This window comes from Roseiconus lacunae (assembly GCF_008312935.1).
GTDB lineage: Bacteria > Planctomycetota > Planctomycetia > Pirellulales > Pirellulaceae > Stieleria > Stieleria lacunae.
On record NZ_VSZO01000079.1, the window covers coordinates 288,358 to 346,028 of the forward strand.

43 protein-coding genes and 1 pseudogene (1 of these 44 running past the window's edge) are annotated in these 57,671 nt (G+C 55.7%); 22 read left to right on the plus strand and 22 right to left on the minus strand.

Translation table 11 applies throughout. From position 1 onward, the window contains the following. A protein-coding gene (gene ychF / locus FYC48_RS26700; protein ID WP_149499846.1) for a redox-regulated ATPase YchF crosses the window boundary here: on the minus strand, window positions 1-197 show its 5' end (the start). 895 nt of this gene lie to the left of the window's left edge; 197 of the gene's 1,092 nt are visible here — the first part of the coding sequence; its start codon is at window positions 195-197; its stop codon lies beyond the left edge, outside the window. A 351-nt stretch (window positions 198-548) separates the two neighbouring features. Here ychF and FYC48_RS26705 point away from each other — a divergent pair, with 351 nt between their 5' ends. The 3 genes from FYC48_RS26705 (at window position 549) to FYC48_RS26715 (ending at window position 2,915) form a co-directional block, all read left to right on the plus strand. Next, window positions 549-1,370, plus strand: a complete 822-nt coding sequence (locus FYC48_RS26705; protein ID WP_149499847.1) for a hypothetical protein — start codon at window positions 549-551, stop codon at window positions 1,368-1,370. A 129-nt stretch (window positions 1,371-1,499) separates the two neighbouring features. Then, complete coding sequence (gene lpxK / locus FYC48_RS26710) at window positions 1,500-2,546, plus strand: tetraacyldisaccharide 4'-kinase (protein ID WP_149499848.1); 1,047 nt, start codon at window positions 1,500-1,502, stop codon at window positions 2,544-2,546. Window positions 2,547-2,630: 84 nt separating this feature from the next. Beyond that, a complete protein-coding gene (locus FYC48_RS26715; RefSeq protein WP_149499849.1) occupies window positions 2,631-2,915 on the plus strand; it encodes a membrane or secreted protein in 285 nt (94 codons plus the stop codon). 121 nt (window positions 2,916-3,036) lie between these two features. Here the strand turns inward: FYC48_RS26715 and FYC48_RS26720 are convergent, their stop codons facing one another. Continuing rightward, window positions 3,037-4,368, minus strand: a complete 1,332-nt coding sequence (locus FYC48_RS26720) for a nucleotide sugar dehydrogenase (RefSeq protein WP_149499850.1) — start codon at window positions 4,366-4,368, stop codon at window positions 3,037-3,039. 255 nt (window positions 4,369-4,623) lie between these two features. After that, on the minus strand, window positions 4,624-5,811 hold the full coding sequence (locus FYC48_RS26725) for an LptF/LptG family permease (RefSeq protein ID WP_149499851.1): 1,188 nt from the start codon (window positions 5,809-5,811) through the stop codon (window positions 4,624-4,626). Window positions 5,812-6,188: 377 nt separating this feature from the next. Here FYC48_RS26725 and FYC48_RS26730 point away from each other — a divergent pair, with 377 nt between their 5' ends. Then, window positions 6,189-9,266 (plus strand): secretin N-terminal domain-containing protein, encoded by a 3,078-nt coding sequence (locus FYC48_RS26730; protein WP_235034454.1) that lies wholly within the window; start codon window positions 6,189-6,191, stop codon window positions 9,264-9,266. 137 nt (window positions 9,267-9,403) lie between these two features. On the opposite strand, the gene FYC48_RS26735 is transcribed toward FYC48_RS26730, so the two are convergent. Then, entirely contained in the window at window positions 9,404-10,399 is a 996-nt protein-coding gene (locus FYC48_RS26735; protein ID WP_149499852.1) for a DegT/DnrJ/EryC1/StrS family aminotransferase, read from the minus strand. A gap of 452 nt (window positions 10,400-10,851) precedes the next feature. Here FYC48_RS26735 and FYC48_RS26745 point away from each other — a divergent pair, with 452 nt between their 5' ends. From FYC48_RS26745 to FYC48_RS26775, 7 genes are all read left to right on the plus strand, one after another. After that, window positions 10,852-11,313: a preprotein translocase subunit YajC gene (locus FYC48_RS26745; RefSeq protein ID WP_149499854.1), complete on the plus strand. Its 462-nt coding sequence runs from the start codon at window positions 10,852-10,854 to the stop codon at window positions 11,311-11,313. 208 nt (window positions 11,314-11,521) lie between these two features. Then, entirely contained in the window at window positions 11,522-14,650 is a 3,129-nt protein-coding gene (secD, locus tag FYC48_RS26750; RefSeq protein ID WP_149499970.1) for a protein translocase subunit SecD, read from the plus strand. Window positions 14,651-14,830: 180 nt separating this feature from the next. Further along, window positions 14,831-16,864 carry a M28 family peptidase gene (locus FYC48_RS26755; protein ID WP_160149787.1) on the plus strand — a complete coding sequence of 678 codons (2,034 nt, stop codon included), beginning with the start codon at window positions 14,831-14,833 and terminating at the stop codon, window positions 16,862-16,864. 180 nt (window positions 16,865-17,044) lie between these two features. Then, window positions 17,045-17,674 (plus strand): OmpH family outer membrane protein, encoded by a 630-nt coding sequence (locus FYC48_RS26760; RefSeq protein WP_230776678.1) that lies wholly within the window; start codon window positions 17,045-17,047, stop codon window positions 17,672-17,674. A gap of 240 nt (window positions 17,675-17,914) precedes the next feature. Further along, window positions 17,915-18,805 (plus strand): UDP-3-O-acyl-N-acetylglucosamine deacetylase, encoded by an 891-nt coding sequence (locus tag FYC48_RS26765; RefSeq protein WP_235034455.1) that lies wholly within the window; start codon window positions 17,915-17,917, stop codon window positions 18,803-18,805. Window positions 18,806-18,932: 127 nt separating this feature from the next. After that, window positions 18,933-19,748, plus strand: coding sequence for an acyl-ACP--UDP-N-acetylglucosamine O-acyltransferase (gene lpxA, locus FYC48_RS26770; protein WP_149499856.1), 816 nt, complete (start codon window positions 18,933-18,935; stop codon window positions 19,746-19,748). Next, window positions 19,745-20,830, plus strand: a complete 1,086-nt coding sequence (locus FYC48_RS26775) for a Gfo/Idh/MocA family oxidoreductase (protein WP_149499857.1) — start codon at window positions 19,745-19,747, stop codon at window positions 20,828-20,830. The genes lpxA and FYC48_RS26775 overlap by 4 nt, the downstream gene beginning before the upstream one ends. A gap of 109 nt (window positions 20,831-20,939) precedes the next feature. On the opposite strand, the gene FYC48_RS26780 is transcribed toward FYC48_RS26775, so the two are convergent. After that, on the minus strand, window positions 20,940-21,629 hold the full coding sequence (locus FYC48_RS26780; RefSeq protein WP_149499858.1) for a hypothetical protein: 690 nt from the start codon (window positions 21,627-21,629) through the stop codon (window positions 20,940-20,942). A 775-nt stretch (window positions 21,630-22,404) separates the two neighbouring features. On the opposite strand from FYC48_RS26780, the gene FYC48_RS26785 reads away from it, so the two are divergent. Both FYC48_RS26785 and FYC48_RS26790 read left to right on the plus strand, forming a co-directional pair. Further along, the gene (locus FYC48_RS26785) at window positions 22,405-22,638 is read left to right on the plus strand and encodes a hypothetical protein (RefSeq protein WP_149499859.1); all 234 of its coding nucleotides are present in this window, start codon (window positions 22,405-22,407) and stop codon (window positions 22,636-22,638) included. A gap of 570 nt (window positions 22,639-23,208) precedes the next feature. Next, window positions 23,209-24,549 (plus strand): methyl-accepting chemotaxis protein, encoded by a 1,341-nt coding sequence (locus FYC48_RS26790; RefSeq protein ID WP_235034456.1) that lies wholly within the window; start codon window positions 23,209-23,211, stop codon window positions 24,547-24,549. 225 nt (window positions 24,550-24,774) lie between these two features. Here FYC48_RS26790 and FYC48_RS26795 read toward each other — a convergent pair whose 3' ends face one another. From FYC48_RS26795 to FYC48_RS26840, 10 genes are all read right to left on the minus strand, one after another. Further along, a complete protein-coding gene (locus tag FYC48_RS26795) occupies window positions 24,775-25,161 on the minus strand; it encodes a F0F1 ATP synthase subunit epsilon (RefSeq protein ID WP_149499860.1) in 387 nt (128 codons plus the stop codon). Window positions 25,162-25,164: 3 nt separating this feature from the next. Continuing rightward, complete coding sequence (atpD, locus tag FYC48_RS26800; protein WP_149499861.1) at window positions 25,165-26,613, minus strand: F0F1 ATP synthase subunit beta; 1,449 nt, start codon at window positions 26,611-26,613, stop codon at window positions 25,165-25,167. Window positions 26,614-26,686: 73 nt separating this feature from the next. Continuing rightward, a complete protein-coding gene (atpG, locus tag FYC48_RS26805; RefSeq protein ID WP_149499862.1) occupies window positions 26,687-27,574 on the minus strand; it encodes an ATP synthase F1 subunit gamma in 888 nt (295 codons plus the stop codon). 98 nt (window positions 27,575-27,672) lie between these two features. Further along, the gene (gene atpA, locus FYC48_RS26810) at window positions 27,673-29,187 is read right to left on the minus strand and encodes a F0F1 ATP synthase subunit alpha (RefSeq protein ID WP_149499863.1); all 1,515 of its coding nucleotides are present in this window, start codon (window positions 29,185-29,187) and stop codon (window positions 27,673-27,675) included. An 84-nt stretch (window positions 29,188-29,271) separates the two neighbouring features. Beyond that, a complete protein-coding gene (atpH, locus tag FYC48_RS26815; RefSeq protein ID WP_149499864.1) occupies window positions 29,272-29,898 on the minus strand; it encodes an ATP synthase F1 subunit delta in 627 nt (208 codons plus the stop codon). Window positions 29,899-29,959: 61 nt separating this feature from the next. Then, window positions 29,960-30,640 (minus strand): F0F1 ATP synthase subunit B, encoded by a 681-nt coding sequence (gene atpF / locus FYC48_RS26820; RefSeq protein ID WP_149499865.1) that lies wholly within the window; start codon window positions 30,638-30,640, stop codon window positions 29,960-29,962. 171 nt (window positions 30,641-30,811) lie between these two features. Further along, window positions 30,812-31,054 (minus strand): ATP synthase F0 subunit C, encoded by a 243-nt coding sequence (gene atpE, locus FYC48_RS26825; protein ID WP_094415456.1) that lies wholly within the window; start codon window positions 31,052-31,054, stop codon window positions 30,812-30,814. A gap of 89 nt (window positions 31,055-31,143) precedes the next feature. Then, window positions 31,144-32,181 carry a F0F1 ATP synthase subunit A gene (atpB, locus tag FYC48_RS26830; RefSeq protein ID WP_149499866.1) on the minus strand — a complete coding sequence of 346 codons (1,038 nt, stop codon included), beginning with the start codon at window positions 32,179-32,181 and terminating at the stop codon, window positions 31,144-31,146. Further along, window positions 32,178-32,696, minus strand: coding sequence for a hypothetical protein (locus FYC48_RS26835; RefSeq protein ID WP_149499867.1), 519 nt, complete (start codon window positions 32,694-32,696; stop codon window positions 32,178-32,180). Before FYC48_RS26835 ends, atpB begins: the two co-directional genes overlap by 4 nt. A 179-nt stretch (window positions 32,697-32,875) precedes the next feature. Beyond that, complete coding sequence (locus FYC48_RS26840) at window positions 32,876-33,313, minus strand: hypothetical protein (RefSeq protein ID WP_160149788.1); 438 nt, start codon at window positions 33,311-33,313, stop codon at window positions 32,876-32,878. 659 nt (window positions 33,314-33,972) lie between these two features. On the opposite strand from FYC48_RS26840, the pseudogene FYC48_RS28740 reads away from it, so the two are divergent. Then, window positions 33,973-34,158 (plus strand): annotated as a pseudogene (locus FYC48_RS28740) (Rho termination factor N-terminal domain-containing protein); the annotation flags it as partial. Between the two features lie 92 nt (window positions 34,159-34,250). On the opposite strand, the gene FYC48_RS28745 reads toward FYC48_RS28740, so the two are convergent. Then, entirely contained in the window at window positions 34,251-34,442 is a 192-nt protein-coding gene (locus FYC48_RS28745) for a hypothetical protein (RefSeq protein ID WP_315853792.1), read from the minus strand. Here FYC48_RS28745 and FYC48_RS26845 point away from each other — a divergent pair. The 5 genes from FYC48_RS26845 (at window position 34,417) to FYC48_RS26865 (ending at window position 42,530) form a co-directional block, all read left to right on the plus strand. After that, window positions 34,417-35,355: a DUF4912 domain-containing protein gene (locus FYC48_RS26845; RefSeq protein ID WP_315853791.1), complete on the plus strand. Its 939-nt coding sequence runs from the start codon at window positions 34,417-34,419 to the stop codon at window positions 35,353-35,355. The two genes, FYC48_RS28745 and FYC48_RS26845, sit on opposite strands and share 26 nt — an antisense overlap. 471 nt (window positions 35,356-35,826) lie before the next feature. Then, the gene (locus tag FYC48_RS26850; RefSeq protein ID WP_160149789.1) at window positions 35,827-36,561 is read left to right on the plus strand and encodes a PDZ domain-containing protein; all 735 of its coding nucleotides are present in this window, start codon (window positions 35,827-35,829) and stop codon (window positions 36,559-36,561) included. Between the two features lie 169 nt (window positions 36,562-36,730). Beyond that, entirely contained in the window at window positions 36,731-39,037 is a 2,307-nt protein-coding gene (locus FYC48_RS26855) for a bifunctional SulP family inorganic anion transporter/carbonic anhydrase (RefSeq protein ID WP_230776689.1), read from the plus strand. 214 nt (window positions 39,038-39,251) lie between these two features. Beyond that, window positions 39,252-39,458: a hypothetical protein gene (locus tag FYC48_RS26860; RefSeq protein ID WP_149499871.1), complete on the plus strand. Its 207-nt coding sequence runs from the start codon at window positions 39,252-39,254 to the stop codon at window positions 39,456-39,458. A gap of 48 nt (window positions 39,459-39,506) precedes the next feature. Further along, the gene (locus tag FYC48_RS26865) at window positions 39,507-42,530 is read left to right on the plus strand and encodes a CHAT domain-containing protein (RefSeq protein ID WP_149499872.1); all 3,024 of its coding nucleotides are present in this window, start codon (window positions 39,507-39,509) and stop codon (window positions 42,528-42,530) included. Between the two features lie 263 nt (window positions 42,531-42,793). On the opposite strand, the gene FYC48_RS26870 is transcribed toward FYC48_RS26865, so the two are convergent. Continuing rightward, window positions 42,794-44,266, minus strand: coding sequence for a DUF1501 domain-containing protein (locus FYC48_RS26870; RefSeq protein WP_149499873.1), 1,473 nt, complete (start codon window positions 44,264-44,266; stop codon window positions 42,794-42,796). A gap of 77 nt (window positions 44,267-44,343) precedes the next feature. Continuing rightward, window positions 44,344-47,595 (minus strand): DUF1553 domain-containing protein, encoded by a 3,252-nt coding sequence (locus FYC48_RS26875; protein WP_160149790.1) that lies wholly within the window; start codon window positions 47,593-47,595, stop codon window positions 44,344-44,346. Between the two features lie 352 nt (window positions 47,596-47,947). On the opposite strand from FYC48_RS26875, the gene FYC48_RS26880 reads away from it, so the two are divergent. From FYC48_RS26880 to FYC48_RS26890, 3 genes are all read left to right on the plus strand, one after another. Beyond that, window positions 47,948-49,009, plus strand: coding sequence for an NHL repeat-containing protein (locus FYC48_RS26880; protein ID WP_160149791.1), 1,062 nt, complete (start codon window positions 47,948-47,950; stop codon window positions 49,007-49,009). Between the two features lie 316 nt (window positions 49,010-49,325). After that, on the plus strand, window positions 49,326-49,940 hold the full coding sequence (locus FYC48_RS26885; protein ID WP_200836713.1) for an RNA polymerase sigma factor: 615 nt from the start codon (window positions 49,326-49,328) through the stop codon (window positions 49,938-49,940). Next, window positions 49,937-52,321 (plus strand): WD40 repeat domain-containing serine/threonine protein kinase, encoded by a 2,385-nt coding sequence (locus FYC48_RS26890; RefSeq protein WP_149499876.1) that lies wholly within the window; start codon window positions 49,937-49,939, stop codon window positions 52,319-52,321. The genes FYC48_RS26885 and FYC48_RS26890 overlap by 4 nt, the downstream gene beginning before the upstream one ends. 148 nt (window positions 52,322-52,469) lie before the next feature. Here FYC48_RS26890 and rsgA read toward each other — a convergent pair whose 3' ends face one another. The 4 genes from rsgA to FYC48_RS26910 form a co-directional block, all read right to left on the minus strand. After that, a complete protein-coding gene (rsgA, locus tag FYC48_RS26895; protein ID WP_149499877.1) occupies window positions 52,470-53,618 on the minus strand; it encodes a ribosome small subunit-dependent GTPase A in 1,149 nt (382 codons plus the stop codon). Between the two features lie 317 nt (window positions 53,619-53,935). Further along, window positions 53,936-55,354, minus strand: coding sequence for a phytoene desaturase family protein (locus FYC48_RS26900; RefSeq protein WP_230776696.1), 1,419 nt, complete (start codon window positions 55,352-55,354; stop codon window positions 53,936-53,938). A gap of 35 nt (window positions 55,355-55,389) precedes the next feature. After that, window positions 55,390-55,650 carry an acyl carrier protein gene (locus FYC48_RS26905; RefSeq protein ID WP_094417503.1) on the minus strand — a complete coding sequence of 87 codons (261 nt, stop codon included), beginning with the start codon at window positions 55,648-55,650 and terminating at the stop codon, window positions 55,390-55,392. Window positions 55,651-56,090: 440 nt separating this feature from the next. Further along, complete coding sequence (locus tag FYC48_RS26910; RefSeq protein WP_149499878.1) at window positions 56,091-57,350, minus strand: beta-ketoacyl-[acyl-carrier-protein] synthase family protein; 1,260 nt, start codon at window positions 57,348-57,350, stop codon at window positions 56,091-56,093. Between the last annotated feature and the right edge of the window lie 321 nt (window positions 57,351-57,671).

Here is a 57,671-nt window from a genome sequence, read left to right on the forward strand (position 1 = left end):
GCCGCGGGAATCACTTTTTGCGGCGCAATGTATTTCGTGATCCGCTCTAGCCGCTCGTCCGGTACGTTGACGATCCCCTCGTTGGGCTCGATCGTACAGAAGGGGTAGTTTTCGCTTTGGGCGGATTGCGAACTTGTCAACGCGTTGAATAGCGTGCTTTTGCCGACGTTTGGCAGACCGACGATCCCGGCTTCCATCGATAGTATCTTCAGCAGTTTCTGTGGCTGGAATAAAAGGCAAAGCCTATCATCGTCGGCCCGGTTTTCGAAGGGTACAAGTCCCCGAAGGCGCCGGATCATGCTATCGCGTCGGGGCCCACGATGTCGACGTTGTTCGGCAAGCCAACACTTTTGGACGAGGGGGCGCACGGGCGACGCCGGAAAGTTTCGCTGGTCGTTACAAGCGGCCGGATTTTCGCCCGCGTGCGGCGCCGGACAGGGGTTTCTTGCAGAATTTCGCTCATCTGAGCCGACTAATTTTCAATCGCACGAAGCGGAATTCTGCAGTCAGGGAGGGCTATCGAGACTCGCAACCGAAAGGTCCCACCTGTGCGACGCTTTACACTCGGTGCCATCATCCTTCTCGCTGGTGGCCTGATGGCATTGCCATTTCGCCGTTCTGGCACTCCCGATCCTAGTCCCACGCCGCCGCCTCGTTACGGCGCTCCTGCCGAAGCTCTCGACGATCGCCAGATTGAAATGCTGGTTCGTGAAGTCACCGCGGACGTCGACGTCCCGACCCTCTACGAGCCTCAGCGTGAGATGGTCCGTCGTGATCCCGCCGTGACCGCCAACACGTTGCCGCTGACGTACGCTGACACGGCGATTCCGTTGGACCCGGATCCTGTTTATCAACAGCGATTTAGCGCTGTCGCCTCGTCGACGGTTTCCCCGTCGATGTCTACTTTCGCGCAAGCGTCGTCACCGCAGGTGACTACCGGGGACGATGCCAAGGCGACCAAAATTGCTGACTTTGAACGACGATTCGCGGGCAAGGCGTTCGTCGACGATTCCGTCGCTGAACTGATGATCAACCCGCAACCCGCTCAGGCGATTCCGCCAAGTCAACGCCGACCGTCAAGTGCGGCTCCGCTTGTCGCCGACCAGCAGCCGGTGCCGTCAGCGGCCGCCCCGCTGGTTGTCTCGCCTCGTTCACTCGAGATGACTCCTTCAGCCCCGGATCAGCCAGGCTCTCGGCCACAACCGTATGCGACATTGCCCGCGTCAGCCGCTCGCTTAACCGATACGGTTCGATCAGGCAGTACGGTGCGTCCCAGTGATCAGTCGATCTTGCAATCATTGCCTGCGGGAGACTCGTCGATCGATCCCAACGCAAATCGGCCAAGGCATTGGATTGAGCAACCAGAGTGATATGATGACTCGCATCGGTCGTTCCTGTTCGACCGATCAATCGAGATCGAGTTTGTTTCGCCGTGAGAACCGGTGAAGCGATCGAGTCATCCTGGGAATCGGATCAAAAGCTTGGACTATCGAGCAATCATGAGTGGTCGGCGTCGTGGCGTTTTTGCCGCGTTGATCCGCGCCGGCCTTCGCTTCGCTGAAATCCCCTACGCGATCGCGGTCGCAATTCGAAATCGAAATTTCGATCGTCAACCCGATCGAATTCACCGGGTGGATGTCCCCGTGATCAGCGTCGGAAATTTAACGACCGGGGGAACAGGCAAGACACCGGTCGTCGCATTCCTGGCCCAATGGTTTCGCGACCGAGGCATTCGGGTGGCCATCGTCAGCCGTGGTTATGGCCGAGGCGAAGATGGTGAAAATGATGAAGCAAAAGAGCTTCATCAACGGTTGCCCGACGTACCTCATGTCCAAGATGCCGATCGGGTCGAAGCGGCGCGGATCACCATCGAAGAGCTCGAAACTCAATTGATTGTGATGGACGATGGTTTCCAGCATCGGCGACTAGCTCGTGATCTGGATATCGTGTTGATCGATCTTACTTGCCCCTTCGGTTACGGGCATTTGCTCCCGCGGGGCCTGTTGCGAGAACCGTTGCGTTCACTCAAACGAGCGGACGCGGTGATTCTGACCCGCTGTGATTTAGCTTCCCAGGCAGAGACCGATGCGGCTATTAAGACGCTTCGATCTCACGTGCCGTCACTTCCTATCATTCGCTGTACCCATCGCCCCAGCGGTTTGCTGACTTATCCCAACGCGGTTGCTCCCACCGAAAGTCTGCGTGGGCAACGCGTGGCGATTGTTTGTGGGATCGGCAACCCAGATGCTTTTCGGCGTACGCTTGAAGCGCTGGGTGCGGTGGTGGTCGACCAACTTTACTTCCCTGATCACATCGCCTACGACCGCCAAGAGGTAGAGCAGATTGATCGTTGGGCCCGCGGCCTAAACGACGTCACTCGATTGATGTGTACACAAAAGGATTGGGTCAAGCTACGCTGCGATCGCCTTGGCGGCTTGCCGCTTGCCGCGATGACAATTGATGCGGAAATCGAATCGTCTCCAGAATTTGACTCGCTACTGAGTAGCCTCGCAGAACGAGCGGAAGACGCAGACGCATTTGGGTGACTGCAAACCGATCTATCGATGCAACGGTTCGATCGAGTAGCCTTGTCGTCGGTGTTGAACTCCGAACGCTTCGGGACGTCCGTTATGAACAGACCCATCGATCACATTCGATCCCTCGTGCTGCTATCTGCTACCGCCGGGGTGCTTGGCATTTGCTCGGGATGCCAGACGATGGTTGAACGCGGCTGGATCGCACCGCCAGGGCCGATGAATTATCAGCAAGCTAACGCGGTGATTCACGATCCGTTTCCGCTGCCGGACATTGGCCCGGACGACAATTCGATGCGGCCACCGGATTATCAAAACCCCGTTCCGTTACCGGTCAGAAACCAGATGAAGAACGAAGTTTCGCCTTGGTTGATGCCTTGACGCCTCGCGTCGAACGGTAAGTTCGGGAGGCATCACTTGGCAGGCGGCCACGGTTGCTAGGCTAAGCCGCAACCGCGGTCAGCGTATTGCGGCTGGTGCTTGGGGACGAAGCAACACGGCGTTAGCACTTACGGATCTTTTCCCGACCTTCGTTGACGGCATGCGTCGCGTTTCGTGTATCAATCACCAGCGCGCTGTGTTTGACGATGTGGTCGTAGTCAAATGCGGTGTGGTCGGTGGCGATCAAAACCGCATCTTGTGACGCCAAAAACTCCGCGCTCAGCTCTTGGCTTTCCATCGAAGGAAGGTCGTAGTTTCGGACCGAGGGCAACGACGAAACATGTGGGTCACTGAAAGTCAGTTCGGCGCCTTGTTCGAGTAGCAACTCCAATAATTCGAACGAAGGGCTTTCGCGAGCGTCGTCGACGTCCTTTTTATAGGCAACGCCCAGCATGCAAATCTTACTGCCATTGATCGGCTTGCGAAACTCGTTCAAGAATTCAGCGGTACGCGAAACAACGTAGCTTGGCATCGCACGGTTGACTTCTCCGGCAAGCTCGATGAATCGTGCCGTGCTGCCCTGCTTGCGAGCCAACCAGGAAAGATAAAAGGGATCGATCGGGATACAGTGACCGCCAAGCCCTGGGCCGGGGTAAAACGCCTGGAAACCAAACGGCTTTGTTTTGGCCGCGTTGATCACGTCCCAAACGTCGATGTCCATCTTGTCGAACAGCGTTTTGAGTTCGTTGACCAATGCAATGTTCACGGCGCGATAAATATTCTCAAGCACCTTTGCCGCTTCGGCGACTTCACAATTGCCGACCGGAACGACGCCGGCAACCGCGGCACCATAGAGCGCCGAAGCGCACGCCAAGCTGTCGTCATTGATCGCACCGACGACTTTGGGGATCCCGGCGGCAGAGAAATCAGGATTGCCGGGGTCTTCGCGTTCGGGACTATACGCGACAAAGAAATCTTTCCCGGCGACCAAGCCACCTGACTCGAGGATCGGCACCATCACATCACGCGTGGTGGTAGGGTAGGTGGTGCTTTCCAGGACAACTAGTTGCCCTTTTCGCAACGACTTTGCGATCGATTGACAGGTTCCAACAACGTAAGACAGGTCGGGGTCGCGTGCCGAATCGAGAGGTGTCGGGACACAGATTAACAGCACATCCGGTTCGGATAAGCGGGTCATGTCGGCGCTGGCGTCGAACTTTTCCTTTGTCAACCACGCCTGGATTTTGTCGTTCCCGATGTGCTTGATATAGCTCTTTCCCGCTAGCAACGACTCGACTTTGGAGGCATCGACATCAAAACCAACGCAGCCAAATCCGGCATTAATAAACGCATCAATCAACGGCAAACCGACGTACCCGAGGCCGATGATCCCGACCGAGCAAGAGCGATCCTCGATGGACTGGACAAATGTCTGACTGGTGACACTGGACATGGCTATATCTAATTGAGCACGAAGTGGTTGGGGAAAGACACGGTGAGTGCGTTCGTTCAACCTCGTTTTGGGTTGCCGTGCGTTGGCCTCCGGGCGGCGACAAGCACGGAGCAAATGCCGTCGGCGGAGAGATCACGGCCCAAATTTATAGTTGCAACGAAGCACGAGTGGCGTGAGATGGCTGCGAAGCCGCTGCCGAGGCGCAAGTTTAACTGCGGTCCAACCGGTGGCTACCGGTGGTTGAGTGGCGTTTCTTTAGTAGCGCCGGACTCGATTCACCAAGATCAACCCGATCGCGCCAAGTGCTACATTCCCTAGCCAAACACCATAGGGGGGGATTGCCCCGTCCTTGGCCTGGTTGAGTCCCAAGATAAAAAGTGGGTAGTACATCAAAAGCGTTGGCAAAAAGCAGCGTCCAAAAGTCGTCCAGTAGTCGCTGGTTCTGGAAATCATCGCCAGCGGCGCGCCGATCAGGACAAAGAAAAAACAGCTAAATCCTTCGGCCAATCGCCGCCAAGGAGCGATCTTCAAACGCATCAACCGGCGTCGGCTGCCGTCCAATTTGGCTCGCATTTCGCTGCCTTTCGCTCCGGCAATTTCGTCATAACGACTCGTCAGGATCGAAAAACTGGTCTGGGCGGCTAACTCTCCGGTCGCGGCGTGGGTGCGGGTGTCTTGATTCAATCGTTCTTCACTGATTGCCCAAAGCGGTAGGTCGCCGGGGCGAGTCGTGCTCTGGTCTTGATCGCGAGGCGAATCGGAAAGTGGGATCGGAATCCGCGTCGGGCCCGGGGCGAGCACCTGAAACGAATCCCCCCGAACACATCGGCCGTCGACCAGTATCAAAATCAGTTGCTCGCCGTCTGCGTCGAGAGACAATTGCCCTTCGCGAGCCTCAAATTTCATCGTCTCTTCGGCACCGTGCATCGTCACCGTGGGATACTCAAGCCGCTTTCCATCGACGTTGCGAACGTGGATCGAGAAACGCTCGTCCGTGTACGAGTGTTGGCTTCGCATTTTGCGGTAAACAATGTCTTCGATGGAAAGCATCACAACTCGGTTCATTCCCGGGCGTCCCCAGGAAACCGCCAAATCACTGATGTACACCGCAAAGGGACTAAGCAAAAACGCGAAGACGATCGCGGGCTGAAGGATTCGCAGCGGTGAGATTCCCGACGCCTTAACCGTCGAGACCTCTCCGTCGCCCGCCATCCGCCCATAGACGCAGGAAACGGCAAATAAGGCGGTTGCCGGAAACGCGAATTGCAGCGAAACAGGCAGCAGAAACGGCAGCAACTGAACGATCGCCAGCGGTCCCAATCCCTCGCGCAGCAACGTCCGTCCGACGCCAATCAGTAGGATTAACATCGTCAAAGCGATCAAAGCGACGACGAAAATCTTCATGATTTCCGCCAGGATGTAGCGTGTCAGCCGCGTGGGCATCCCAAATTCTTAGTTTGACCTGGTACCAAAGGGGCCGACCGATCGAAAAACAGGCGACGACGCGCCGGCCGCGGCGAATCCCGCACATTTTTCGTGACATCGTATTGCGAGCGTCACTTTCGCACTTCGATCGGTGCACAGATTTCGACGCCGAAAACTAGCAAGACAACCAACGATGCGGATAGATGGATTTTTCGGTGAAAATTAGCGTCCGGGGCACCTAAAAGAGACATAATGTCTATCCTGGTCGCTCATTGTCTTATGAAAGGTTGCTGATCCCTCTGGAATGATTGGACTGGCGCCCCCAAACCAGCCATACTGGCGATGGTCCGTCCCGTGTTTTCTCTCGTTGAATCCTGAACTCCTCCAAGTTTCGCATGCGAATCCCTGCTTTTCTTGTCGCAGTCATGCTGTTCGGCGCTCCCCTGTCGCAAGCTCAGACGGCCACGATCGTCGGGCCAGACGGAAAACCGAGACAGATCGCAGTTCCGCAAGGCATGCCGCCGGGAGCTAAACCGCCGGGGCAGCCGCCAAAACCAGGCGAAAAGCCTGACGAAAAGGACGCGGGGAAAAATGGTGGTGCCGACAAAAAGGGGGAGCCACCGGAACCGAAAATTATCCGTCGAGGCGACCAGAAACCTGGTGACGCCAACCCTGAGGAACTAAAAGCCACTGTTGGCGAAGATGGCCGAGTCGCGTTTCAGTTTCGCAATCAACCTTGGGTCGACCTCGTTCAGTGGTTGGCTCAGATTGCCGACCAGCCGCTGGATTGGCAAGAATTGCCAGCCGATCGCGTTAACTTGCGATCCCCCGGACGCTACACGGTCGAGCAAACAAAGGATTTGTTCAACCGGCACTTGCTGGCCCGCGGATACACGTTGCTGGACATGCCTGGTGGGATCACGGTGGCGAAAACACAAGGGATCAACCCCGCGATGGTCCCACGCGTCACCGAATCGCAATTGGAAGGATTGTCGCCGCACACATTTGTTCGTATCTCCTTGGAAACCGGCTGGCTATCAAGTGAAAAAATGGCTGCCGAGTTAAAGCCGATGGTCAGTAGTAACGGTCAGTTGACTGCGTTATCGACCACCAACCGGCTCGAAGCGATGGACGCAGCGATCAATCTTCAACAGATCGCTAAGTTGCTCTCACAAGAACGTAACGATTCCAGCCGCGAAGCGTTGGCGCCAGAATTCAAGCTGCGTCATATCCCCGCCGAATCGGCGAAGAAAATGCTGGAAGAGTTTTTAGGCGTTCAGAAGAAGCAGGCTGCGCCAATGTCGCCGCAGCAAATGCAGATGATGCAGCAGATGGCTCGGCAAAACGGTGGTCGTCCTCCGACAGCTCAAAAAGAACCTGACATCTCGATCGTCGCCAACACTCGCCAGAATTCTGTCTTCATCCGAGCTCCCATTGATCGGATCGCGGTGGCAACAGAGTTCTTGACTCGAATCGACGTTCCCGGCAAGAGCATCACTTCTTTGTCCGACGTGGAATCACGCGTCGAAGTCTTTCATCTTTATACGATCAATCCGGAAAAGTTGATCGAAATCATTGCCGAAATGAATGTGCTTGAACCGGGCACGCGAATCCGATCGGACGAAACGAACCGCGCGATCATTGTGTCTGGTTCGGCAGCCGATCGGTACATTATCGAGCGGTTGATCCAGCGGCTCGACGGAAGTGGTCGAACGTTCGAGGTTCTTCAACTCCGTCGTTTGGAAGCGACCGAAGTTGCCGAGTCGATTTCGTTTTTGATGGGCAAGGACAAAGACGATGACGACAACAACAACTCGCGGCGATACTTCTATTACGGCTTCGGTGGCAACGACGATAAAGACAAAAACAAAGACGAATTCCGGGTCGCCGCTAATGCTCGCTACCGACAAGTCTTGCTGTGGGCGAACGAGTCTGAGATGGAGCAGGTGCGAAACCTGTTGATCAAACTCGGTGAACTGCCTCCGCCCGGCGGGAGTCGTAGCATGGTGCGACGAATCGATGCGTCGTCGGCGCCGGAAACGTATGAGTACTTGCTTCGCTTGCAGCAACAGTGGTCGCAGATTTCCAACACGCCGCTTTCCTTGCCCAACTCCGATCAATTCGTCGATCCGATACTCGGCACCGAGAACACCGAGGAAGAAAAGGAAACAGAATCACCTGAGGATGGTGATCCATCTGCGCCGACAAGCTCCGATGACCTCGAAGCGCGACGTCGGCGATTCGAACGACAAACGGTTTCGCGAGTGTTCGTTACGACGGAGGAAGCCAGCGAGGCCGGCAGTGAAGTTGAAAAAGGCCAACAGGACGAAGCGCCCGCCGGTGCGACCGAAGGCGTTGATCCACAGTCGCCGGACATTCGATCGCAGATTCAATCTTCTAAAGACTTTGATCGATTGTTTCGCAAAACGATACCGCAGCCAACGGAACCATCCGCAGCGTCCGATGCCGCTGCTGACCCATCGATTCGAATTGAATTGGACGAAGACGGAAACTTGGTGATCGTCGGCTCGGACCCCAAGGCCCTTGATCAGCTTGAAAACTTGATGCTGCAATTCGCCCCGCCCAAGCGACCGTACCACGTCTTCAAGATCAAGCATCAATCCGCCGGATATGTTCAGCTGAACCTCGAAGAGTACTTTGAAAAGGAAGATGAAGAAGAAGATTCCGGGTCGAGCTTCTTTCGGTACATTTATGGCATCGGTAACGACGACGACAAAGGCCCGGCAGGTTTGGGCAAAGAAAACAAGCTTCGCTTTGTTTATGACCCCGACACGAACACAATCGTCGTCAGCGGAGCCACTTCGTCACAACTGAAAACAATTAGTGAGTTAATCAAGCTTTGGGACGTCGCCGAACCGGTCAATAAGCGACGGATGCGCTACACAAAGCTTGTGAAGGTTGAGTACGGTAGCGCGGCGAGCATCGCCGAAACGGTCAAAGAAGCCTATCGAGACTTGCTTAGCAGTAACGACAAGACGTTCAATAAAGGAGGCAACGCAGGGGGCGGAAATCAGCCCGGAGCCGCCGGGCCGTCGAAATCTTCCGGACGCGATCGCCAATCCGGTAGTGGCTTGATCGATAGTGAGAATGGTCGCGACGGTGGCGACGTCGACTTTTCTTTTAAGGGAAAGCTGTCGATGGGAGTCGATGAGGTCGGTAACACGCTGCTGGTGAGCGCCGAAGGTGAGCCGTTGCTTGAATTGGTCATTCAAATGATCAATCAGTTGGATATGGCTGCCAAGCCTGCTGGCGATATGCAGATCATTTCGGTCTCTGGTAAAACCAGTAATGACGCGATTGAGAAAGTTTTGGAAGCGTTCAGTGGGCGTGCACGACAAGGGGCCCAAGCAAACGCACCGAATCAACCATCGCCACCGAATCCGAATCCTCAGTTCAACCCCGGACAACCGGCATTCAATCCGAACTTCAACCGCCGCCGCGGGCCACGCTAGCATCACGTACTTCAGCCCGCCGTGACCAGCGGTTTTTCGCTGGCACAAGAGCTTTGCAGTTCGGCTTACGTGTAAAGCAGTTTGTCTGTGGGCGGAGGGCTGGCGTTTTAATAGCAAAGTGCCGTGTTTGCTCTCGCTTATGTCAATCGGATTCTCTGCAGGCATTGGACCAGTTGGTCCTGTGCTGCGTTGTTCGCCAGCAACGCTCGATGATCGATCAGGCAAACTTGTTCTCCAAGTTGCTCGCAGCGCCGGAGCTCACCGATTCGATCACATCGACGACGACTGCTGCGGTGCATCGAACGGAAACCGTCGCCAGCCGGGATACCCGCCTCGTGTAGCTCTGCTAGCAAGCTATCGCGACAATGGGACAGGAAAGCAAGCTTGTAGCACGTCGCATCAGGTGGGGGACAGACCCCAAGCATCGAATCGCTTAGCCAGCTGACCTCATCGGCCAACCGAGCAATCGTCTGAGCGCGTTGTAGGTTACATAGATGCAGGCGACAGAGTTGAGGAAGCAATGCAGCCGCTTGTAGTGGGCTGACGGGGGCCGCATCACTGGGGCGATCGAGCAAGGCGTTTAACTTGCTGGCAATCCTGACGTCGGACGTCACGATTGCCCCTCCATTTCCCGCGGTCAGCGGTTTGCTGCCACCGAAAGAGAGGACTCCTAGGCTTCCGTGACTACCCGCGAATCGACCGGAGATTGGCATCAGCGGAGTTTGGCAGGCATCCTCGATCCATTGCCAATTATTTTGCTTGCAGATCCGACCGATGGCCTCGACGTCCGCAGGGATGCCATACAGGTGGGAAACCACGACCGCTTTGATATCGGCTGGATTGAGTTTGTTGAGTTGATCGGGGTCGAGTGAATAGCCGGTTGGATCGGCGTCGATTAGCAGCGGTCGAGCACCGATGGATTCGATCGCTCGCAAATTTCCAGGGTAATCGTATCCGCACACGGCGACTCGATCTCCGGAGCCGACGTTAAGTGCTCGCAGTCCAAGCTCAACGCCAAGCGATCCGCTACTGACCAGTCTGCAATGCGACGCCGGCTCCGCCGCAACCTCTTCGTTCATTGCCATCAAAACGACTTCACGGAGCACGTCCGGGGACACAGCAGGGCAGAGCATTTCCGGGGACACAGCAGACCTTGGGCCATGAGGAGAGAACCCGGGGGACACAGCATCCGGCTCGACATCTCCCGCCGCTCCGTCCCCCCATTTGCCATCAATCGGTGCTCTGTCCCCGGTGGGTGCTCTGTCCCCGGTGGGTGCTCTGTCCCCGGTGGGTGCTCTGTCCCCGGTGGGTGCTCTGTCCCCGGTGGGTGCTCTGTCCCCGGTGGGTACTCTGTCCCCGGTGGGTAAATTGCTTGCAACGGCGGGGGGGGGGGTGAGGTCGGCGGAGCTTAGATTTGCTAGTATCCGGCGAAGGGTGTCGACTTGGGGGCTCTGATAGCTACCCCACCAGCCCTGGAGAATGCATTGCTCAACCGATGCCCGAATCTCGGGCCAATCGGGCGGCCAAGCCGGCAAAACGGCCCCCAAACCGGAAAAGCCGTCAAACTTAGTTGTAGGCTGGGCTTGTGACCGATTTTGCCCTTCCATATCATGCCGCACTTGTATTTTGCCCGCAAAGCTACCGAATTGTCCCCCCTCCGGTCCGGATAGTGATCCAAACCGCCTTCGAACTCGCCCCAACACTTCTGCTCTTCGCCGAAGAGGCTGTTGCGCCTGAGGATAAATCCCTGCTGGTGCACATGCTCGAAGGTCCGTGGATTCTAATCATCGGATTCGTTGCGATTTTCTACGTCACTTACGTTATTCCCGAAAGGCGACGTAAAGCGGACGAAGTCAAACGCCTAGCGGCGATCACCAAAGGCAGTCGTGTCGTTACCGTTGGCGGCCTGCACGGAACGGTGGTCAACGCCAGCGCCGACGGCGACGTGATGACGCTAAAACTGGATGAAAGCGGCAACGTGCGGGTCAAGGTGAGTCGTTGGGCACTGACGGCTGTCGACGAGAAAAAAGAAAAGGACAGCGAGTAGCCCAAAGAATTTGAGCGTAATTCCGAATGGTTGCCGGTGGCCATCTCGGCAAGCAAAATCAATGCCCGGCGGGTTGAAATAAATCAATTGGGCGACTCGCCCTTCAATTACACATCTTTTTAGAACGCCTACTATGGAATCGTTAACTCTCGCCCAATCGCTGATCGGATCGACGATCACCGCGGCTGACCAACTTGGTTCAATCGCGATGTTGATTGCTCAGGCCGAACAGGAAAAAGGCGTTTCATGGGAGCAACTCGCTTGGCTCGCTGGTGCCTTTGCAGTCATCATCTTGCCTTTCGTGGTCGGTGGCTTCCTCGCCAAGCAACTAAAGCTGCCGACCCATTCGGTCCGCATCGGCTTGGTTCTGCTCGCGATCACCGCCAGCACGGTCGTGCTGCTCAATCGACTGCCCGGCCTAGGCGTCGATCTTCGTGGGGGGACGATTCTGGTCTATGAAATTGATCCTAGCAAAACGACACCGGATGCCGACGAAGGCGGCAGCAAAGTGAAGAGCCAGGATTTGATTGGTCCGCTTACCAAACGGATCAATCCCAGTGGTACTCGCGAGATTGTCATTCGGCCTTACGGTGACAGCCAAATTGAAATCATTATTCCCGAGGTCGATCAACGCGAAGTTGCGATCATCGAGGAGACCCTACAGCAGGCCGGCATTTTGCGGTTTGCAATCGTCGCCAATCGAATCGACCACCAGCGATTGATCGACATGGCGTCCGATCAGGCCGGTTCACAGGATCGCGCCGTGCGGATGAGCGAACGAATCACCGATGCAAATAATCGCGTGATCGGATTGTGGGCCGAAGTTGATCGAGAAAACAACGCGAAATCAGAAGTCAAGCCGTTCCGCGTTGACGTCGGAAACGCAATTGTTCGAAATCCCGAAACGGGTGCCTTGGTCGACTTACCGATGGACGTTCGCGGCCTTGACGGCGAATACAAGCAGGCACGCTGGGTCGACCAAAACGGGCTTCGTGGTTTGGAAGTCTTGATGGTGATTGATCCCGATGTCGACGTCAAAGGGGAAGACCTAGCCTTCGCGTCGACGACATTCGACGAGAAAGGTGCTCCCGCAGTTGCGTTTAACTTGACCGAATCCGGCAGTCGAAAGTTCCGCTGGTTGACGACTGAAAACTCGCCTCAAGGAACGCGGCAGCGGCAGCTCGGCATCGTGATGGACGATCGTCTACTGTCGGCTCCGAACATTCTTCAACCGATCAGCAAGCAAGGTCGAATCACGGGTAACTTCACGACCGAAGAAGTCCGCTCGCTTGTCGACGTCCTCAAAGCCGGCCAACTTCCCGCCGCGCTGACCAAACAACCGATTGCGAAGAATCAAATCGACGCAACCCTCGGTGCCGACACGATTCGCAAGGGTGTTTACGCGATCGGCGTCTCGCTGCTGTTGGTTTTGGTTTTCATCCTTTACTACTACCGGTTCGCCGGCCTGATTGCTTGCGTGGCGTTGGTTTTGAACCTGGCCATGATCTTGGCAACGATGGTTCTGATCAACCAACCGCTGACACTCCCCGGCCTCGCCGGCCTCGTCCTGACGGTCGGTATGTCGGTCGACGCGAACGTCTTGATTTTCGAGCGGATTCGCGAAGAGATCAAAAAAGGCGCGAAGAATCGGATGGCGATTCGAAACGGTTACGCCAAAGCGACCGTGACGATCATCGACGCGAACTTGACAACGCTATTCACTGCTATCGTTTTGTACGCGATCGGTACCGACCAGATCCGTGGCTTTGCTGTCACCCTGATCTTGGGCATCCTGTATTCAATGTTCACCGCGATTCACATGTCGCGAACGTTCTTCGATATTGCAGAGCGACATAACAAGTTAACGCTCAGCATGTCTGACGCGGTCAACTCGATTCGTAACGCGATGGCTGGTGGTGGAGCGTTTGACTTCATCGGCAAAGGCAAAATCACGCTGGTTCTTTCGGCCTTCTTGGTCGTCATCGGAATCGCATCACTTGTCGTTCGTGGAAAAGGCATTCTCGACATCGACTTTGCCGGTGGATCGTCGGTCCAATTCCGAGTCGCCGAGACCGCCACGACCGAAGCGGTTCGCGACATCGTCGGCGAAGGTATTGGCGAACAAAATGGCTCTCCGGTCCAATTCACCGTCAATGGCGTGAAAATGGATGGTGCGGAGCCCGGCACGGTCTTCAAAGTCGACTCGTCAATCGAGTCGGTCGATGAATTGCAATCACGAATCGTCGAGTCGTTTGCCAACAATGACAGCATCAACTTGGTGACCTATGACGTCACGATCCTTGATGAGGCGTCTTCGTCATCTGCGATCCTCGATGACTCTAATGGCGTGATGCTAACGGCCGCCCAAGCGGAAACTGAAGACGAGGCCACCGAGGGAACTTCCGAAGCCCCAGCAAGCGACGACGCTGTGAGCGACGAAGCAGGGACATCCGGCCAATCGGCTGTTCGGCGAATCTCACTTGGTGTCGACGGATCTGACGCCGCCGCCGCAATCAGCGGACCTGCCTTGGTTCAACGTCTGAAGCAATCGGCCGACGAACTGAAAATTCCACTGAACGAGCGAGCAATCGACCTTTTGCCCGATGGCGAAGGAGCTGAGGATTGGTCACCCGGATCAAGCGTTCCGTTTTCGAACTGGAAAGTGACTTTGCCGATGGATGACCAGAAGGCCCAGCAAGTGATGGGGGCTGTCGAACAGTCACTCGGCGAAGAACCGGTTTGGGTCAGCAGCAGCAGTGTCGGTGCTCGTGTCGCCGGTCAAATGATCGGACGTGCTTCGGTCGCACTGTTTGCCAGCTTGATGGTGATCATCCTTTACATCTGGTTCCGCTTTCAGCGTGTGATCTATGGCTTTGCGGCGGTCGCGGCGTTGGTCCACGACGTTTTGATCACGCTCGGAGCGATCGCAATCAGTTACTACGTTGCAGATGTCCTCGGATTCCTGCTGATCGATCCGTTCAAGATAAGCCTGACGGTTGTCGCAGCGTTGCTGACGATCATCGGTTATTCGCTCAACGACACGATCGTCGTCTTTGATCGTATCCGTGAAACAAAAGGCAAATCGCCTCGCCTGACCGGCGAGATGATTAACACCAGTATTAACCAAACGCTCAGCCGAACGTTGCTAACGTCGTTGACAACATTGATTGTAGTCGTGCTTTTATACGCCTTTGGCGGTGAAGGCATTCACGCGTTTGCATTCGCGCTCGTGGTCGGGGTTTTGGTTGGAACTTATAGTTCGGTCTTTGTCGCCAGCCCGATCCTACTGTGGTTGGTGCAGCGGGGGGACAAGGCCGAAGTGACGGCGACTCGCTAACGACCGATCGCCGCCTGCGATTGGAATGAGCAAATCGAAACGACGAACAACGCCGCGGATTTCGGCGGCGTTTTTTTGTCAGCGTTCCCGTGGTTGCCACAACTCGCTATATTTCCAGTCTCTCTGCCCGGCGATATAGGAATCTAGTTCGGGCCTCTGGTGATCTACCTTGGTAAGTCGATGATCAACACCGCGGCACGTGCTTGCGTTTTCGTTCTTTCGTTCGTGCTTCCCGGAAGCGCCGCGATTGTGTTGGCTCAGGAAAGTTTGGCTACTCTCGCCGATCGTTCCACCGTCGAACTGATTCGGCAAGACATCGAGTACCTTGCATCGGATGACTTGCGCGGTCGCAGCGTCACCGACGATACAATTGATCTGGCTCGTGATTATATCCACCGGCGGATGGAATCGCTGGGGTTGGACATGAGCCTTGCTCAAGGCGATGGCTTGCAGCCTTTGCAGATCGAAGTCGGCAGCGCCATTAAGACCATCGAGTCAAACTTCATTGAGTTGAAGCTGCCCGGTCAAGCGATCCGAAAAGTCGTCTACGGAGATGGGTTCTCTCCGCTCTCGATCGGACGTGATTCCGCTTCAGCGACAGGACGATTGGTGTTTGCCGGCTATGGGATCACCAGCGAAGAACCTGCCTACGACGATTATGCTGGCATCGATGTTGAAAACGCGATCGTGTTGATCCTTCGAAAAGAGCCGGGGGCAAACGATCCGGAAAGTCCATTTGATGGGCAACGCAACACTCGTAATGCCTACTTCGCGGTGAAGGTGCAAAATGCGATCGAGCATGGTGCCGCTGCGGTCTTAATCGTCAACGATCCAGACAGTGTGCAAGAAGCGGTGAAGGATGAGCAGCGACGAATCGGGCTCGAAGAACAGCGTCTCGCCGAACTCGAAGCCTTGTTAACCAAGTTGCCTGCCGAAGCAAAGCGAAACATAGCGGCGACAAATGAAAGTATTCAACGAACTCGGGATTCGATTGAAGCGATCAGACGCGACGTCGAGAATGCGAAACGCGGTGTACTGGATCTGCCTGACGCCGGGACACAGACCCGGCAATCGGAGGTCATTCCGGTCGGTTCGATCGCGCGTGACTTAGTCGATGAATTGATTCGATCGGCTGGCAAAGATTCGCTCGAAGCGATCGAGTCTAAAATTAATGCGACTTACCAACCCCAGAGTTTCGTCATCAGCAACGATGGCACCACCGTGTCGGTGGACATGAAGCCGGCCAAGGTCAGCAGTGACAACGTGATTGGCCAAATCCGCGGCAAAGGATCGCTGTCCGATCAAACGGTAGTCATCGGAGGCCACTACGACCACGTCGGCATGGGCGGCTTCGGTTCACTCGCCCCGGGGACGATCGCTGTTCACAACGGGGCAGATGACAATGCCAGTGGGACGGCGGCGATGCTCGCTTGTGCGAAACGTCTGGTCGGGAGACTCTCCCGCGTAGACAACCACCGTAATGTCGTCTTCATTGCGTTCACGGGCGAAGAACGCGGCTTGCTTGGAAGTCAGTATTACGTGGAACATCCGGTCTATCCGATCGAGCAGACCGTGGCGATGATCAACTTTGATATGGTCGGACGTATCCGGGACAACGAGCTAACCGTTTATGGGACCGGCTCGGCTAGTGAGCTCGAGGGGCTTGTCGACGAAGCTAATCAGGACTTTAGCTTTGATCTATACAAGGTCGCGAGCGGGTATGGCCCCAGTGACCATCAATCGTTTTACCGGGCTGGCGTACCGGTGCTGTTTTTCTTCACTGGGCTCCACAACGATTATCATCGCCCTTCTGACGATTTCGACAAAATCGATTTCGGTGACCTAGGCCGCATAACCGATATGGTTTCCAACGTGGCTTATCGCTTGGCGGCGATGCCTCGCCGCCCGGTCTACGCAGAAACCGACCCACGCATTCAAATTCGTCGTCAGATGACGGCCTATTTAGGTGTCCGGATTTCGCAGCGATCGGGAAGTGTTGAGATTGTTGAGATAACCTCGGAAGGCCCGGCGGCGAAAGCAGGGCTGCAAGTCGGCGACCAAATCCAGACCGTCGGACGAAGGGAAATCCGAACCACGAGCGACTTGCTCAGTTGGGTACGAAACCATTCTCCGGGCGACGAATTTACGATTCGCTTGGTCCGAGACGGTAACTCAATGACACTCAGCGGAAAGCTTGAAAAACGGTCCGAATAATGGCCTGATTCATCTTTACGCCAATCCGCCGGATTGCCACAATCGAAAGACTGTCACTCAAATCGGCCACCCGGCCGGTGTGTCAGGAACTCACCCGAACTACCGCGGGCAAAGGATGTCCGTGCGGCTGAAGTTCCTGGAACTCAAGGACGCGCGACTCATAACGCAAGGAGAGCGAAAGTGCGAACCGTTCGCCACCAAGTCTATGGAATCGCCATCGGATTGGCTGCCGTGATGGCGCCCGGTCTCATGGCCACTCAAGCACAGGCGCAGAACACGGAACCGCATCGCGTTGCGGTCGTTGATGTCGCCAAGATTTTCAAGACCCACTCTGGGATTCGCGCTCAAGTCGCGAAGATCGAAGCTGACCTCAAAGCCTTCGATACAGAACTGAAACAAAAACGTGAGCAACTTCGCGTTACGGCTACCAAGCTGAAAGACTTGACTCCCGGTAGTCCGGATTACGCTGCTCTGGAAGAGCAGATCACCGATACCGATGCCAAGCTGCGTTTGGAAATGACTCGTAAACGTAAAGAGCTTGCCGACGCGGAAGCGAAGATCTACTTCGACAACTATCAGCACATCGCTGCCGGTGTGAAATTCCTCGCCGGACACTACAAAATCAACTTGGTCTTGCGCTATAACAGCGACCAAATGGAAGAAGGTGTGGGTGAGTCAGTCATTCGTGGCGTCATGAAAAATATCGTCTACCATGACGAGCAATTGGACATGACCCCCGGCGTGATGCAGTACCTCGATCGCGTGATCAAGACCGAAGTCGCCGGCCTTCCACAAGCCGGTAAGAAATAGTCGAAATTTAGTCGGGCCGAATCTAATTCGGTCACGTGGACGTCACCGGCGAGCCTGCCTTGCCACGATCAAAACACCGAAAGGATTCGGTGTGTGACAGCTGCGAACCCATCGGAAGGATCCGGTGGGCGACTTTTTTCGACGAATTGACTTTTCGAAGCGACGTGCCTTGTCCGGCCGTCGCTTTTATTTTTTCTACTTGCGAATCGTTTGCTTCATCGGCAGAAAGGAGTCGGCCTGATGTATTCACGCAACCAACATTCGATCGCTTCGACATGTGTGGTTTCTGGGCGAGGCTATTGGTCGGCCCAAGAAGTCAGCGTGGTCATGCATCCCGCTCCCGTCGGCACCGGGATTCAGCTGGTGCGAACCGATCTTTCCGATCAACCACGATGCGAAGCAACGGTGCTCAACCGTAGCACGGCATCATTGCGAACCAACATCGAATCTGGTCCCGCGAAGTTTCAGATGATTGAGCATCTGATGGCGGCACTTTATGCGCTCGAAATCGATAACTGCATTGTCGAAATCGATGGCGAAGAGCTACCGGGACTCGACGGCAGTAGCAAACCTTATGTCGACGCGTTATCTCACGCGGGGTTGATTGTCCAAGCAGCCGAGCGTCAACGTTTGGTGATCCAGCAAGTGATCACGCTTCGCGAGGGATCATCGTGGATCACCGCGTCTCCCGTCCCAACCGGCATCAGTCACTTTGGGTATCAGCTGTCATTTGACGAAGTCGGCCCGATCGCCGAACAGTCATACGGCTTCACTTGTACCCCGATCAACTTTACACGGGACGTCGCACCCGCCAGAACGTTTGTTACGCTTGATCAGGCCCAGGCCTTGCACGGTCGTGGGGTTGCGCGACACGTTGGCTACAACGAGTTATTGGTTTTCGGCGACGACGGCCCGATAGAAAATGAACTGAAGTATCGCAACGAATGTGCCCGACACAAAGCGTTGGACTTGGTTGGTGATCTTTCGCTAGTCGGGGTCGAGCTGGTCGGCAAGTTCATCTCGCATCGTGGCGGACACAGTTTGAACGGCCGTATGGCGCTGGCCCTACATCAATTGATGATCGAACAGCAACGGCATGACTCAGCAACGCAAAGTCGTCGTGCTGCCTAAAAGCCCGACAAAAATTTCGTCAAAAATCCTGGCAAACCGATCTCGATTTTGATCTCGCTTATCGGCTAATGTCAGTTTGCCCGCGCGGCTAAGACTTCTTACATCCCACTTGAAATGACGTTTGACTATGAGCGTTGTCATCGCACCAACGGCCGTCATTGACCCGAAAGCCCAACTGGGCACTAACGTTCGCATCGGACACTTCTCGGTCATTGGACCAGATGTCTCGATCGGCGATGGAACTGTCGTTGACCAACACGCGGTCATCACCGCTCAAACGACCATTGGGGAAAACAATCGCATCTTCGCCGGGACCGTGATCGGTGGTGATCCGCAAGACACCAGCTACAAAAACTCGCCGACGAAGATACTGATCGGCGACAACAATATTTTTCGCGAGCACTGCACCGTTAATCGTGCGACGGAAAAGGAAGACGGCATCACCGAAATCGGCCATGACAACTACTTCATGGCGGGAACACACGTCGCTCATGACTGCAAGTTAGGCGATCGAATCGTCATTGCCAACAATGGGATGCTCGGCGGACACGTCCGGGTCGGCAACGACGTGACAATCGCAGGCGGTGTCGGTGTTTCCCACTTCGCTAGTATCGGTCAACTCAGTTTTGTCAGTGCGATGAGCCGCGTTCTTCATGACGTCCCCCCGTACACCATCGTCGACGGCCAACCGAGCAAACCACGTGCGGTCAACACGATCGGCTTGAAGCGACACGGATACACCTCCGAAGACGTCGAAGTGTTGGTTCAAGCATTCCGACTGCTCTATCGTGCTCGCGTTGGAATTGAAAAAGCACGCGACGAAGTTTATAGCCGCGGCCCAATCCGCCCGGTGATCAAGCATCTATTCGATTCAATCGAACGTTCTTGCTCCGGCCGCCATGGACGTGGCCAAGACCAACGAGGAAAGAAGAAAGCGGCATGACCAATTTGCGAATTGCAGTTATCGGTGCCGGACACCTTGGCCGGATTCACAGCAAGTTACTCGGCAGCGTCGATGGTGCATCGCTGGTGGGAATCAGCGATCCAGTCGAATCGGCACGGGCCCGTGCTAGCGAAATGTTCTCGGTCCCAGTCGTCGAAGACTACCGCGAATTGATCGACTCGATCGACGCAGCCGTGATCGCCTCGCCGACCGATTCGCATGCCGAAATCGCAACCGAACTGCTCAAGGCCGGAAAGCATCTGCTTGTCGAAAAACCACTGGCGATTAGCTCCAGTGACTCTGATCGCCTGGTGATGCTCGCCAACTCTAAACAGCTGACCCTGCAAGTCGGTCATGTCGAGCGATTCAACCCCGCGTTCACCGCGCTCGGGCAACTAGGTGTCGATACAAAATATGTCGAAGCCGTTCGTGCGTCGCGCTTTCCGGGGCGATGCCTGGATGTCGGCGTCGTGATGGATCTGATGATTCATGATATCGATCTCGTTTGTTCGATGACCGATACGGCTGTCAAAAGCGTTAGCGCGAGTGGCTTGGCTGTTGTCAGTGACCATGAAGATCTCGCCGAAGCCCGGATCGAATTTGAATGTGGACTGGTGGCAAACCTAAAGGCGTCGCGCGTTAGTCCCACGCCGGCTCGATCGATGCAGGTATTCGGGCCGAGCGGATTCGCTGAAATTGATTTTTCCGGTCCTGCCCTCCATACAGTTCAAACGAGTGAATTGCTCGTCGATCGGCAGTTTGACTTGGAAGATGCGACCGACAATCCGCTCGGTTATGCCGACGAACTCTTTACCGACCACTTGAAGATCGGCACGCAAGAACTTGAGCCGCGTAACGCGATCTTGGACGAACTGCATGACTTTGTGATCAGCATTCAGTCTGGAATCGCCCCCACAGTCAGTGGTGCCGATGGTGCTCGCGCGGTCACAATTGCAGAACGCATACTGGACTCGATCAGCGAACGCGCGTGGTATCAAGACGCGACTCCGAGTGAGATCGGTGCGCTCGCAAACGCTCGTACCCGTATCGAAGCAAAACCCAGGCTTCGCAAAGTGGCGTAATCTGGAAATGGCCAGCCGGCGTCGACTCGATTGTCACGGCTTTATCTTGAACATTGGCAAAAGCCTGCCGGCAATATGCACTCAGCGATTGCCGTATTCGCCAAATTTGTCACAACATTGCTTCGGCGAGCGCTTCTTCTTCGGTATCACTCGATACCGCTGAACTTGGATCCGAATTGGCTTGGTTAGCCGTTGGTTCGGTCGCAGGTTTGACGGCAGCTTCATCGCTGTCGAGAGCAGGATTCTCTTCGGCGGATGCTCTTTCTGCTTGTTCACTTTCGGCACCCTCCTGTGGTTTAAATTGGCCGAAGATTTCTTCGAGTTCTTGAACGGATCTTCCCGTCGATAGCGGACTGACCAGGTATCGCGGTAGCTTTAGAAATACACAGCAGCGATGAAGGACTTTACTAACCGGGTTCGTGACCACGGCGTGTTCAGCTTCCGGGGCGACTTCGATTTGAATGGCCCGTAGTTTGGAATAGTCAGCCTTCCATTGCATTGATCCCCAAGGAATAAGTTGGGCACAAAAACGCCGATCCATGAAACCGTGTTCGGTGAATTCGAGCACTGGCTCTTTTAGACGAAATGTTTGACTGGCACGCCAGCACATGTACCCGGCCGATCCGGCAAGAACTAATCCAGCGATCGTCACAAACAGGCCTGGCAAGATTCCTTTGGGGATCACGAGTGCTATGCCGAAACCGGTCAGCACGCATGATAGTAGCGACATCACTGCCCAGGACGCAAAGTGGACGGTCGCATGAGACTTATTGATCGGTATGTGGACTGGTTCGCTCATGTTGGTCTCCTCGAGTTACCCAACTCTGGCTTCTACTCAGCTTTGCGTCTCGCAGACGCTCCTTGCAGACGTGCCGGTCGCTCGATCACCAGAATGATTGCAGCAGTTAGATGACTCGTACCGTGCCGGCGTGACCAGCTGTGGTTTCCGCGACGGATAACCGACGTCGTTGTGGACTTTTGGCAAATGTTTGGTTTAAGCGAGATGGCGAACGACAAAGCTGTCCGTCAAGACGCGACATCGCAGCGCAGATGATTTCTTGCACGTCTGGAAGGAATTCGGTTGCCAAATCATCACATGGATCATCGCAAAGCAGTCAACCGTTGTCGCTTCTCACCACCGAACGTCCGCTCTGTCGACAAAAGACAGTGCCCAGTGACAGAGGCCCCCAAAGCATGTCTCGTACCCTGAATACAGCGAGCAACAACGTTTCCGATGATCGACAATCCATGACTGTGAACGGTCTCATCTGATGAGTCTTTGTATAGGAATTGAGACAACCGCTGACCGTTGATCCATTTCCCTAGCGTCAGAGAGATGCTACGGCTAACAGTCATCGACTGATAAGTTTCCCGTCACGGAGACGTGTCACTGAATAAGATCCCCAATTGTGCGTTCTAGCCAGGAGGTTGCACCATATATTTGAGTACTGCTGAAGAGGAGGAACGAATTTGAAGCATTGAATCGATCAACGAGATGAAAATCAAACCGCTCATTCATTGCTCATCGTGACTTCTCAAGAATGGCCACCGCTACTCTTACAGAGGAGATTGCCATGATAACGCCCATCAATTCGGTACTTGCCAGTTCGATCAATATTAACCTGAATCAGCATGCCAACGCGGCAGAACAAATTGCCGATCCAGAGAATCTTAATGACCCAGAGGGTTCCGATAACCTAGACGCGATCGTCAAGATGAAGCGTTCTAAACAAGCTGCCGAACAGGCGATGGCGGCAATGCAACGCGTCAACGAGACGGCGGAGCATTTACTCGATATCGTCGTCTGATTTCTTAGTGGAGCGATCGCTGATCGCTTCTTCGATTTCTACCCAGCTCCTGCCTTCACCTTGTGACGTTCCACTCGTTATCCGTCGAGGCCTGATTTTTCATCGGCCTCGCACGATGGCCGGGTGAAAGACTGCTGACCGTCGCTATCTTGTCCGAAACCTCGTCTTTCTAATGATGAAGGTTGTTCCGCATCGGGGGTGTTTTTGCCGCCCGAGGTCTAAGCAGATCCAAAGCGCGTCCTAGTCTTCAACGGGATTCGCAAGATCACTTGAGACTCAACTGACTAGGCAGTTGAACACGAATAATTCTGCTTAAGTCATTTCACTCTTCCATTGGGAGAGTCGGACGTTTAGGCACGGAGAGGGCACCCTCCCCGACCGTTTGCACGTCCGACCCTTCCGCAAGCGGGAGCGTGTTATCCAGATGCTTAAGCCCGACGGCTCGTGTTTACCTGTCGAAATCGTGCTTGTTCGACATCAGGCAAGCGAATCCAAATTGTCCTAGAAATGCACCGCAATGAACTCGACATCGCCATCCGGTAAGCCCGTATGAATTACCAGAACCTTTCGATGCGAACGAAGCTGTATCTGATGATTGGCCTTTATGCAGCAGGCTTCATCGTATTCGGACTTTGGTCGTATATGGCCCTTTCGACGTCCAAGGTCAATGGCCCTTACTATGCACGTATTATTCAAAGCAAAGATCTTATTGCCGACGTGCTACCTCCGCCGAATTACATTATCGAATCGTATCTCAACGTGCTTTCGTTGACCGATGCGATCGAACGCAATGCTTCACAGGATGAAATCGATGAGATGCTTGCCAAAGCGAAATCACTGCAAGCAGAATACAATGTTCGGCAGACCCACTGGAGCAGCGACCTTCCTGAAGGCGAACTCAAACAAACTCACGTCGAGGCGTCGCGTGAGCCAGCGGAACGTTTTTACAGAGTCCGTGACGAAGCGTTCATTCCCGCTTGTCTATCCCGTGACGTTGATCAAGCCAAACAACTTGCCCGTGGTCCACTTAAAGATGCCTACGAACAGCATCGAAAAGCGATTGACCATGTTGTGAAGTTGGCGACAAAGTGGCAAGAAACAGAAGAGGCGGAGGTCGCCACGCTCGTTCGGAATCGAACGGCAGGATCCGTTGCAATGATCGTTCTGTTCCTTGCCCTGGCCTGTGGCTTTGGTGGGTACACATTGATCAACACCGTGACACCATTCAGGCAACAAGCGGACTCAACCCGTGTGCTGGCTCAGACGGTGAAGGACAATGTCACGGAATTGACCGGTGCGGTCCAGCAATTGGAAATCAGCATTCAGGAGATTTCGGGCAACGCCAGCAACGCCGTCTGTGTCGTTCGTTCAGCCGTCGATGCTGCCGAGTCCACGAGTGCGACGATCGGCAAGCTTGGCGAAAACAGCACCGAAATCGGAAACGTGATCAAGACGATCAACTCGATCGCAGAGCAAACGAATTTGCTGGCCCTCAACGCAACCATCGAAGCGGCGCGTGCCGGTGAAGCGGGCAAAGGATTCGCCGTCGTTGCCAACGAGGTTAAAGACTTGGCGATGGAGACCAGCCGAGCGACCGAAGAAATCATTTCCAGGATCGAAACGATTCGCACCGGAACGGTCGACGCTGTGCAATCGATCGAGAATGTTTGCAGCGTGATCGCCGATATCAACTCCAGTCAAGAAGCGATCGCAACTGCGGTGGAGCAGCAATCCGCAATGACCCGAGAGATCTCGCACACCATTTTGACGGTCGCCAACGATACAGACTCGATCGCTACCGACGTGGGCTCTCTTGCGCGGGCGGCCAGCTCCTTCGAGAAGGAAACTGAATCTCCGAACCGAGTGTCGAAATTCTCAATGCTCGACCTATCGCCATCGGCCACATGCTAGACCTGCGATGATGGACTTCGCAGATCACCCCACGACAGGTCTTTAACCGACTGCGTCTCGCCGATATTTTCGGTAGCTCGACGGCACGAGCCGAAAACGACGTGACCGATCGATTCGGTGAGTAGGACAAGGAAACGCCGTCGTCGCCGTGCGCACTACCCAACCGGGAAAAGCCGCAGCGGGATCCCAGTGGAGTCGCCTCAGGGCACAGCCGATGGCATCTTTCTAACGCGCGGCTCGCAACTGGCCACGGGCTCGCCGAATGGCGGTCTCGCGAAGCTGAGCTTGTTCGGGCGTCTTAGCCGACATTTCCAATGCCTCTTCGAGCGACTTTTCGGCTTCCCCGACGTCCAGCAAATCGACAGGAATCGATCGGCTGGTCAAAAGGTTCACAGTATTGTCCTCGACTTGGGCGAAGCCGCCGTCGACGAAAAAGCGTTGCGGGCCGGCCGCGGTTTCCAATTCCAACTTTCCGTAACCCAAGCGACCGATCATCGGGGCCCGGTTCGGAAGGACCCCAAGGGATCCATCGAACATTGGCAACGTGACCGAGGTTGCTTCGGTATCCAATTCTGTCCGTTCGGGCGTGACAACGATACAGCGAATCGCCATGGCTTACTTCTTCTCCATCTTCTTGGCTTGTGCTTCAGCCTGCTCGATCGAACCGACGTACATGAACGCTTGCTCGGGAAGGTGATCCCACTTGCCATCGCAGATTTCTTCGAAGCTGCGGATGGTGTCTTCCAGCGGGGTGATTTCCCCTGCTTTGCCGGTAAAGACTTCGGCAACAAGGAAGGGCTGTGACAAGAACCGTTCGATCCGGCGTGCGCGGTGAACGACGGTCTTGTCCTCTTCGCTCAGTTCATCGACACCAAGAATCGCGATGATGTCTTGCAGTTCGCGGTAACGTTGTAGGATCGTCTGAACACGACGCGCAATGGTGTAGTGGCGGTCACCGACGTACTGTGGGTCAAGAATCCGCGAGTTCGACGCGAGCGGGTCGATCGCGGGATAGATTCCTTTTTCGGAAATCGATCGTTCGAGATAGATAAACGCGTCGAGCTGACCGAATGCGGTGGCAGGTGCAGGGTCGGTCGGGTCATCGGCGGGAACGTAGACGGCTTGGACGGATGTGATCGCGCCCTTTTTCGTCGAGGTGATTCGTTCTTGGAGGGCACCCATTTCGGTCGCCAAGGTCGGCTGATAACCCACCGCCGAAGGCATCCGGCCGAGAAGCGCGGACACTTCGGATCCGGCTTGTGAGAAGCGGAAAATGTTGTCGACAAACAGCAGTGTATCCGCTCCGGTAGTGTCCCGGAAAAATTCGGCCATCGTCAGAGCCGAGAGTGCGACACGAAGACGAGACCCTGGCGGTTCGTTCATCTGACCGAAGACCATGCAGGTTTGCTCGATAACCTTTCGCCCGGTTTGCCCGATCTCGGTTTCCTGCATTTCCAGCCAGAGGTCGGTGCCTTCACGGGTTCGCTCACCGACACCCGCGAAAACGGAATAACCACCGTGGCTACTTGCGATCCGAGCGATTAACTCGGTCAGAATCACAGTCTTACCTAGACCAGCACCACCGAACAGTCCGGCTTTACCACCACGGACAAAGGGGGTTAACAAGTCGACAACCTTGATCCCGGTTTCGAACAACTCGGTGTTGGTCGAAAGTTCGTTGACCGGAGGCGCTTGCCGGTGGATCGGCCAATGGTCTTCGGCGGCGACTGGCCCGCGGTTGTCGATCGGTTCGCCGAGAACGTTGAAGACACGTCCGAGGGTTTCTTTGCCGACGGGGACCGAGACCGCTTTACCGGTGTCGATCACATCCATTCCCCGCATCATGCCTTCGGTGCTTCCCAGGGCAATCGCACGGACGCGTCCACCGCCAAGGTGCTGCTGAACTTCACCGACCAGATCGATCGTCACGCCCTTATGTTCGCTTTTGATCTCAAGCGCGTTGTAGATCTCCGGAAGTTGACCTTCGGGGAACTCGGCGTCGAATGTCGACCCGATGACCTGCGTGACTTTTCCGACGACGCGTGTTTCCGTTGCGGTGGACATGCTTTTATTTCTACGGGTGTTGGATGGGTGAGGGTCGTCGCGACGACCGAATGGTTAATTGTTGGGGGGGGAGTTAATTTTCGAGAGCTTCGACGCCACCGATGATCTCCATGATCTCGCCGGTGATCTGACTTTGTCGGGCTCGGTTGTACGTCATCGAAAGTTCTTTGATCATCTCACCGGCGTTTTCGGTGGCGCCCTTCATGGCGATCATTCGAGCGACTTGCTCGCTAACAGCGGCATCCAGGAAGCACTTAAACAATCGAACTTTGAAACTCGTCGGGACGACCTCTTCGAGGATACTTTCGGCGGAAGGCAGGAATTCGTAGTCGGCGTTGGCCGAGCCCGCGTCTTCCTCACCCGTTTGCTCGCCTTCGAGCGACCCGAGCGGCAACAGAGTTTCGATCACTGGGATTTGCTTCGATGTGCTGACGAACTTGGTATAAACCACGTCCAAGCGATCGATTTCGCCGGTGATGTACCGAGCGAGGTACGCGTTGGCGATCGCTTCGACTTCGTCGTACTTGGGCTGATCTTCGAAGTTCAGGTGCCGCTCGTCAGATTCGATGCCACGAAATCGCAGTCCGTCAACACCCCGCTTGCCACTGACGTCCACGTTTACCGTGGGGACTGACTCACGAAGTTGCCGGATGCGAGGCACTGCTTCACGAAGCACTGCCGCATTGTATCCGCCGCACAAACCACGATTACTCGACAGGACGAGGACTCGGGCGGCTTTGGTTTCGTCACGGGGGTCGAGCAGCGGGTGTTTAACATCCAGACCGGCTGCGGCCAAACGCGAGACGATCTTGGTGATCTGGTCGGTGTAAGCGGTCGCCGCCTGGGCCCGCTCCATCGCCTTCTTGTAGCGAGCCGTCGCGATCAATTCCATCGTCCGCGTGATCTTGCGGATGTTTTTGATCGATTTTCGGCGTTTATCAAGCGCTCTTGCGTTGGCCATGAATCGTAAAAGGAAAGGTGTTTTTCTTAACTAAACTATTGGAACCGCATGCCGGGATGAACACGCGGCCCCACATTAAATTGCCGGTCACGGCCAACTTAGGCGGCAGGTTTGTAACCGGACTTGAAGTCGCTGATGGCCGATTCGAGCATCTTGACCACTTCATCGGTCAAATCACCAGTCTCGACAATCTTGTCCAATAGTGTGCTGTGCTTGTCGTGGATGAATTGCAAGAAGTCTTGCTCCCACTGCTGAACGGTCTTGATTTCGACGTCGTCCAAAAAGCCCTTGGTTCCGGCGTACAGCGAGCAGACTTGTTCGGCGACCGACAGCGGCTGGTACTGAGGTTGCTTGAGCAACTCGACCATTCGGTATCCACGATCAAGCTGTGCTTGCGTGGCGGGGTCGAGGTCGGTTCCGAGTTGTGCAAAGGCTTCCAACGCACGGAAGGCCGCCAAGTCCAAACGCAAACCGCCGGCGACTTTCTTCATCGCCTTGATCTGAGCATTACCACCGACGCGAGAGACCGAAATCCCCGGGTTCATCGCCGGACGAACACCGGAAAAGAACAAGTCGGGCTGCACGTAAATCTGACCATCGGTAATCGAAATCACATTCGTCGGAATGTATGCCGATACTTCGCCCTCGAGAGTTTCAATGATCGGAAGACTGGTGATCGATCCGCCGCCGAGTTCATCGGACAGCTTGCTGGAACGTTCGAGCAATCGGCTGTGGCAATAGAAAACGTCACCGGGGTACGCTTCACGTCCGGGGGGACGACGCATCAACAAGCTCATCTGGCGATACGCGGTCGCCTGCTTGCTCAAGTCATCGTAGACAACCAATGCGTGTCCGGCATTGAACATGAAGTGTTCCGCCATCGCGGTTCCCGCATAGGGCGCGATGTACTGAAGCGGCGCGGGTGAACTTGCACCGGCACTGATGACCGTGGTGTATTCCATCGCACCATGCTTTTCCAAGACATCGACGACACCGGCGACCGCACTGTCTTTTTGACCGATCGCGATGTAGAAGCATTTGACGCCTTTTCCTTTCTGGTTCAGGATAGCGTCGATGGCGATGGCGGTCTTTCCGGTCTTTCGGTCACCGATGACCAATTCCCGCTGGCCGCGCCCGATCGGTGTCATCGCATCGATCGCCTTGATACCGGTTTGCATCGGCTCGGTCACCGGTTGCCGTTCGGCAACCCCGGTCGCGATGATTTCGACGGGGCGAGTCACGTCGGTTTGAACCGGTCCTTTGCCGTCGAGGGGATTGCCCAGTGGGTCGAGCACGCGTCCGACCACAGCGTCGCCGGCGGGGACACTAAGCAGCGTCCCGAGGGCTTTGACTTCTTCGCCTTCCTGGATCGTCAAGTAATCACCGAGGATGATCACACCGACGCTGTTTTCTTCGAGGTTAAACGCGAGGCCGATCGAGCCGTTTTTGAACTCGACCATCTCGCCGGCCATCACACCGGACAGCCCATAAACGCGAGCGATACCGTCACCGACCTCGAGGACCGAACCGACTTCGCGGACATCGATCTTGCTATCGAAGTTTTCGATCTCTTGCTGCAAGACCGTTGCGATTTCGTCGCTATTGAATTTCATGGCAATCTAGTGCGGTTAATAAAGTGGCTTTTTGTATGGTTTGATCGCCACCGCGGGGAGTTGGTGGCGCGATTCAATCAATTGTTATTCAACTAAGTTCGCAAACTTCTCGGACAGTGCGGCCGAGAAGCCTTGTTTGGCCCGCTTGGCGATCAAATCAATTCGCCCCGCGACGCTATTATCAAACACGGTGTCACCGACTCGGATCACCATGCCGCCGATCAACGATTCGTCGACCACTTCTTGCAACCGGACCTGTTTGCCCAGGGCACCGCCGAGGCGTTCGATGATGGTCGAACGGAGCGAATCGTCCAGCGGTACCGCGGTCTTGACCTTGGCTAGCACTCGGCCGCTCATTTGATCAAGCTGCTTTTGAGCGCCTTCGTAGACGGAGTCGACATAGCCGAGGCGCCCGCGACTGGCCATCACCTTGAGAAAGTTGACCAAGAGTGGTTCGAACTCATCGCCAAAGATCCGTTCGACGATTCGCTGTTTCTCTGCGATGTCGATTCGGGGTGACGCGAAGGCGGCGGAGAGTTTTGGGCTACCGGCCAAGTATTCGTTGACCAGCGTTCCAAGTTGCTCGACCACTTTATCGGAGAGCCCTGACTTGCTTGCCGCGGCCATTAGCGCCTGGGCGTACGTCTTGCCCAGTTGCTCGGCACCGGTGTCCATCACCGTCTCGTGTTCAACCGCTTGAGGATTTTCCATCGATGCTTCCAAACGTTAGCGATGCCACGCCGATGGTGGCACCGCGATCGGTTTACTTTTCTCAGTTCTTACTTGGAATCTGATCGAGCGCGTTGCGAATCAGATCCGAATGATCGTTCGGCTGCAATTCGCGACCGACGACTTGCTTGGCGACGGCCATCGCCACCTGTGCCGTCTGATCGGCGATCTCGGCCAGGGCGACCTTCTTTGCGGTTTCGATGTCGGCTTGAGCCCGCTCGCTTTGACGCGAGGCTTCGGCTTTTGCTTCGTCGACAATCTTCGCCGCGTTGGCTTGCGCGTCTTTGCGTGCGTCGGCCAGGATGGCTTGGGCCTCCGTGTTGGCTTCGGCAACTTTTTTCTCGTAGTCAGCAAGGATCTGCTGAGCTTTCTCGTTGGCTTCCTGAGCTCGGTGCAAGTCGCTGTGGATCTTGTCCTCGCGAGCTTTCAAACCACCCAAGATGACCGGCCAAACGAATTTTGCCAGAATCAGAAACACGCCGAGGAAAATCGCCAGGTTCGCGACAGCAGCCCCGGGATCGAACGACAAAATCGGAGGCATCGGGCCCTCGGCATGATCGTCGTGGCCGGCTTCGCCATGATCAGCGTCACCGTGATCGGCATCGCCTTCATGCGTTTCCGCTGCGTGCGGTTGATCCGCTTCGTCCGCGGCACGGACAACGTGACTCGCCGGCACCGCCAAAACGAGTACGCACGCGAGCAACAAGGTTTTCAACATCGACATCAATTTACCTTGATGGGTGCATCAGGATCGGCCCATGCTCGACCGGCCTGGCGCAAGAACGCACCGACGACCGAACTTCGAACACCAACCGGATTGGATGAAATCAACCGAGGCAAACCAGCATGGCCGCTTGCATGACAACACGGCCGCCGATTGCCAAACCGAGCTGATTTACTTCAAGAACATCAGAATCAATGCGACAACGGTCACACCTTCGATCAGAGCCGCAGAAATCAGCATTTGGGTGCTGATCGTTCCGCTCGCTTCTGGCTGACGCGCGATCGCTTCAACGGCATTTCCACCGATTCGGCCGATGCCCAAGCTGGCACCGATAATCGCCAAACCCATGGCCAGCCCGACACCCATCGTGCCGAAACCTGCGTCCTGTGCCAACAACATTGCGAAGTCAATCATCTCTCGGTTCGCTCCTAGGAAGTCTTTCGTTGCCCGCACCGAGCGGGAAATCAAAAAAAGGGAAAGTCAAAGGGTTAAGTAAAACCAACTCAAGCGTCAGCCAACCCGGCTAGTCGAGCCGGATCGGTGAACTTGTCCAGATCCATCTGAGCTTCGTCGCCCAGCGGATCATGTTCGTGTTCGTGCTCGTGATCATGGTGATCGTGAGACACCGTGGCGATGAACAGCACCGTCAAAAATGTGAAGATGAACGCCTGCAGCAAGCAGATGAACAACTCCAGCAACGTCAACGCGATGCAGCCCAACACGACCGCGACCCAAACACCATAACCAAGTAACTGTGAGACGGAAGCGGCCGCGAACACCAAACCTACAATCGCGGCGACAACCAGGTGTCCTGCCATCATCGTGCCAAACAATCGCATGGCCAAGACGACGCATTTAATGATCAGCCCCATCCACTCCAGCACATAGAGTGGCAAGCCGATCCCGTAGGACATCAATTTAGGTCCGTCCCAACCGATCGGGTTGAAGTGCGAGAAGAACGTCTTCGCACCTGTTTCATAAATCCCGATCCCGACGATCGCAATGAAGCTGCACATCGCCAACATAATATTGAGCGACAGGTTCCCCGTGGCCGTTCCGCCCCAATGCCCGAAGTGGCTGGCGTGGTCAGAAACGGGCATTGCCCCCAAATGCATCCCGGCACCAAAGGGGATCAACCCAAGCACGTTCGCAAAGAGGATAAAGAAGAACACTGTCCAGACGTACGGAATGTATCGGTCTGTTTTTTCGTGAAGGTTCGGTCGAACGACCTCGTCGCGGATAAACCAGCAGATCGTCTCAAACATCTGAGCCAGTCGGCCCTTGGTTTGATAGGCGTCCAGTCCGTCGCCTTTGACGCGAATTTTCGATGCGACGTAGGCGAAAACTAACATGACGACCACGGCAGTCACCGCAGTCATCAGTAAATGGTTGGTGAGGTAAAAGCTGTACTTGCCGTCCTCAATGAATAAGGCGGGGATGTCACCGCCACCAACGTCAATCGTAAACAGCGGCTTCTCGTGCAACCGGTGGGGCACGACGTGTGAGATCGGATTGTCGGCAGATGCGATAAACAGATTCATTGAACCGATGGATTGACTTTAGAGCGGGAGGGTTCCGCAAACTCGCGACCAGAGCTTAACAACGAATCACGCTTTTGAAATGCGTAGTCCGATAAAGCGAAGGCGAGCGTGACGACTTCGACGGCAGTCAGATAGACGTACCACAACAAGATCGCCGCAGCGATCTGTTCACTTGAAGCGGGCAATTGATACCTGCACAGTGCCGCCAGTGCAACAGTCCCGACGAGACGAATTAGCACTCCGACGAAAAAACCTGCGGTCACCGGAAGGACACGATCCGGCGAGCCGGCAACGGGCTTCCGGCGGAACGCTTCGATCAGCGCGCCTGGCAGACTCGCCGCAAGCGCTATCAAGCCGCTGCCCACGCAAACAGCAACCAGCATCTCACTTAGTGACGACTCAACGTGCTCACTGGCAAGCAGCGTCAGTCCGAGGCCAATCAACCACGCAGCGGCAACCGCAATCGTTCCCTTCAGGGAGATCAGGTCTGACGATGATGATGGGAGGTTGAACAAGGTGAATTTGCGGTCGACGTGTGGTTCGTGCTGTGGCCCCGTTGGATGCCCGCTCGGTCAGGTCCTTTGGGGCGATGCCCCATCGACTGAACCGCTGACCACGCATGGCAAAGGTTGCTTTGGGGAAATCGAGAAAGGATCAAACGGGGAGGGAATAAACAAGCGGGGACAGAGCACTGTTAAAGGGTGTCTTTTGGTTGAGCCTGACGAGCTGAGGTGTGTTCTCGCTCTCGCTGCGACTTTGATGCTCGGGTGGCGACCGAGATGAAGCGAATCATCCCCAACGCAAATCCGGCCAAGCCTCCCAACGCCAAGCCCAAAGGGCGAGTGTTTCCGAGTGCCCGGTCGATAAGCATCCCAAGGCCGCCGATCGCGATCGCGAAAAATGCCAACTCCAATCCAGCCCCCGTCAATCGCGCCCAAGGCGGTGTCGAGCGATCGTCCGACCGTCGCCTCTTGGGTTCGAGGTGTGGTTGGCTGTCCTCCGCCGAATTCTCAAGTGGCGATGAAAAATTGTCGTCGCGGCGACGGGGACCGTCTGGTTTCTTTTCACGCATTGCGATCACCAATCCTGTTGGCTCGACAAGCTCAATTGAGACAAGAGTGTGACTCGACACGGAAAAAGAGATAGGTGGGGCGACGGATAGCCGCAGTTGTGTGGCGCCAGAACGCCATCCCTCTTTTGGAAGGCGGCCATGCTTGATCGCTGGTCGCACCGTGGGGCGGGGCCGACGATGGTCGGCAAAACAAGCCTCGGGAGCTAGCCGTAGAATCGTCCCAGCTCGCCTAATCGGTGACTCACAAGGCTGATGCTAGATGCCAAAAAAGACATGGTGTCTATTTGGGCGGGCAAGTTTTGAATCTTTCGTGCAAACTTTTATCCGGCAAAGTACGCGGTCAAACGCAGAAATCAGGTTGGAACCACGGGTTTACGCCAATCGGAGTCTAGAAGTTTTTTCGATGCTTGGCATAATGGTTGTGGTGTTGATTACTCCTTTAGAGGCTCCTGAGCGGCACGGTGACCCCGCCAAACCCCACTCTTTGGGACAAGTTGCACCCGATTTGGGAGAAACCTGGACTAATCAACTCCGCTGGACCGAGCACTGCAACGCCCCGATTTGAGCCGTGATTCAATTCGTACCACCTGTTGGCATGCCCCCCGCCTCCGGATCGCCCGTGATGGGATTGCACGATTTCGGACGAGGTGCTGCACCGCAGACCGCAGTCAACAACGCACCTGTTTTCCGCTGGGCGACCGCCCCTAGTCGGATGGCCGGTGGCAAGTTTTTTCGGCCTAGCAGCCCCGCCCCCGCCGCACGAAAAACGAATATTCGGAGATAGAGCTTTGATCACGACTGCAGATCTAAAGTCCCAAACACGCCGTGAGCTTGCCACGCTTGCCAAGAACTATGGCATCGCGGGTTGGCACGGAATGAGAAAGGATGAACTGGTCGACGCGATCAGTAAAACGCAGCGACGATTGCGACGCAAAACGAAAGCCGCCACAAATGGGACGGCGTCGAAAGCGAAAAAAACAAGCCGAACGGCTTCGGCTCAGTCGTCGACTTCAAGATCCGCGGCCGCACCGCGATCGAGTTCTAGCTCAGCAAAATCAAAGCCTTCGCGGGCCGGCAGTTCACGGACGGCGGCAGCCACGACGAAGCGATCGCGGTCAAAGTCTCGTTCGAGTGTTTCGCTAAACGATCGACCTCTGCCAGAGATGCGGACGCCTAAGGTCTCCGCCAAGACCGCTCGGATTCGTGCCCAGCTTCGTCGGCAAAAAGAGCAGGCCGAGCGTTTGCGTGACCTTTCGACCGGGACGCTTGTCGGTGGCGCGGCGATGAAAAATGGCAATCAAAAGTCAAGCGAGCCACATCGCGACCGCGTGATCCTGATGGTACGCGATTCGTACTGGCTGCAAGCAACTTGGGAGATCACCCGTGCGAGTGTTTCGCGAGCGGAGTCATCGCTCGCCGAACGATGGCACACCGCGACGCCGGTCCTTCGTGTGATGTCTGTCGAAGACGTTTCGAACAATTGTGCCGAAACGGTGCACCGCGACATTCCAATCCACGGTGGCGTTGATACTTGGTACATCGATGTCCAAGACCCGCCGACCCGATTCCGCGTTGCGGTCGGCTACCTGACCTCCGATGACCAGTTTCACTCACTTTGCCGTAGTAACATTGTCGAAACGCCCAGTCCCGGGGACTGTGAACGGCTCGACGAACACTGGCACGAAATTGCCGATGACTACGAACGGATTTACTCGCTCAGTGGTGGCTATGAAAACGATAGCAGCGATCTGAAAGAAATCTTTGAAGAGCGTCTACACCGTTCGATGCCTTCACGGAATGGTTCGTCGCAATCGGCCGCCGACCCGACCCTGCTTCGCCAATCCAAGTTGCCGTTCGAGGTCGACGCCGAGTTGATCGTCTTCGGGAAAACCTCGGCCGGTTCGTCTGTCTCACTTGGCGGTCGTCCGGTCAAACTCCAAAGCGATGGAACATTCACCGTTCGCATGAAGCTTCCCGATAAACGGCAAGTGCTTCCGGTCACCGCCGAAAGCCGCGATGGCATGCGACAGCGTACCACTGTGATCGCGGTCGAGCGGAACACAAAAGTGCTCGAAGCGGTCGACGTTAAAGACACAATGTAAGTCAACGAGCCGGTCACGTGATCTTCGGCGAGGCACCGAGGGAACAGAGAAATCCACACCAATCTCTGATCCCCCTTGGTGCCTCGTTTTTTTGGGGGGTGGTGGCGTTAAGGTTTTTGCCCCGTGTACCGTTCGCTAGTGGGAGATCGTTTGCCATCGGCGAGCCGGCTCCGAGCATGAGGGGTTTCATCGTCGTTACGCTTGGTGTTCGACGAAGGCGTGGCAGCGTCCTTGACTCGAACGAAAACGCGAAGTGATTGACCCGAAGGACTGAAGCACAGCGACTGTGATTCCGGTCGATTGTGGCGGTCTCATTCGTCATTCGTACGTGCGAGGCGATCTTCCATTGCGGTCGATCGCGGACCACCGCAGTGACTTGAAGGTCATGAATTCGAATTCGGCATCTCGTTTGCAAGTTCGGAGTCGCTGATTGCTTTTACGTCACTTTTGCCCTCTCGAATGATCGCCGATATGAATGCCTTGACCACACCTTCTCCCAAGGACCGCTCTCGTCCTGAAGAGTCAATTAATTTTCCTCAGCCCGTGTTTCTGCTACCGTCATCGCGTCCGAGGCTCTCGGCCTTGTTATTTGCCGGGGTGTTTGTCATGGGCGTTGCCTCGATCACGCCATCTTCAGCTTCGGCACAGACAGCGTCGCAGACGACGTTGATCGAAGCGGAGCCGGAAACGATTCCTGCCGGAGCGACTGAAATCACGATTCGTTCGGTCGATGATGTGATCGTGGCACTCGGGCGACTCGAACGTGATCTCAAACGACCGCGGCAAGAACCAGTGGCGGTCCGTACCGGCGATGGTCAGCCACTGTTAGGCGTCTTGATGAAGGATTCGCCCTTGGGGGTCGAGGTGGAATCCGTAATTGATGGCAGTGCGGCGGCGATGGCAGGACTGACCAAGGGGGACAAAATTGTCGAGATTAATCAGTTCAACATCGAAAAACCTGGCGACGTCAATGACGCGATCGCCAATCACGCCGTCGGGTCGAAGCTCAAGGTTAAGTGGATCCGGCACAATGTCTCGCATCAGCGCGAAATCGTCTTTGTCCCGCAGCAACCACCGGCGGAGGGCACGATCGCAGGCCGCCCTGATCCCGAGACCCAGCGTCTCCGCGAAGAGGTCGTCGTCTTGCGCCGGCAGGTTCAGGCATTGACGCGAGCCGTTCGTTCGCTCGCCCTGCTTCATCAATAAGCTCGCAGCGTGTCTTATCCGGCGACAGTTGAATCAATGTCGTGATCGCTCCACCGACTCGATCGTGTATCGCGGACCGTTTTTGAGTTTGGAACGCTACGTGTGCAACCTAGGCACACTATGATGGTTGAGAGAACATCCCTCGGTCATCCAGAGTGCGAGTGTAGTAGTGAGCAGCGAGAAAGACGGAACTGGGGCAACATTGCCGAAACCTTTCGGGCCGGGAACGCTAGTCCCCGATATCCGCGGTGGGTTGGTCGTCTTCCTTGTCGCGTTACCGCTTTGCTTAGGAATTGCGTTGGCATCGGGGGCGACCGGTGAGCCTGGTGCGTTGCCGCTGATGAGCGGTTTGATCGCTGGGATCGTTGGTGGACTAGTTGTCGGTTCGATCAGCGGTTCGCACACGAGTGTCAGCGGTCCGGCTGCAGGATTGACGGCGATCGTCATCGCCCAAGTTGAAAACTGTGGTTCGGTCGAAGCCTTCTTGCTCGCAGTCGTTTTGGCTGGGGTGTTGCAGATCGCAATGGGGATTTGCAAAGCCGGCGCCCTCTCTGCGTTTTTTCCCTCCAGTGTGATCAAGGGACTGCTCGCCGCGATCGGCGTGATTCTGATTTTGAAACAGATCCCTCACGTCCTGGGGCACGATAGTGACCCGGAAGGGGAAATGTCCTTTGCCCAGCCGGATCACGAGAATACGTTCAGCGAATTGGTTTCGATGGTGGACGACTTTCACATCGGTGCCGCTGCGGTAGGTTTATTGGCGATCGGTCTACTGGTGTTATGGCAAAAGTTCGATGTCCTGCGGAAGTCCATCGTTCCCGGCCCATTGGCAGCGGTGCTATTCGGCGTATCGTTGCACTTGTTTTTCCTATCGCTCGGTGGAAACTGGGCGATCGGCCCCGAGCACTTAGTCCAAATACCGGTGGCGGAATCGGCGGCCGATCTTTCGACGTTCCTTACATTTCCAGACATCGGCGCGTTCTTGAATCCAGCGATTTACGTTGCGGCGGTTACGATCGCCATCGTCGCGTCTCTCGAAACGCTGCTCAATCTGGAAGCCGTCGATAAGCTGGATCCGTTGCGACGCAATTCACCGCCTAACCGTGAACTAGTCGCCCAGGGCGCGGGCAATATCGTCTCGGGAATGCTGGGTGGATTGCCGGTGACGAGCGTGATCGTGCGTGGCAGCGTGAACGTCAACATCGGTGCCAAGACGAAGGTCAGCACGATCGTGCATGGGATTCTCTTGGTCCTCAGTGTTGTATTCATCCCGCAGTACTTGAACATGATCCCGCTCTCGGCTTTGGCCGCGATCCTGCTGGTCACGGGATTCAAGTTAGCCAGCCCCGCGCTGTTCAAGCAGATGTATCGCGAAGGACGCTATCAGTTCTTGCCGTTCTTTATCACATTAGTCGCGATTGTGTTCACTGACTTGCTGATCGGAATCTTGATCGGCCTGCTTGTCAGTGCACTGTTTATTTTAAATAGCAACCTACGACGACCGCTTCGCCGCGTAGTCGAATCACACCTTGACGGTGAAGTGACCTACGTCGAACTGTCACCGCAGGTCAGTTTTTTAAATCGTGGGGCACTCGATAAACTGTTCTCCGAGGCCAAGCCGAACAGCAACTTACTGATCGACGCGACACATTCGGATTACATCGATCCGGATATTTTGAGCATGATTCGGGAGTTCAAAGACACCACCGCGCCGGCGCGTGGTATTAAAGTTTCGCTCCGTGGCTTTCGTGATAAATACAAGTTGCGTGACGAAGTCTTGTTCGCCGACTACGCGACGCGGGAACTGAAGGAACGGATCACGCCGGATCAAGTGCTAATGATGCTGCGCGAAGGCAACGCGCGATTTCATACCGGTCAGCGTTTGTCGCGTGATCTGGGACGACAAATCAACGCGACACGTCTGGGCCAAAACCCCTTTGCCGCGGTGCTTAGTTGCATCGATTCTCGTGTCCCCGTCGAATTGATTCTCGACCAAGGCATCGGGGATGTGTTCAGTATTCGAGTCGCGGGGAACATCGTCGGAACTAAGACCCTGGCCAGTTTGGAATACGCCGTCGCTGTCAGTGGGGTCAAATTGGTATTGGTCCTGGGCCACACGCAATGCGGTGCCGTCACCAGCAGTATCGAGTTTGTGGGTCGCGGTGACGATGTGGCCGAGGTGACCGGATGTAGCCACCTGGGGGCGATTGTCAACGAAGTTGCGGCGAGCGTTTCGCCCGAGGAATGCCAGCGGGCGGCTGATCTACCGGAAAGCGAACGCGAGTTGTTTATCGACGAGGTCGTCAAGCGAAATGTCCTGCTCACGGCTGAACAGATTCTTCACCGTAGCGACGCGATCGCGGCCGCCGTGGTTGACGGCAGGGTACGCGTCGTCGGAGCCGTCTATGACATCGCGAGCGGAAAGATCGACTTTTTCGAAGATGAATCTTGGAGTCCCGAAAAAGTCTCCGGCTAATCCTACAATCGATAAATGATCGCAAACGTTCACCGTTTCTTGCCGACATTTTTGCCAAGGGGTTAACCGTGGCCTAAAATGGAATTTCTTTTGCCGTGATGCCTCACACGTGCGATCGATTGTGATCATCGAAACCGGAGAAGCTTTGGGGAGCTTCGCAAATAAAACTTGGACGTACCTTTTGCAAGCCGCTCACCTGTTGCGAGCAGCTCCCATGAGCCATTGGCGAGAAGCATTCGTTGGCCAACGTGGCTCGGGCATGGTGCTTGCCGCCGTTGCCCGCTATCACCGGGGTACGCCTGTCGGCCGACAAGCGGCCACGATTGGCGGAACATCCGAACCTAATCGTGACGTCGGTTGTGGGTTGCCGCTGGTTCAGCGTTTAGTATCCCAATCCAAATCGCAGCCCAACTCTCCTTAGAGAGAGTTACGCAAATCCAGTATTTTCGATCTCAAAGGCACAGCAGACATGAAGGCGCGAAAAGCGAATCAGTCCCAAAGGGCGTCTTACCCGATCACGCGAACGACTTGGGGTGGGGCATTGCTGGCGATCCTGTTTTTAATCTGCGTTCCAACGACTGTCGTCGGCCAGGGGGCAGGGCTTGGCCCCAGTTTAGGACTCGAGCCGACGGGAGTTTCCTATCCTTCGCCGCAGTATTACATGGCACTAGAGGTCTACCGCAGCGGTGACTTAGAAGCTGCGCTCGATGCCTTCGACATTGCGATCGGACGTACCCGCCGGGATATCAACGGGCATTGGATCGACGCGATACCGGTTTATGCGATGATGGGCGAGGCGCAGTATCAGCTCGGTGATCTTGAAGCGGCAATGCAAAGCTTAGACATGGCGTTGAAGATCGCGATCCGCTATCGCAGCCAACGCTGGTTGGCTCGACCTGTTTGGACGGAGGTATTGCAAGGCCAAGCGGTGCAGACGCCGAAACAGTACCTCTGGCCCGAAGCAAAGGCCGTTAGCATTGCGCCGCTTGCCAGGTCGGTGAAGTATTACTCGGGCGAACAATTGACCGAGCAAAGTTTCCAAACACCCGGTCCGATCGAAGAGCTGAATATCAAGACCATCGACATGGTCGAAGTGATGCGTGGTCTGGCGCTCGCGTCTTATCGCCGGCGCATCATCTTGGGACCGCTCTCGGAAAACGATCCGTTGGCGACCGAGGTGATCGAGAGCACCAAGTATCCCCGTGGGTTGCAGGTGCCGATCGCACGCAACCTGATCGGTTGCATGCGGGCGGCGGAGCGTTTTGGGGCGATGCAAGATGACCGAGCAATCGAAGATGCCGCTAAAGTCAGCGGTGAAATGGGGCGAGTTCACTCGCTCGCACCGGTCGTCGGATTGGCAGCCGCGTCGGCAATCGCCGGAACGGACAAACCCGAAGCCGCGGTACCGATTTGTTTGCAAGTGGCCAACCAAGCGGCCGCGCTGGGGTACTTCGAGCTCGTCGGCGAGGCCCTGCAATTGGCCGCCGGTTGTGCGAACCAACAGAACGCCGCCGTCGTTCAACAGGCGTCGCAAGTCGCGGCGGCGAGTTTGTTGCGCAAGTCGCGTTTCGCAACATTGCAAATCTTACTTGCCGCGGCTGACGCTGCCGTTACCGCCGGTGACGTTCAAACCGCGACCGCTCGGTTGGGCGAAGCAAAGACGATCGCCGTCCGCCGGGATGTCGCTCAGCCGCGTCTAGATGCCTACGGCGCCTACATCGCAGCCAGGATTGCCGCCCGAACCGGAATTTTGACCGATGGCAACGCGACCGTTCGTCCGTGGGAAGAACCGGTTCAGCAAATGATTAACTTTGCCACCAACAGCCGATTGAAACGTCGGAACCTAATCAGCATGCCGCGGCTCTATCAACTCCAACGTGTCCGTTTGGCACTCGGCGGCAACATGGACATGCAGTCGCTCGATCTACTGCTGCAGTTATATTCCGATGCGCCAACAATCGATACTTGGCGACGAGATCCGGTCAATGCGATCGCCGGACACATCGCAAATCCAGAGGCGTTGCGTCTTGCCAGACTGCGTACTGTCGCTTCGCGTGAAAGTGCGTTAGATGTCTTACTGCGAATGGAGGACCTGTTGACCGGACGTTTGGATAGTCAGCTTGCACTCGGCGGGCGTGTGCATCAAGTTCGGACTTTGGCTCGGATGCCCGATGATCTGGTCGAAAAAGACGTCGTCGCCTTTCGCAATACTGCGCCAAAATCCATTCGTGACCTGCGGGCGGCGACAAAAGCAATTGCCGATGGAAACGCCGGTGACCCGTCGCTGTTAAACGCAAAGCTGGAAGCCGCCGAAGCCGATGCATGGGAGATCGCACTCGACCGCTATGTGACGCCCCGCGTTGTCCCTCGTCGCCTGGACCAAAAGAAGCCGATCGAATCGCTGCCGGCTGATGTCGCGATGTTGGTGTTCTACCAAGACAACGCTGTCTACCATGCGGTCCTTTGCACGAAACAAAAAGCGAGTTATTGGTCCATCAAAGGTGGCTCACGACTGGGGGCCGAAATCGCCAAGGTAACTCGGGCGATCGGAGCGTCACAGGCTCGCGGGTCACGTCTTCCCGAAGATGAGAGTTGGCGAAAGGACGCGGTCAACTTGCGTGATCGACTGATTTCCACCAGTGCCGCACCGCTGCTAGAAGACCGGCTCAATGGGATCAAGCGATTGGTGGTGATCCCTGATGGCCTGTTGTGGTACCTGCCGTTTGAGATCCTTCCGGTTGACGATTCGGAGTCGCCGCTATTAGGCGACGCCATCGAAATTCGCTATGCGGCTTCGCCGGCGCTCGCGATCTACCCGACCGCCGCGCCTCCGGTGAAGGGCGAGGTCGCACTAGCGGCTGGCAAAATTTTCGCGCCGCGCGAAATGGAAACCAACGAACAGATGATCCTGTCCATTGCCGAGTCGGCAGCGGCCGGTGTTGTTCGGCTGCCTCAAGACGCCGCCGTGCCGACCAGTCGTAGCGGGTTGTTGGGGTCCCATTTGATCGTGGCCGACACGACCGTTCCGAATCCTAAGGCGGTGCTACAAACTCCGCTTGCCAGTTTCGAATCGGCGATGCCTTATGGAATGCTAGGGGACTGGTTGCGTACCGCTGCCCCGACACCGTCTAGCGTCTTCCTCTCCGGGTTCCGTTCGCACTTGGAGACACCGCAGCAAGTCTCTGGGAACGAATTGGCACTTACTCTGATGTCGCTTCAATACGCCGGCGTGCAAGATGTCACAATCAGTCGCTGGGCTGTCGGAGGAAATTCGACCGCCACATTGCTTCGCGAATATGCTCAAGAATTGGGGTTCATGCCACCATCTGAAGCACTGGCGAGAGCGAAGGATGTGCTTCGTCGAACGGAACTCGCACCATCGGCCGAGCCGACGCTTTCCAAAGGCGACTTAGACCGCAGCACGTTGACCGGTGGTCAGCCATTTTTCTGGGCAGGCTACCTTCACGCATCGCCGATTAAGGACGGCAACTAACGCTTCGTCTCGGACGGACCTAAGGTTCGCTGATCCGTCAACGGGCATTCGCCCCGGTGATTGCACCGAAACCGTGGCAAACGCGATGCGGCTTATCCTAATTTCGAATGCTGACGAAACTTTGGTGCTTCGTCAGACCGAATGTTTGGCAGCGGCTTATCGATCACGCCCGACACTTGAATTGCAAGAATGCAACGTAGACGGCACCTTAGCTTTTCCGCAGAACGCTGGCTTCGTACATTTACTTTGGTGATCAAGTTTATCTAAGCGATGAGGGATTTGATCACATGGGCCGGTTCCACACCGGTCAGCTTTTGATCGAGCCCTTGGAATCGATAGGTAAATCGTTCGTGGTCAAACCCGAGCAGTTCCAGTACCGTCGCATGAAAGTCACGGATGTGGACGGGATCTTTCACGATGTTGTAACTGAATTCATCTGTCTCGCCGTAGATCGTTCCACCTTTGGCACCACCTCCGGCCATCCACATCGTGAAACAGCGAGGGTGATGGTCGCGTCCATAGTTGTCACGTGACAAGCGACCTTGGGTGTAGATCGTGCGTCCGAATTCGCCGCCCCAAATTACCAAGGTGTCATCTAACATTCCGCGTTGTTTGAGATCTTCCAGGAGTGCATAGCAGGGACGATCGACGTCTTTGCACTGACTGGGCAATCGGCCCGCCAAATTGCCGTGGTGGTCCCAGTTGTTGTGATACACCTGGATGAATCGCACGCCGCGTTCGGCAAGTCGACGAGCCATCAGCGCCGTATTGGCAAACGTTCCCGGCTTTTTAGCTTCTTCACCATACAGCTCAAACGTGTGCTTCGATTCACTGGCCAAGTCCGTCAATTCTGGGACGCTCGCTTGCATCCGGTAAGCCATTTCGTACTGTTGGATTCGCGTCGCAGTGTTGGGGTCGTGTGATTGCTGAAGACTCAGGCGGTTAAGTTCGTTCAGCTGCTCGATCGATCGTTTCCGCAGGTGATCGGGCACGCCGGGTGGATTATTGATGTAAAGAATTGGGTCGCCGGAACTTCGGAACGACACACCAGCGTGTTCTCCGGGCAAATATCCTGAATGCCACAAGCGGGCCGAGATTGCTTGCTCTTGTTCTCGATTACTCGGGATTGCGACAAGGACGACGAATGCGGGAAGGTTTTCGTTCATCGAACCCAGGCCATACGATGCCCACGATCCCAAGCAAGGCCGTCCGGTCACTTGGTTTCCGGTTTGCATCGCCGCGATCGCCGGTTCGTGATTGATCGCTTCGGTGTTCAGAGATCGCATCCAGCAGATCTCGTCAGCTTTTTTGGCAAGATTTGGCAGCAGTTCTTGATTGATCCACATGCCGCATTCGCCCGCCCGTGTAAAGCTGTACTTTGACGGCGAGATGGGGAACCGTGATTGCCCACTGGTCATCGTCGTTAGGCGTTGGCCGTTACGAATCGATTCTGGTAGGTCTTTGTCGTACCAATCATTCATTTGGGGTTTGTAATCAAACAAATCCATCTGCGACGGTCCGCCTACCATATGCAGATAAATCACCCGCTTGGCTTTGGGCGGAAAATGCGTCGGCACTGCCCCGGGGCGTCCTTGGAGCGGATTGGCTTCGGCTAACGCCGGTCCGGTGCCCAGCGTATTTCCCAGAAGCGACATCATCGCGGCGCTACCGAGCAGATTGCGGCCGGTCGTAAAGAATTGTCGGCGGGTGACAAAATCAGGGTGAGTGAGGTCCATCGGATAGCTCGGGGCTCGATCGGATAACGGTGAAAGATTCGCGTTGCGGTAGAAGACGGTAAGCGACCCGGCGACCACTACTTACAGAGCACTTCATCCAGATTCATGATCTGGTTGCAAAGTAATGTCCAGCCGGCAAGCTTGCTCGCTGAGATATCGCCGGGTGTGGGGCTTTCGCCGATCCCGATCAACTTTTCGGCGTCGTCGGGATGCCGTTCATAATAGGTCAGGTATTCTTGCAAGCTCTTTTCGATGATCGCCAGTTCTTCATCGGAAATGGTGCGGCAAAGGACATGTTCGGTCGCGTGCCGAATTGCGGCGACAGAATCATCGGGCGATTTTGCCAGTGCGTTTTGCGCCAGTTGACGAGCCGCCTCGACAAACTGTGGGTCATTCAAAGTCACCAGAGCTTGCAGCGGCGTATTGGTCCGCTCTCGACGAACGACACAGAACTCACGACTCGGTGCGTTAAAAGCTTCGAGATTGGGGGGCGGCGCCATGCGTTTCCAAAAGCTGTAAACCGTCCGGCGGTAAAGGCCGTCGCCCTTGTCCTGAACATAGTTGCGTGTATCGCTTCCCGGCAGTCCGACAATGCTCCAAATCTCACCGGGTTGGTAAGGTTTAACACCGGGGCCGAACATTTTCGGCGAAAGCAGATCGGCGCTGGCCAAAGCGGCATCGCGAATCATCTCGGCATCCATTCGGAATTTTGGTCCTCGAGAAATCAACGCGTTATCGGGGTCTTTTTCGAGCGACTGCTCAGTCACTCTAGCGGCCTGACGATAGGCGGCACTTTCAAAGACCTGTTTATAAAACCGTTTGACATCCCAGCCGTTTTCGACAAAGTCGACGGCCAAGTAATCCAGCAGCGGCTGATTCGAAGGGGAGGCGCCGGTGATTCCAAAGTCTTCGCTGGTGACGACTAAGCCGTGCCCAAAAACCTGTTGCCAAAACCGGTTGACGGTCACCCGTGGGGTCAGCGGGTTTGCCGGATCGATCAACCATCGTGCGAGACCTAAGCGATTTTTGGGCTGACCTTCACCCATTGGATGCAAGGCCTTGGGGGGGGCGGCGGAAACGGCATCACCGACCTGATCGTATTGTCCACGGATCAGCATGTTCGCCATCGCGGGCGAGTCCTTTTCACGCTGAATGTGCGTGATCGGGCTTCGAGCTTCGATCGCCGTTTTCTCGGCTTGAAGCTGATCGACTTTGGCGGCGAGCGTGGGATACTGTTCATCGAGCACATCGAAGTAGAAGCTCTCGACGAAGCTTCGATCCTTCCCTTGAATCGAAAACGAATCATTTTCATCGGTGAGTGCGGCTTGATGCCGAGCGACCAAGTCGGCAACTTGATTCAGCCGTGCGAGCAGCGCGACTTCATCGGGGGCGAGCGCCCGTCGATATAACCGAAGCTGGGAAACGGACAGACCTTCAAGGCTTTGTTCGCCGAATCGAGATCCGATTTGAAGTGGCACGTCGGTGAGTAAGTTAGCCCGCGGTTGAAGCGAATTCTTTTCCGCTCGCAACGCGACCGATTTTCCGTCGACATACAACTTGATGCCTCCAAACTTGGAGGAGCCGTCGTACGTGAACGAGACGTGTTGCCATTGTCCCGGGCGAAGGACACCGTTGGTCGAAGTTGCTTTTAGCGCGTTGTCGGGCCAAGCGTCGATCAGATGGACGGCAAGCGAGTTGCCTTGCCGAAATAGGTCCCAGCCGCGATGGGCGTTGGGGGGATCCATCTTGGCGATAATGCCTCCGCCGCCTCCTTGGGGGACGTTGATCCAAGCGGCCACAGAGAACGGTTCGTCAAATTGTTGTTTGCCTGCCGATCCGAGTGAGATCGTGCCATCTTTCTGAAGCACCGGCGCGAGGGCACGGTTTGATTTCTCTTCCCACACCAAGTCGTGGGTGACATGAACGGTAGCGTTCAAATCGCCTGTGATCGCCAGATCATTCCCCCGACCTTCATCTAATGGTGCGTGCAACGCCAGGCGTTCGGCGGGAAGCTTGCCTCGCAAGTGGTCCGGATTCACGGTGCGAATCCACTCGTCGATCTTGGCAATTGTTTGTTGACGATGCTGGTCTCTCGCTTGTACCGCGCTCGCGATCTCACCCGGTAAAGCGTCCCACCGAGGGCGATCGGCATCGGTGGGTAAATACAAGATCGGCCCCAGGCCGTCTTTGCGATTGCCGTCTTTGGGACGCTGGGTGGTGTTTCGAAAGAATGCGGCGAGTGAATAATAATCCTTCATCGAAATCGGATCGAACTTGTGATCATGGCATTGGGCACAGTTGGTTGTTAAACCGAGGAAGACCCAGCCAAACGTTTGCACTCGATCGGCCGCATAGAGCGCCATGTTTTCTTCATCGATTGTCCCGCCTTCATTGGTGGTGATGTTGCAACGCTGAAACCCCGTGGCAACCAGTTGCGACTCGGTGGGGGCGTCAAGCAAGTCGCCGGCGAGTTGTTCGACGACAAACTGATCGAAGGCTTGGTTTTCATTGAAGGCACGAATGACCCAATCACGATACGGCCACATCTCTCGATAGTTATCGAAATGCAAACCATGGGTATCTCCATAACGAGCCGCATCCAGCCAATAACGCGCGCGGTGTTCGCCCCAAGTGGGGCGGCTCATCAAACGATCGATCCATTGACGATAGGCTTCGTCGCCGCCGGCCGCATAGTCATTCTCGAAAGCCTTCCGATCATCTGGCGAGGGTGGCAAGCCGGTGATGTCCAAGTGCAATCGGCGAAACAAGACACTCGGCGATGCTTCTGGCATCGGTGATAGTCCGGCGTCTTTTAATGCCGAATACACGTAGTCATCAATTTCGTTTTTTCGCCAAGCAAGGTCTGCTTGCTGCGTCGGCGTTTCGATCACGGGGGCAACGAACGACCAGTGCTTCTGAAACTCCGCTCCCTGTTCGATCCAATGGGTCAGAATTTGTTTCTGCTCGTCACTGATTGATTTCTTGGTATGCGGCGGAGGCATGATCAAATCGGGATCATCCGTCGTGATCCGCGCGATCAATTCACTGGCGTCGGGATTACCCGGCACGACGGCCGACATTTCGAGCGCGCTATCTGATTGATCGAGCCGAAGGTCAGCAGCGCGGGAATGGTCGTCCGGCCCATGGCAGGCGAAGCAGAAGTCCGCCAAGATCGGACGCACGTCGCGGTTGTAGTCGATCTTGTCGGAGCCGACGGCTTGGTTTGTGCTGCCGGGGCAAGCGGTTAGAAAACCAATCGCGGTGAGACACGCGAACGTTCGCATCAATGTGGATGCAAGACTTAATCGAAGACGTACAATCCGTCTCATCAAAAATCCTCTAATTGAGATGTTGGTCGCAGGAGACCCGATCAATCGTCGGCCAATCTTTGGGGGAAGATTGGATCGCAGAATCCGTCGACATCGCTTCGACGCAATAGGATCTGCCGGGATCGTTGGTGAGTTGCCAAGACGACTCGGAATCGCCACGCACTGAGGTGTCTTGGGTGCGTGACCAAGCGAACGATTCCCAATTCCAGGTGGGGCCCTGATTGTAATTGAAATTCGGCGGTCAATCGACATGAGTTTTCCAGACCGCGATGATCGTTGGAAATCGTTTAGCTACAATCGGCGGAACGGTGCTTTGATTTGACGACCGGTTCGAACTCCCCCCTCCCTTTGTGTGGAAGCAAGATTAATGCGGATGCTTTGTTTGCTTTGGCTCGCCATCGCGGCGCAAGCCAACTGTGCTGCTGACTGGACGGTGTTTGCGGGAACCGGATCGGAAGACTCGCCGTCGGCTGATTCTCCGATGCCTGCCGATCAAGCCGCGATGCGGAACGTCTATGGGATCGAGGTCACTGCCGATGCCATTTTCTTTAGTACCGTCAACGACCATTCGATTTGGAAGTGCGATCACAACGGAATGTCACTGGTGCGTTACGCCGGAACTGGTCAAGCAGGATATGGGGGCGACGGAGGGCCGGCGCTCAAAGCAACGTTCAATAAGCCTCACGAAATCCGCGCCGATGCCAGTGGGAATCTGTTTGTCGCTGATACGTTTAATCATTGCGTTCGTCGAATCGACGGGCAAACCGGCGTCGTGACCACGATTGCTGGAAACGGCACCGCAGGTTTTTCCGGTGATGGTGGGCCGGCAGTCAGCGCCCAATTTGACCAGCCACACAGTATTGTGCTCGATGGGACGGGCGTTCTCGTTGCCGACACCCGCAACCATCGCTTGCGTCGCGTCGATTTGGCAACGGGGAACGTTCAAACCATCGGCGGAAACGGCAAGCGTCAACTGCCGACCGAAAACGCGGATGTGGCAAACGTTTCTTTATTTGGACCGCGTTCGCTGGCAATTGATGAAGACGCGATTTGGTTAGTCTTGCGGGAAGGCAACAGCGTGTGGCGAATCGATCGCGACACCGGAAAGATCAATCGAATTGCTGGGACGGGTAAGAATGGGCACGATGGTGACGGTGCTGATCCCTTGCGTGCGACATTCCGTGGTCCCAAGGGCATCGCAGTCGATTCACAAGGCAATCTGCTGATCGTCGACACCGAGAATCATGCGATGCGATATGTCGACCGAACCGCTGACGAAATCCGCACGCTGCCGGTGGGATCGAAAATGAAGCGTCCTCACGGGACGGCAGTCCTGTCAGTTGACGGTCAACCAGACCGATTTCTTGTTTCCGATTCGGAAAATCATCGCGTCTTGATTTCGCCGCTGCCCTAGACGACATCCAGAAGTCATGTCGCGCGAAGCGGCGCATTGCAAACTGGGAGGTCCGGGGGATTTGCGGTCCATCCGCAACCACACACTTGCCGCGGTGACAGCGAATGGCACCGCAGCCGTCATTAGAACTGGCCGAAAAATAGGGTGGGACACTGAAAGGTGGCCCAAAGTGTTCGGGTATTTACTATCGCGGCAAAAGGTATGGGTTCCCGGACTGGATTGGTCGGTATAATTTCGTTGTTATCGCTTGCTCGGCTCGTTGCGGCGCCGCTGAGGCTCACCGGGTTGGCGATCCTCGAGCCGAGACGACTATAGGGTGACCGACTCCCCAGTCACACGCGCGACGCTGTTGATGCGATTGCGCGATGCGAATGATTATGAAGCGTGGGAAGACTTCCTGCGCGATTACGGCCCGATGTTGTACCGGTTTGTACGCAGTCGGGGCCTACAGGATGCCGATGCTGCAGACATCGTTCAGGACGTGTTTCGACGCGTGGGGATGGCAATCGGAAAATTGGAATACGACAAAGAGAAGGGTGGGTTTCGGGCGTGGTTATTCACAATCACTCGCAATCGCCTGTACACCTACTTCGAAAAACAAAAGAAGACGGCCGGCAATACGGCCAACGACACGGCACAACTTGAATTGCTCTCCCAGGCGGCGGACGAGCGAAACGAGTTGGCTGAGCAATGGGAGCTCGAGCATTTGCGGTCGTTGGCGGCATCGGCAATGAGCCGAGTCGAGGAAAACTCCGACCCCAAGACTTGGTCGGCCTTCCGAATCACTGCGGTCGAAGGACGTTCGGCGGCCGAGGCGGCAGAGGAGTTATCGATGACGACGGGGGCGATTTATGTGGCCAAGAGTCGCGTGACGGCTCGCTTGCGTGCCGAAATTAAGAAACTGCAACAAGAGGAAGGGGACTTAGCATGAGTGTCTCCACTTGTCCTCCGCGTGATGTGCTCGAAGCTCTCGTCAACGGCCAGCTCAAAGGCGACTTGTTGGCAAGCACAACCGAACACGTTGGGTACTGCATCGATTGCCAATTTGTGATCGAGCAAATCGCGATCGGCGAATTGAAACAGGAAGTTGATGTGCCGATCGAAGCTTTGGTCGGCCAGGATGTGACTGCCCCTCCGCCAAGTGACTCGGCGTACTGGAAGGCGGTCCATCGTGTGTCGCGTCAATTTGACCCCAACCCCGTCGCCGATCACGAGGGTGTCGATCACGGGGATCCCGCATCGAGCGACGAGTCCTACGTCGCGCCGATTCACGACACTTCGGTCGAAGTCAAAAAGGCGACGGGTTCAGAGCAAACGAACGATTCTGATCCCGGACCGACGGTTGAAACTCCGGCAGTCCCCAATCTTTCATTTCTTAGGCCTTCCGACGATCCAGCTTACATTGGACGGTTGAATCATTTCGAAATCGCCCGGGTGATCGGTCGCGGCGGAATGGGAATCGTGCTCGAAGCGTTTGATACCCACCTGCACCGGACGGTCGCCATCAAGGTGCTTAATCCGGAGTACGACAAGAACGAGTTGGCACGCAAGCGGTTTTGCCGCGAAGCACGTGCTGCCGCCGCAATCTCTCACGAACACGTCGTGGCGATGCATAATGTCGCCAAAGAAGACGATGGCGGCTTGGCATTCTTGGTGATGCAATACATCGAAGGCGAAACACTTGAGAAACGCCTGGCGGATTCCAAGCCATTGCCGCAGAACGAGGCCGCTCGGATCGCCATGCAAATCGCCGCCGGCTTGGCCGCCGCCCATGAACGCGACATGGTTCATCGGGACATCAAACCTGCCAACATCTTGCTGGAACAAAAAACGACCCGCGTCAAGCTGACCGATTTTGGATTGGCCCGCGCCACCGACGATGTTCGCTTGACCAAGACCGGCATGGTGACCGGCACGCCGCTGTATATGTCGCCCGAGCAAGCGACCGGGGGAACCACCGACGAGCGTAGTGATCTGTTTTCGCTCGGTGCGGTGATGTATGAAATGACGACCGGTACGTCACCTTTCGAAGCGCCTTCGATCGTTGGCGTGATGAAGCGAATTATGGACGAAACGCCGGCGGCGCCATCGAAGCTGAACCCCGCTATCAATTCGACACTCTCTGAATTGATCATGGCGCTGTTGGAGAAAAACCCAGCTCGGCGGCCTGAGTCTGCGGCGTTTGTCGCCGAGACTTTAGCGGAGATCGTGTCGTCACTGGCGCCCATTTCGCCGCTGCAGGTCCCGTCCATTGGTTCGACGACAGCAAGGAAACTTCGTGGCAGTGGGACGCACCGATTGGTCTCTCGGAACACGCTTCGTGCCGCCTGGGCAGCCGGGTTAGTAGGCGTTGCGAGTTTGATTTTGGCCGTTGGTTTTTGGCTTAACGGTGGTGAAGTGGCACCCGATCGCGTCAGCCAAGATTTTCCATCTGTGGTGCTGCCCGGGAATCCTGGTACCGTTTGGTCGGTTGACTTCGATCCCATCGGTGAGCGTGTTGCGACAGCCATTGAAGACGGCAGCGTGCGGCTGTGGGATGTGAAAACTCAAAAGGTCCTACGCAGCTTTGAAGCTCATCGCGGCATCGCCTGGACGATTCAGTTCCACCCCACCAAACGCTTGGTCGCGACCAGCGGAGACGATGGTATGGTCAAGCTCTGGGATGCCGATTCGCTTGAACCGGTCCATGAATGGAAAGCCAGTTCGTCGGTCCGCAAAGTAGCCTTTTCACCAGACGGGGATAAAGTCGTTGCCGGTGACCGGGATGGATTGGTTCACATCTGGAGTATCGAAACCGGCGACGAGATCCTGACGACGTCGCAAGAAGGTTCAATCTTCTCCGTGGCTTGGTCGGGTGACGGGCGGCTAATCGCAACCGTCGGAAGCGACAAGGAAGTTCGTGTTTATGATGCCGAGACGTTGGAAAGCCGTCAAACTATGCACGGCCATCCCGGCCCGATCTACGACGTCGAATTCGCTCCCAAGGATAGTTTGCTTGCCACGGTTGGATGGGGAAAGTCATTGTTCATGTGGAATACCGCGACCGGTGAAAAGGAGTACTCACTGACCGATGAGTCCGGCGGTGACAATTGGAGCGTTTCGTTTTGTGCCGATGGAAGCCATGCGGTCGTCGGCGGCAATGACGGAACCTGCCGAATTTGGGACCTCGATACGAAAGAGCTAATTTCGTCACTCAGCGGTCACGAGTCCGCTGTCCACGATGTTTCGCTCGACCAAAGTCGGTACCAAATTGCTACCAGTGGCCGCGACGGTACCGTGCGAGTCTGGAATCTCGCCGGGATCGACAAGTAGCCCGATTGAAACGCTGAATGCCAGCTTGTAGAACCGCGGTTCGTTTCGACACCTTCGGGGAGAGTTGAAGCGCAAAGACGCTGACACTGCGATCTTGGCGGTGCGTGATGGAAATCATGCTGACGAAGCTCGTCGCAACGCGGTATCGCTATCGCGACAGCAATAAATCGTCTTCGAGCAAATGGCAATACGAATCGTAGCGTCGTGGATCGATCTTGCCGTCGGCAACGGCGTCTTTGACGGCGCAGTCGTCTTCGGTCAGGTGTAAGCAGTTTGAATAGCGGCAATGACCGACATGGGGTCTCAGGTCTGGCATTAGTCCGGCAACTTCCTCGGCGGTGATATCCCAAAGCTGGAACTGCCGAATCCCTGGCGTATCAAAGACGGCACCGGTCGCGTCACCTTGCAGTGGAATCAGCGTTGACGTGGTCGTCGTGTGCCTGCCTTTCTGGTTGTCCTGGCTAACCGAAGCAACGGCCAGCCCAAGCCCTGGCTGAACGGCATTGAGCAAGCTGCTTTTGCCGACTCCACTTTGCCCCGATAATGCGGTCTGCTTGCCACGTAGGAGCTCCCGTAAGTACTCGATGTTGATGCCACGTTCGGCGCTGGTCAACAACACGCGGTAGCCCAACGACGCGTACACGCCGATCAAGGGCTGTAACTTTCGACAGTCAATCAGGTCGCACTTGTTGATCACGATGACCGGGTTGACCCCACATTGTTGTGCGGTCAACAAGAACCGATCGACGAGCGCCGGTTTGAGCGACGGTTCTGCCGCGCTGGTCACGATCAGTAAATGGTCAACGTTGGCGGCGATGATGTGTTGTTGACCACGACTTTGACGGCTGATGACACCATGACGCGGGGCGACAAACTCGATCATGCCCGTATCTTCGCTTTCGGCGCGAAAGCGAACACGGTCACCGGCGACAACCGTGCCGCGTCCTTCGATGCTGATCGACTTGAGCACTTGACGAATGGCACAATCGAATCGTCGGCCATCGTCGGCCAGTACGGTATTACTCAATCCATGGGCGCAAATAACGCGTCCTGAGATCAGAGTGGGGTCTTCTTTGTCGTCCGCTTCGGTAGGACGATCGGCGTTCGCCCCGGCAACGGTTCTCTTACGCGTCAACTCGCCTTTGCCACTGACCCGTTCATTCTTTACCGCATCGGCTAGCGACTCGGTTTCACCGGAGTTGAACTGGCGGGTCAAGTCACCGTCACGCACGCGTCCTTGATAACGCTTGCGAAACTGGACTCTTGACGGCTTGTTCTTGGACCGCTTCTTCGCCATCTCTTTCGGAGTGTGCCGACTCTTAAGTTAGTGGTGATGCAGAAACAGGGCGTTCGATCGCACGAATGGCCGCGATTGCGTAGGCCAATGATCGGCTCGTTGCCGCGTGTCAGTGTTTGTTTTCAAGGCGACCCTCATCACTTTGTGCATCGTTCCAGGTCGGGTTTAGGGACCCGAACGTTCGCCGAGGTTAATCAGCAGCGATGGGACGATTGCCACTCGGCGAATGAAGTGCACCCAAAGTTATTGGTAGGAACAAAGCCTTTGTGTCGCGTCTGCCAGTGATTCGCCGTCTGATACTAAGGCATCAGGCAGGATTACGGCATCAGGCAGTGGCGATTGGCCATGCTGATCCCACTGACGATAGCCCCGACGATCCCAACAAATCCTTGATCGGTCCCGCACAAAAATACGTTAGGCAAGTGTGTGGTTCCGTCAAGCTGCTTGTCGGGTGCACCGTAGACGGCACCGTTGTCATGCCACGTAAATCGCCGAATGGTTTTCGGGGTGAAGACATCGGTATCGACTACATACTGACGAAAATCGGGCATAAAGCGAACCGATGAATTTACGGCCGCGTCGTACTGGCGAACTTTCTCGGCGGCGTAGTGGTCTTCCGGCAGGGCGCACCACTGATCGTGGTTGGCAAGCGTTGTGATCCGGATGACGCCATCGGGCAATTCGCCTTCGTCGGGCTCGTAGATGTAATTGTTGGGTGAGCAAATCACACCGGTTCGTGCATCGCAAAGAGCATCGTCGGGACGTTTCCAGTGAAATGTATCGCTGTCATTGTAGAACACGATTGTGCGATCAAACCCGAATGACTTTGGCATCCGATCTAAAATCGAAATCGACTCGATGAACGACAGTTTGCCCGCCTTGGCGACTTCAACCTCGGTAATGTCGTCGCACAACCGCATCGTTTCGACATTTCCGGCAGACGACAGGATTCGATTGGCGGTCAGTTCTGTGCCATTGTCCAAGACGACGCCGACGGCACGACCGTTTTCGACATGAATCTTAGAGACACCGCTACGTAATTTAAGTTCGCCGCCGAGGCCTCGGAATTTACGAACAAGATTCTTCAAAATGACGCGTACGCCTTTGAATGGCCGTCCGAATCCTTCCAGATAGCAGGCGCGAAACATGATGCAGAACTGCCCGAAGTCCATGTCGTCTTCGCGGGCGTTTCCGTACCACATCAGTGGGCAGAGCAGCATTTCGATCAGCAGCGGATCGCTGAGATGTTCACCCATGACGTCGCGAGCCGACCGCATAAAACGCTCGTCACCGCCGTCCATGTCCGAATAGTCCAACAGTGACTGACACAGCGAACGGTAGCCATCGATCTGTGTGGGAAAGCGTTCGGCGACCTCGTTCTCAAGAAGCTCGGCGTCGTTGCTGAAGTCCAGCGAGACACCGGGAAAGCGAATCGACGAACCAACCTGTTCGGCAAGCTTGAAATCTTCCCAGCTAAATCGCAACTGCCGAATCAGTTTTGCCAGCGGCCCTTTCTTCGATCCCTTGCGGGCGAAGTTCGTCATCGCGTGAAGGCCAACGTCGTAGTCACGTCCGCCCATGCGATAGAACGAGTTCAAACCGCCAATGGTGTAGTGGCGTTCGAGAATGCAAACCCGTTGGTCGTAATGGGCCAGCCGGATGCCTGCGGCTAGCCCACTCATGCCAGCCCCGATGATGATCGTATCGTAGTGCTGATTGCCGGCGGATTCGATCACAGCGGATTGCAGGGTGGTAGAGATAACGGTGGACGCTACGACTTGACGATGTCGCGCATCTTGGGTTCAAGGTACTCAACGGTCGAGCTCATGCTCGCCAAAGCACCGTAGTCCTCTTCGGGGATTTGAACACGGTGACGCTTACGCAATTCCATCACGATGTCCAGAAAGTCCATGCTGTCGAGTTCGAGTTGCTCGCGGAAGGCAACGTCGTCTTTCAAATCATCCAGATCTTCGTCCGGCGAAATGTCTTCGAGAATGTCAATGATTTCTTCGCGGATTTCGGCTGGCGTCATGTCTGCTAGAAAAGGAGGTGGAACGCGGAAATTGACTTGTCAAAGTGGGAGTGTACCGATTTCGGCACGAATTTCGAAGTGCCTGCGGGGACAGAATTTCTGTCAATCTTGCCGATGTTTCGTCGATGTCTCGGGAATGTCTCGGCCGCGTCGCGAAGGCGTCCTTTGGGCGAAACGGTGGGAGGCTCATCGCTTGTCGCCCTTCAACTCGATCGACGCCCCAGAACGATCAATGACCCGGAACACCAGCAGAAAATCAGGGGGGAAACGCGGCTCGGCGAGTGCTTCGTCAACCTCTAACATTAGGATTAGGCGATTGGCAATAGCCACGGTTTCGGTGCAATAACGGGCTAACGCTCGTCGGCTGATGCGGTGAATCCGACATTTCGTCGCCACGGATCACCAGCCGCATTACTTCGAATGCTATCGGGCCAGAAGGTCTAAACGCGTCCGATGATGACGACCGAGTTGATTCCCAACATTCCAAAGGAGTTGTTCAGGATGTAGTCGACTTTGCGGCCCTCTTGAGCTTCGTTGAGCACCAAGCCGGGCAGCGCACAGTTTTCGTCGAGTTCATCGACGTTGATCGTCGGGTGGACCACTCCATCGTCGAATGCAGGAAGATTACCGGCTAATTCAAGTGCCCCTGCGGCACCCATCGCGTGGCCAATGTAGCTCTTGGTGTTGTTGATCCGAACGTTCTCGCATTCGCCAAAGACACTGCGTAAGGCCTTGCATTCCTGCATATCACCGCTACTAGTTCCCGTCGCGTGGGTGCTAACGATGTCGATTTGGTCGGGTTGCAGGCCTGCTCGCTTGAGCGCCATCTGCACGCATTCGGCTTGTCGGTCTGGATTGGGCAACACGAAATCGGTCGCATCGGTATTCATCGCGTAACCGACCAGCTCACCATAGATTTCTGCCCCCCGGCGTTTGGCGTCACTGAGGCGTTCAAGCGTATAAAGGCAGCCACCTTCGGCGACCACGATACCGCTGCGGGCGACATCAAACGGTCGCGACGCCTTGGTCGGGTCATCGTGGTTCGCGAGCGCATTTTGACTGTTGAAGCTGGCGAAGATCCCGAAGGTATGGATGCTCTCACTGGTCCCCCCGGCGATCGCCACGTCGCATTCATTCAATCGTAGCATCTGGGCGCCCTGGATCAGCCCGGCGTTTCCGGCGGCGCATGCCGCCCCGATGGTGTAGTGAGGCCCCGTCACACCAAGGTTGAGCGCGATTTCCCCGGCCGGGTTATTGGCGACCGTTCGTGGGTTGTGGTGGTGGGACCAGCAGCTCGTGTCGTAGTCGAAACCTTTGATCACGTAGATTTCGTTTTCCGTTTCAACGTTTCCATGTTCGGTCACGCCCACGTAGATTCCGACGCGAGACTTGTCGACTTTTTCCCAGTCAATTCCCGAATGAACGAGGGCCTCGTTGGCCGCATAGACCCCCACACTGCCGGCACGGGTGCCACGACGGACGTCTTTTTTGGTCTGGTAGCGACGTGTATCAAAATCACAGATCCCGGCCAAGGTTTTGCCGAAGTAACGGATTTCATAGGGCTGGACGCCGCTACGTTTCTCCAACAAAGCCTCTCGATAAGTCTGCCAATCGTTGCCGTTGGGTGACGTCAGTCCGATCCCGGTGATGACGATCCGCTGGTCGTCGGGAAGCTGCGAGGCGAGGTTTGGTGCGATCACGTTGGTTGATTGCAAATCGGTAAAGGGGTGAGGTCCCGCGAAAACCGCTGAAACAGACGCCCCGGTTGCAAAATCTGCATCGGAGCGGAAGCGGACGGAGGCAACTCAGAGCCTAACAATTTCAAAGTTCTTGATCAATGATCCACGTTTTCGATTGAAGGTCCACGGTCCTGTCTCGCCCCCTGAGTGTTAGCGTGATGTGGCGTGTTTTTTTCGGAGTTGATCATTACCATCGATAGTGGACGATCCCGAATCGGTTACGCTAGAAAGCAGCCTTTCGGGCGAAAAAAGTAACGGCCGGTTTGTCGCTCACTTCGCCCC

Excerpts from the sequence above, each read along its gene's own strand:
- lpxK (WP_149499848.1), top strand. The coding sequence starts at position 1,500 with ATGAGTGGTCGGCGTCGTGGCGTTTTTGCCGCGTTGATCCGCGCCGGC.
- FYC48_RS26715 (WP_149499849.1), top strand. The coding sequence starts at position 2,631 with ATGAACAGACCCATCGATCACATTCGATCCCTCGTGCTGCTATCTGCT.
- FYC48_RS26720 (WP_149499850.1), bottom strand. The coding sequence starts at position 4,368 with ATGTCCAGTGTCACCAGTCAGACATTTGTCCAGTCCATCGAGGATCGC.
- FYC48_RS26725 (WP_149499851.1), bottom strand. The coding sequence starts at position 5,811 with ATGCCCACGCGGCTGACACGCTACATCCTGGCGGAAATCATGAAGATT.
- FYC48_RS26730 (WP_235034454.1), top strand. The coding sequence starts at position 6,189 with ATGCGAATCCCTGCTTTTCTTGTCGCAGTCATGCTGTTCGGCGCTCCC.
- FYC48_RS26735 (WP_149499852.1), bottom strand. The coding sequence starts at position 10,399 with ATGCTCTGCCCTGCTGTGTCCCCGGACGTGCTCCGTGAAGTCGTTTTG.
- secD (WP_149499970.1), top strand. The coding sequence starts at position 11,522 with ATGTTGATTGCTCAGGCCGAACAGGAAAAAGGCGTTTCATGGGAGCAA.
- FYC48_RS26755 (WP_160149787.1), top strand. The coding sequence starts at position 14,831 with ATGATCAACACCGCGGCACGTGCTTGCGTTTTCGTTCTTTCGTTCGTG.
- FYC48_RS26765 (WP_235034455.1), top strand. The coding sequence starts at position 17,915 with ATGTATTCACGCAACCAACATTCGATCGCTTCGACATGTGTGGTTTCT.
- lpxA (WP_149499856.1), top strand. The coding sequence starts at position 18,933 with ATGAGCGTTGTCATCGCACCAACGGCCGTCATTGACCCGAAAGCCCAA.
- FYC48_RS26775 (WP_149499857.1), top strand. The coding sequence starts at position 19,745 with ATGACCAATTTGCGAATTGCAGTTATCGGTGCCGGACACCTTGGCCGG.
- FYC48_RS26780 (WP_149499858.1), bottom strand. The coding sequence starts at position 21,629 with ATGAGCGAACCAGTCCACATACCGATCAATAAGTCTCATGCGACCGTC.
- FYC48_RS26785 (WP_149499859.1), top strand. The coding sequence starts at position 22,405 with ATGATAACGCCCATCAATTCGGTACTTGCCAGTTCGATCAATATTAAC.
- FYC48_RS26790 (WP_235034456.1), top strand. The coding sequence starts at position 23,209 with ATGCGAACGAAGCTGTATCTGATGATTGGCCTTTATGCAGCAGGCTTC.
- FYC48_RS26795 (WP_149499860.1), bottom strand. The coding sequence starts at position 25,161 with ATGGCGATTCGCTGTATCGTTGTCACGCCCGAACGGACAGAATTGGAT.
- atpD (WP_149499861.1), bottom strand. The coding sequence starts at position 26,613 with ATGTCCACCGCAACGGAAACACGCGTCGTCGGAAAAGTCACGCAGGTC.
- atpG (WP_149499862.1), bottom strand. The coding sequence starts at position 27,574 with ATGGCCAACGCAAGAGCGCTTGATAAACGCCGAAAATCGATCAAAAAC.
- atpA (WP_149499863.1), bottom strand. The coding sequence starts at position 29,187 with ATGAAATTCAATAGCGACGAAATCGCAACGGTCTTGCAGCAAGAGATC.
- atpH (WP_149499864.1), bottom strand. The coding sequence starts at position 29,898 with ATGGAAAATCCTCAAGCGGTTGAACACGAGACGGTGATGGACACCGGT.
- atpF (WP_149499865.1), bottom strand. The coding sequence starts at position 30,640 with ATGTCGATGTTGAAAACCTTGTTGCTCGCGTGCGTACTCGTTTTGGCG.
- atpE (WP_094415456.1), bottom strand. The coding sequence starts at position 31,054 with ATGATTGACTTCGCAATGTTGTTGGCACAGGACGCAGGTTTCGGCACG.
- atpB (WP_149499866.1), bottom strand. The coding sequence starts at position 32,181 with ATGAATCTGTTTATCGCATCTGCCGACAATCCGATCTCACACGTCGTG.
- FYC48_RS26845 (WP_315853791.1), top strand. The coding sequence starts at position 34,417 with ATGCGGACGCCTAAGGTCTCCGCCAAGACCGCTCGGATTCGTGCCCAG.
- FYC48_RS26850 (WP_160149789.1), top strand. The coding sequence starts at position 35,827 with ATGAATGCCTTGACCACACCTTCTCCCAAGGACCGCTCTCGTCCTGAA.
- FYC48_RS26860 (WP_149499871.1), top strand. The coding sequence starts at position 39,252 with ATGAGCCATTGGCGAGAAGCATTCGTTGGCCAACGTGGCTCGGGCATG.
- FYC48_RS26865 (WP_149499872.1), top strand. The coding sequence starts at position 39,507 with ATGAAGGCGCGAAAAGCGAATCAGTCCCAAAGGGCGTCTTACCCGATC.
- FYC48_RS26870 (WP_149499873.1), bottom strand. The coding sequence starts at position 44,266 with ATGGACCTCACTCACCCTGATTTTGTCACCCGCCGACAATTCTTTACG.
- FYC48_RS26875 (WP_160149790.1), bottom strand. The coding sequence starts at position 47,595 with ATGAGACGGATTGTACGTCTTCGATTAAGTCTTGCATCCACATTGATG.
- FYC48_RS26890 (WP_149499876.1), top strand. The coding sequence starts at position 49,937 with ATGAGTGTCTCCACTTGTCCTCCGCGTGATGTGCTCGAAGCTCTCGTC.
- rsgA (WP_149499877.1), bottom strand. The coding sequence starts at position 53,618 with ATGGCGAAGAAGCGGTCCAAGAACAAGCCGTCAAGAGTCCAGTTTCGC.
- FYC48_RS26905 (WP_094417503.1), bottom strand. The coding sequence starts at position 55,650 with ATGACGCCAGCCGAAATCCGCGAAGAAATCATTGACATTCTCGAAGAC.